The sequence below is a fragment of the Kitasatospora sp. NPDC056731 genome, from assembly GCF_040687675.1.
Classification (GTDB): domain Bacteria; phylum Actinomycetota; class Actinomycetes; order Streptomycetales; family Streptomycetaceae; genus Kitasatospora.
This window is the reverse complement of the sequence record NZ_JBFBNR010000022.1, coordinates 57672-115342: the sequence shown is the minus strand read 5'-3', so window position 1 is coordinate 115342 and position 57671 is coordinate 57672. Positions and strand designations below refer to the sequence as shown.

Sequence of the window (57671 nt, the reverse complement as noted above, 5' to 3'; positions counted from 1 at the left end):
ATCCGGGCGTCCAGCACGCGGGTGCCGGGGGCGGTGGTCTCGGCGCGCAGGGTGCGGTCGACGGCGAGCGCGGTGAGCGGGCCCAGGCGCAGCCGCTGGACGCCCGCGGCGAGGTCGACGGTGGCGGTGCGTTCGACCTGGCCGCGGTCCTCCAGGCAGGTGACGGCGGTGACGGGGAGGGGGATGGTCGTTCCGGTCATCGTTCAGTTCCTCCGGTTTCCACCGACGATGGCCTTTCCGGCCGGGATCTTGATCTGGTAGCCGCCGTCCAGCTCGGTGCGGCCGCCGGGCGGCAGCTCGACCCGCCAGAGCCGGGTGCTGGGCGGGCAGTCCGGCGTGGAGACCGCCGGGGCCTGCCAGTCGGCCCGCTCCTCGATCCGGATCTCGGCGTCGGAGGTGACCGGCACGCGCTCGCGGACCTCCACGGTGACGGTGCGGCCGAGCCGGTTCGCCAGCTGGACGTGCACCCGGTGGTCGAGCACGGTGCTGCTGCTCAGCATGCCCGCGGTGGACTCGTGCAGCTCGGTGCGGCGCGCCACCTCGATGCTCTCGGTGACCCCGATGCCCAGGCTCCGCAGCCCGCCCGGGGCGAGGGTGGGCAGGGCGGCGGTGAGCAGGAACTCGTCGTCGACGGTGACCTCGACCGGGCCGGCCAGCACGGCGCGGTCGGTCCGGTTGGCGAGCACCAGGGTGGCGTACACCTTCTCCTCGACGGCGGGGACGGTGACGTACTCCGGGCGGACGGACACCGGGATCTCGTCGATCGTGACGGTGTGCCAGGTGCCGTCGGACGGGATGTCGGCGGGGGCGGTGGAGTCGAAGCGGTGGTCGAAGGAGCCCGCCGACTCGCGGGGCGGGACGGCGTGCCGGGGGAGCGCCAGGTGGCGTACCCGCTCGCCGCCGGTGCCGCCCGGGATCATCGCCGCCGGCCCGTAGTGGTCGGCCTGGTCGGCTTGCTCGGCCTGGGGGCGCAGGGTGCCGCGGTGGGTGGCGGGTGCGTCGGGGCCGGCCAGGACGAGGCCGGGGTAGTCGAGCAGGGAGGCGTCCGGGGCGAAGCCGGTGCCGGGGGCCTCGGTGCCGCCGCCGCTTCGGCGGGAGCGGCGGGCGAGCGGGTACAGGTCCGGCGGGGGTGCGCCGCCCGGTGCCACGGGGGCGGGCGGCGGCGCGGAGGCCTGGGGCATCGAGGCTTGGTACATCGAGGCTTGCGGCAGGGGGGCTTGGGGCATCGGGGCGGCGGCGGGCGCACCACCGTATCCGGCGAAGCCGCCCGGGGCGGGCGGGGGTGCTGGGACGGGTTCGTCGATGTCCAGGGTGCCGCCGCGCCCGGCGGGGGCGGCCAGCCGGGCGGCGTCGGCCACGAGGCCGGCGTCGGCAGGCCGGGGACCGGCGGGCCGGGCGCCGCCGAGGCGGTTGAGCCGGGCGGCGGATCCGTACGGGCCGGGGGCCGAGGCGGCGAGCGGGGCCTTGTGGCGCGGGGTCGGGCGGGCTCCGGCGCCGGCGTCGTCGTAGCCGGTGAAGAGGTCGGCCAGGCCGGCCGGGGGCTCGCGCCAGCCGGACGGCGGCGGGGCGGGCTGGCTGCGGCCGATCCGCAGCGAGCGGAGCCGGGGCAGGTCGGTGCGGCGGTCGAGGTCGGCGGTGGAGAGGGCGAGCCGGACGCCGGTCCAGTCCTCGCCGGTCTGCTGGGCGACGGAGGCGCGCAGGACGAGCCGGCCGGTGTCGGCGCCGTGGCGGTAGGAGAGGCGGTAGGCGGGCACCCAGCGGGCGGCGGGGACGCCGTACTCCAGCTCGATGTCGAGCCGGGCGGGGGGCTCCTCGGGTTCCGGGGCGGGTTCCGGGGCGGGCTGTGCGGTGAGTGCCGAGGCCGGTGCGGTGGTGAGGGTGAGCAGGACGGTGGCGGCGGTCCCGACCGGGTGGGCGGGGCCGGCGGTGGACGCGCGGTCCAGTCGGTCGGCGGCCAACTCGCGCTCGTGGTCAGCGAGTTCAACCTCCCGGGTGAGCTCCTCGGCGCGCTGCTGGAGCCGGGTCAGGCGCTCGTCGACGAAGTCGGCCAGCTCCAGCCAGGCGTCGGCGGGCGTCCGCCGCAGCGGCTCCTCGCGCCGTCGCTGCGGCGGTACGGCGCGCAGGGCGGAGGTCTCGGCGATCGCGGTCAGGACCAGTCGGCGGCGCTCGTTGAGTGCGCCCTGGCGCTCCATGGCCTCGTCCAACTCGCGGCGGAGCCGTGGGAGTTCGGCCGGCTCGTGGAACTCGGCGAGCAGCTCCAGCCGGGCCTCGGTGACCGCCGTCCCGCTCGGGCCGTCGAGCACCCGGGCGCGCAGCGAGCGGCCGTCCAGGGAGGAGGGCAGGCCGGTCAGCCGCAGCCGGCCGTCGGCCGGGAGCGGGACGCTGGCCCGGCGGCGGCACACCGCGCCCTCGGCGTAGACCACGACGGAGTCCAGGACCGACGGGTGGGCGGGGACGGCGGGGGGCTTCGGGGGCCCGGCCTCGCTGACGTGTCGGGCCTCGCCGTTCTGCTGATCGTCGCCGCTGTGCTGATCGTCCATGCGCAACCCCTTCGTTCGCGTGCCGTGTTCCGCGTGTCGCCCGCGCCGTGCCCGGGCGGCCAGTCTGCCCCGCTTCGGTGCGGGCGTCGCCGGATTTCGCGGGGTGCGGCGTGTGTGCCCGTCGGCGGGTCTGGCGGGTCTGGCGCGTTCGTGGTGCCTGTGGTGCCCGCCGTGCCCGGCGTGCGTCCGCATGGTGTGGGACGGGGGCGGGGCCGCCGTGGTTGCCCAACGGGTGGGCGGTGGGGGCGTGGGTGGGGCGGATGCGAGAGGATGGGGCGCGGGTGCTCCCGGCCCGTGCCGGGGCGCCGACCGGACCGAGAACCGCGAAGTCCCGCGAGGCCGGGCAACCCGGGAGACCCAGCACACGAAGCTCAGAACGCGAAGCCCAGAACGCGAAGCCCGAGAATTCGAGAAGGAGCGCGACCCGCCATGCGCACTGCCGTCGTCGTCGGTACCGGACTGATCGGCACCTCCGCCGCGCTCGCCCTGGCCGGCCGCGGGCTGACCGTCCATCTGGAGGACGCCGACCCGGACGCCGCCCGGACCGCCGCCTCCCTCGGCGCCGGCATCACCGAGCCGGCCGACGGCCCGGTCGACCTGGCGATCATCGCCGTGCCGCCCGCCCTCGTCGGCAAGGTGCTCGCCGACTGCCAGCGCCGCAACCTGGCCCGCTGGTACACCGACGTCGCCAGCGTCAAGGCCGGCCCGCGCATCGAGGTCGCCGCGCTCGGCTGCGACACCGTCCACTACATCGGCAGCCACCCGATGGCCGGCCGCGAGCGCTCCGGCCCGCTGGCCGCCCGCGCCGACCTGTTCGAGGGCCGCCCCTGGGTGCTCACCCCCACCGACGACACCGACACGGAAACCCTCAACGCCGCCCTGGAACTGGTCGCGCTCTGCGGTGCGATGCCGATCGTGATGGACGCGGCCGCGCACGACCGGGCCGTCGCCCTGGTCTCGCACGCCCCGCAGCTGGTGTCCTCGCTGGTCGCCGCCCGGCTGGAGCACGCCGACGAGACCGCCATAAGGCTCTCCGGGCAGGGCGTTCGGGACGTCACCAGGATCGCCGCCTCCAACCCCGGCATGTGGGTCGACATCCTCTCCGCCAACGCCGGCGCGGTCGCCGACATCCTGGAGGAGGTCGCCTCCGACCTCGGGGAGACCGTCACCGCGCTGCGCGCCCTGGACGCCCCCGAGGAGGGCGAGCGCCGGGCGGGCGCGGCCGGGATCGAGGCGGTCATGCGGCGCGGCAACACCGGCCAGGCCCGCATCCCCGGCAAGCACGGCGCGCCGCCCACCCGGTACGAGACGGTGGCCGTGGTGCTCGGTGACCAGCCCGGCGAGCTGGGCCGGCTGTTCGGCGAGGTCGGCGCGGCCGGGGTCAACATCGAGGACGTCATCATCGAGCACTCGACCGGCCAGCAGGTGGGCTTCGTCCAGCTGTCGGTGGCGCCAGGGGCGGTCAAGCCGCTCACGGTGGCGCTGCGGGCGAGCGGGTGGAGCGTCCGGGACTGATCGGGCTGCGGGGGCCGGTCGGCTTCCGGGACTTCGGGTGAGGGGTTCGGCCGAGCGGTTCGGTTGAGGGCTTCGGGTGAGGGGTTCGGTTGAGGGGGGAGCAGGGGTGATCATCGAGTTGCCGCTGGGCGAGACCCGGCACGGGTCCTACGGCCGGCCGGTGGACCTGGGGAACGAGCGGTTCCTGCGGGCGGTGGTGGGTGGGGACTTCCGGATCCACCACCGCAGCGTCGAAGCGCTGGTCGAACTGCCCCGGCCGACGCCGCCGGACCCGGAGCCCGCCGAGCCGGAGCCGACCTGCAGCCTGCTGGTGCGGGCGGTCCACGCCGCCTTCGCGGAGCACCTGCCGCTCAGCCTGTCGCCGGACGTGCTCTGGTACGCGGTGGTGCACGAGGTGGCCGTGCACGCGCGGATGTACGCGCCGAGGTACCGGGCGCTGTTCGGCGGCGCCGAGGGGCGCCGGGAAGCGATCGTGGTCCGCGACGACACCCTGGCGGCGCCCGGGCCGGACTGGTCGCGGTCGATCCGGCTGGTGCGGGAGCCGCTGGCGGCGGCGGTCGGGGCCGAGCTGGTGGAGCTGTTCCAGCCGGCGTTCTCGACGACCACGGCCGACGACGCCTCCTGCGCGCTGGTGGCGCTGATGGACGTGGTCAGCCCCTACTACGCCTTCCGCTGGGAGACCCGCTGCGGCATCCCGCGGATCCGGCTGGAGGGCACGGCCGAGGACTGGGCGCTGCTGGTGGCGCGGGTCGCCGGGCTGGCGGAGCGCTTCGACTGGCTGGCGCCGTGGTTCGCCGAACTGCGCCCGGTGCTCGACGAGATCGCGGCGACCGCGGCGGGCGGGGCGGTCGACGACGAGTTCTGGCGCTCGCTCTTCAAGTGGCGGTCGATGTCCGGCGGCCCACGGGTGACCGGCTGGCTCACCGCCTTCCTCGCGCACACCCAGACCCCCGACGGGCCACGGCTGCGCCAGTCCTTCGGCTGGCGGGAGGCGGACGCCAACCCGTACCACCGGGACTCCTTTGCGGTGAACGACTTCCCCTCGCACGTCTCCAAGGTGCCGTTCGTCTGGGACCTCCTCGGCCGCGAGATCCCGATGGCCTTCACCGCCGGCATCCTCGGCATCGAGTGGGACGGGGAGTACCTGCGGCCCCGGCTGGGCAACGCCGTCCTGCAGGTCCTGGGCCCCGACCAGGGCTGACACCGGCGCTGACACCGGCGCTGACACCGGCGCTGATACCGGGGCCGAGGGGGGCTGGCAGGGGGCTGGTACTGGGCTGATCGGGTGGCGGAGTGGGTAGGGCGGCGGTCCATTAACCTTGAGGGAGACAATCCCCTGCCGTCTGCCTCCCCAGGCCCCGGCTTTCACGCCCAGAGAGAGGTTCGGCCCCGTGGACACTGCCGACCGAGCGCACGCCCCGGTCGTCGTCGCGATCGACGGACCCTCCGGTTCGGGCAAGTCGACCGTCTCGCGGGCGGTGGCGGCCCGGCTGGGCCTGAGCTTCCTGGACACCGGCGCCATGTACCGGGCGATGACCTGGTGGATGCTGGCCAACGACGTCGACGTGGCCGACCCGGAGGCGGTGGCCGTCGCGTGCGGCAAGCCGGTGATCGTGTCGGGCACGGACGCGGACGGTCCCACCATCACGGTGGACGGCCAGGACGTCTCCGGACCGATCCGCGGCCCCGAGGTGACGGCGCAGGTCAGCGCCGTTTCCGCGGTGCCGGCGGTGCGGTCCCGGCTGGTGGAGCTGCAGCGCGGCTGCGCCGAGGTCGCCGAGCGCGGCATCGTCGCCGAGGGCCGGGACATGGGGACGGTGGTGTTCCCGAACGCCACCGTCAAGGTGTTCCTGACCGCCTCCGAGCAGGCCCGGGCCGAGCGCCGGGCGGCCGAGCTGCGCGCCAAGGGCGTCGACGAGGCGACCATCACCGCGATGGCCGCCGACCTCGCCCGCCGGGACGCCGCCGACTCCTCCCGGAAGACGGCCCCGCTGGCCCAGGCCGCGGACGCCGTCCTGGTGGACACCAGCGAGCTCACCCTGGAGCAGGTGATCGACCGGATCGCCGCGCTGGTGGAGGAGCGGGCCGGGATGTCGTCGGTCTGAATGGACGGACAGGTCCGAACGAACGGACAGGTCTGGACGGCCGGGCCGGTCTGAGGACCGGATCGGCCGGAATGATCGGGTCGGCCCGACGGCCACAATGGCCTGGACGACCGGAATGGTCTGAACAACCGGAATGGCCGGAACGGCCGAATGAGCTGCGGTGCCGCCGAGGTGCCGCGGAGACAACCATCGCGCTGCCCCGAGCGGGGCAGGTACGCACGGCGCGCCCCTGGGAAGGGCCGCGCCGGGAAACGGAACAGACGAACATGACCGCAGAGCACTCCGACACCGGCCACGGTGAACTGGACGCCGCCGACTACGCCGAGTTCATGGCCATCGCCGCCGAGGAAGGCTTCGACGTCGACGGCGTGGACGGCTTCGACGGCGCCGAGCACGTACCGCTGCCGGTGCTGGCCGTCGTCGGCCGCCCGAACGTCGGCAAGTCGACCCTGGTGAACCGCATCATCGGCCGCCGTGAGGCCGTCGTCGAGGACAAGCCGGGCGTCACCCGCGACCGGGTCACCTACGAGGCCAGCTGGAACGGCCGCCGCTTCAAGGTCGTCGACACCGGCGGCTGGGAGATCGACGTCCTCGGCCTCGACGCGATGGTGGCCGCGCAGGCCGAGCTCGGCATCGAGCAGGCCGACGCGGTGCTGTTCGTGGTCGACGCCACCGTCGGCGCCACCGACACCGACGAAGCCCTGATCAAGCTCATCCGCCGGGCCGGCAAGCCGACCGTGCTGTGCGCCAACAAGGTCGACGGCCCGTCCACCGAGGCCGAGGCCGCCTACCTGTGGTCGCTGGGCCTGGGCGAGCCGCACCCCGTCTCCGCGCTGCACGGCCGCGGCTCGGGCGACCTGCTCGACGCCGTCATGGACGCGCTGCCCGAGGCCCCGCCGCAGACCTTCGGCGACGCCGCCCCCGGCGGCCCGCGTCGCATCGCGCTGATCGGCCGCCCGAACGTCGGCAAGTCCAGCCTGCTGAACAAGGTCGCCGGCGAGGAGCGGGTGGTCGTCAACGAGCTGGCCGGCACCACCCGCGACCCGGTCGACGAGATGATCGAACTCGCTGGCAAGACCTGGAAGTTCGTCGACACCGCCGGCATCCGCCGCCGGGTCCACCTGACCGCCGGCTCCGACTTCTACGCCTCGCTGCGCACCTCCGCCGCGCTGGAGAAGGCCGAGGTCGCGGTCGTCCTGGTCGACGCCAGCGAGACCCTCGCCGAGCAGGACACCCGGATCATCTCGATGGCCGTCGAGGCCGGGCGCGCCGTCGTCATCGCCTACAACAAGTGGGACCAGATGGACGAGGAGCGCCGCTTCTACCTGGAGCGCGAGATCGAGCGCGACCTCGTCCAGGTGCAGTGGGCCCCCCGGGTCAACGTCTCGGCCAAGACCGGCCGGCACATGGAGAGGCTCGTCCCGGCGATCGAGACCGCGCTGGAGGGCTGGGAGACCCGTATCCCGACCGCGCGGCTGAACGCCTTCCTCGGCGAGCTGGTGGCCGCCCACCCGCACCCGATCCGCGGTGGCAAGCAGCCGCGCGTCCTGTTCGGCACCCAGGCGGGCATCCGTCCGCCGCGGTTCGTGCTGTTCGCCTCGGGTTTCCTGGAGGCCGGCTACCGGCGCTTCATCGAGCGCCGGCTGCGTGAGGAGTTCGGCTTCGTCGGGACGCCGATCTCGATCTCGGTGCGGGTCCGGGAGAAGCGCAAGCGGAAGTAGGACGTCGTGACCCACCGGCAGTAGTCGGTGGGTGCCGGCAGCAGGTGTGGGCGAGGGCCCCGTCACGGTGGTGGCGGGGCCCTCGTCGTGTGTACGGGGCCGTGCGGGGTCGTGCGGGTCGTGTGAGTGGTGCGCAGGCGGGCGGTTCAGTGGTGGTCGCCGTTGCGGCCCGGGGGGAGGGAGAGCATCTGGCGGTGGCGTCCGCCGGTGGGCGCGGCGGTGGCGACGCCGGTGGCGGTGCCCATCGCCGGGGCGGGGGCCGGGGGCGGCGCGGGCATCGAGTGCGGGATCGGGCCGAGGTAGCCGGCGGCCACCCAGCCCTGGCCGTTGGTGAACTGGGGCGGCGGGGGCGGGGTGTGCTGAGGGGCGGTGGCCGCCGGGGCGGCCTGGCCGAAGCCGTCGCTGGTCGGGGCGGCGGGCTCGGAGTGGGGGTGCGGCTGAGGCTGAGGGGCGCTGTGGCCGGTGTGGCCCATCGCGCTGTGGTGGGTGTGGCCGGTGGTGCTGTGGTGGGTTTGGCCGGTGTGGCCAGTGTGGCTGGTGGCGCCATGGCCGGAGTGGCCGGTGGCGTGCCCTGCGGAGTGGCCGTGCTGCTGGTTCGGCATGAACTGCGGCAGGCCGGGCGGCTGCCCCCCGTAGCTGTGGAAGGCCTGGTGCTGGGGCGGGTACGGGCGCGGTTCGCCGAGCACCGGGTAGCCGTCGCGGACCGCGAAGCCGGTGAACTTCAGGTCCTCCTCGCCCGAGCGGTCGCCCGGGAGCGCGCGGAACAGCCGCCGGTACTCGGAGTACAGCTCGTCGTAGATCGGCGTCGTCGAGTGCGGGTGCTCCGCGTCGTACGACGGGCGCATGCCGGGGATCGAGCGGGGGGCGGTGGTGGACCGGCCGGGGGACGCGGAGACGTCGTAGCTGTACACACAGGGGCCAACGAGTGAGGGGTCATGGGGATGCGGGGTGCCGGGGACCGGCCGGAAGGCGGCTTGTGCTGAGGGAGAGGCCGCCTTCCGGCGGGTGCTCCGGAGGGTGCGGAGCCGGGGCGCGGAGCCCGGGCGTGGAGCCCGGGTGCCGACGGGTCGGGCGCGGTTGGGGCTGGGGGCTGAGGGGCTCAGGTGCCGGCGAGGGGGAGGGAGGCGGCGACCACCTGGCCCAGTGCCACCGCCCGCTCCAGCGCCTGGCGGAGCAGGTCCTCGCGCGGCTGACGGCCCACCATCCCGGCCGGGACGGCGTACATGGTGACCTCGGAGAGCTGACTCGCGGCCATCCGCCAGGCGTCGGTGACCTGGAGCGGCTGGTGCGCCTGCCACCAGCCGGTGCTGCCGCCGGCGGCAGCGGGCTGCAGGATCGCGTGCAGCTTGCCCATCGCCACCAGGACCGACCAGCCGCCCAGTTGGTCCGGGGTCTCGTCGAGGTCGGTGATGGCCTGGAAGCCGGCGTCCTGGAGCAGGTCGAGGAACTCGTCCTCGCCCGAGGTGCTGCCGGGGCGCCCGACCGGGCCGGTCGGCTCGACGACCAGCGAGGCGTGCCCGACCTTGCCGTGCAGCACCAGTCCGCAGGTGATGCCGAGGATGGCGGCCTGGCCCGGCGCGCTGGGCTGGGCGGTGGGGGCGGTCGCCGGGGTCGGCGCGGGAATGGGCACCAGCGGGTGCGCGGGCGCGGCCGGGGCGCCGGTCTGGGCCTGGCTGATGCTGCGGACGGCGCCGACCAACTGCTCCTCGGCCACCGGCACCACCTGGGACGGGATGCAGCGGGCGTGGGCGAAGGCGAGTACGGCGGTCTCCTCGCCGACGAACAGGACGGTGCTGGTGGGCTCCGCGTGGGTGTCGCCGGAGGTGCGGCAGGAGGTGCATTCGTAGCTGTCGGGTGCGCGGTCGCCGCCGAGGAGGCGGTCCGCCTCGTCGTCGCCGATCTCGGACCGGACCTCGTCGCTGACGTCGAGCATGCGCGGCACAGGTTCTCCTCTGGTGGGTGCGGTTGGCGGTCGGGGGCGGATACGGGGAGGTCGCCATGACCAACGGGCCCTTGTGTCAGGCGTCACGGGTGGTCCACGAGGCTGACGGGAATTGCCTCTGATCCGACCGCGCCGCGTGTTCTCGTGGTCGCAATGTGTCGATGTCGGTGGCAGGCCTGCCGGAATGAAACAGTGAGGTGAGTCACGCCACCGTGATGTTTGATCTACGAATCGACGGCTAAAACGGGCATTTCGGGCAAGATTGTGCGGGTACTACCGCCGGTAACCCTTGGCTGAGCTGGGCAGACCGGTGGAGTTTTGGTTTCCCCGCCGACCGGCTCGTAGCTTCATTGGCGGCGCAACGAGCGCCACCCGGGTTCACCCCCGACGCACCGCCCCTCCGGCTCCCCGCCGGATGCGGCAGGTGCCCGCCGACGCGATCGCTCGAAAAGGTCGCCGGTGAGCGGCTGGGTGGCCGGGGCGGCAAGCGGCACGTCCGACACGTGCACGGTCGCCCGACGGACGCGGCAAGTGAACGCGGCCCTCTCCAGGGCCTGGTTCCGCATGCCCGCCCGGGGCTTTCGAGAGGAACCCCATGACCTTCCGTCACGAGACCGCCGCTGCCACCACCTCCACGGCCACCAAGCGCAACCGCGTCCGGATGGCTGTCGTGGCGGGCGCCGCTGTCGCGGCCCTGCCGGTGGCCGGCCTCGTCACGGCCACCTCGGCCTCCGCCGCCTCCGTCTCCACCTGGGACTCCGTCGCCCAGTGCGAGAGCGGCGGCAACTGGGCCATCAACACCGGCAACGGTTTCTACGGCGGACTGCAGTTCACCTCCAGCACCTGGGCCGCCTTCGGCGGCACCGCCTACGCCTCGCAGGCCAACCAGGCCACCAAGGCGCAGCAGATCGCCGTCGCCGAGAAGGTCCTCGCCTCGCAGGGCCCGGGCGCCTGGCCCGTGTGCTCCGTCAAGGCCGGCCTGACCAAGGGCGGCACCCCGGCCGCCGTCGACACCTCGGCCGGTTCGACCGCCAGCTCGACTGCCGGTTCGACCGCCGCCAAGCCGGCTGCCCCGGCCGCCAAGCCGGCGCAGACCCAGGCTCCGAAGGCCGCCGCTGCGCCGAAGGCCGATGTCGCGCCGAAGGCCGCTGCCCCGAAGGCCGCCGCTGCGCCGAAGGCTGACGTCGCGCCGAAGGCCGCGCCGAAGAACGACGCCGCCGAGGGCGCCAAGGGCCGGACCAGCTCGAACGACGCCAAGCCGGCCAAGGGCGACAGCTACACCGTCAAGTCCGGTGACACCCTGAGCTCGATCGCCGCCGCGCAGGGCCTGGACTGGCACGACCTGTACAAGAACAACGCCAAGGTCATCGGTGGCAACCCCGACCTGATCCTCCCGGGCCAGACCCTGAGCACCTGAGCACCTGAGCACCTGGGCCTCTGGGCAACTGAGTGTCTGAGCGTTTGACACCGGCTCTCCGGGGTCTGTCGCCTGATGTCGGCTGTCCGACGTCCCCGGCCTGAGGTCGGTTCAGCGGGCCTCCCGGCCCCGGCGGTGTGTTGACACCACGGCCGCTTCTCCGCTGCGCGGGGGAGCGGCCGTTGGCGTTTCCGGTGCTTCCGGTGTTCCCGGCGTTTCTGGCGTGTTCGGCGCGTTCGGAGTGTCGTTGGGGAGGGCCGTGAGGCGACCAGCCTAGGGTCGGCTGCTGTGCCACCTCCCTGTGACGAGCGTATGTGTCGGGTCGTGCTTCGACTGGGCATCGCCGTGGTGCTGCTGGCGGGGGTGGCGGCGATCCCCTGGGAGCGGGCCGGTGCGACGGTCCGGGTCGCGGACGTCGTGTGGGACGGCCTCGCCGAGTGCGAGAGCGGCGGCGACTGGCAGGCCGACACCGGCAACGGCTACTACGGCGGCCTGCAGATCTGGCTGCCCACCTGGGAGGTCGCCGGCGGCTTGCGCTTCGCCGACCGGCCGGACCACGCGAGCCGCCGGGAGCAGACGACCGTCGGCGAGGAGATCCTCCGACGGCAGGGCTGGGAGGCGTGGCCGGACTGCGCGCGGGAGCTGGGGCTGATCGGCGGATCGCCGACTCCCGGTGGCGGTCCGACCTCCGGCGGCAGCCCGACCCCCGGTAGCGGTTCGGCCCCCGGTGGCGATCCGGGCTCCGGAAGTGGCCCGGGCTCCCGAGGCCGGCCGGGTTTCTGAGGCCGGCCGGGCTTCGGCCGTGGCGGTGCGGGAGGATGGTGAGGTGATCCAGGGCGAACTGTTCGGTGACCTGCCCGGTGCCGTCCCGGGCGGCCGGTCGGGGTCCGCTGCCGCGCGCGGGCGCGCCGAGCCCGCCCCCGGTGCCGTCCTCCTCCCCGGCTGGCTGGACGCCGATGCCCAACTGCGTCTGGTGGCCGCCTGCCGGGAGTGGGCCCGCCCACCGGCCGGCCTGCACGCGGTGCGGATGCCCACCGGCGGGATGATGTCCGTACGGATGGTCAGCCTCGGATGGCACTGGTATCCGTACGGTTATCGGAGGGACGCGGAGGACGGCACGCCCGTCAAGCCGTTCCCGCCCGAACTCGACCGCCTCGCCCGCCGGGCCGTCGCCGACGCCTACGGGAGGGACGCCCGGCAGATCGCCGGCGCCGCGTCGTACGAACCCGACATCGCGATCGTCAACCACTACCCGCACGGCGCGAAGATGGGCCTCCACCAGGACCGCGACGAGCGGACCGACGCGCCCGTGGTCTCACTCTCGCTCGGCGACGCCTGTGTGTTCCGGCTCGGGAACACCGAGACCCGGACCCGCCCGTGGACCGATCTGGAACTGCGCAGCGGTGACCTGCTGGTGTTCGGCGGCCCGGCCCGGTTCGCGTACCACGGCGTGGTGCGCACGCTGCCCGGCACGGCGGATCCGGCGCTGGGTCTGGTCGGTCGGCTCAACATCACCGTGCGGCAGTCGGGGCTGGCGGCGGGGGAGACGGGGGAGACCTGAGTCCGGGTGGGCGTTCGTCCGTCCGCCTGGTGACCGCTCTTCCGCTCTTCCCCTCCTGCTCGCTTACTCGTTCGAGTGAATCGGCTCCTTCGGCCCGGTGAGCGGGAATGACCCCGGTCGCCGGAGAATTCCAGTGGGTTGGAGAATTCGATCAGGACGGGCGCCGGAGCCGGGCGGAAGACCTCCGCCGGGGCCGTGGGCCTGGAGAGGAAGCGCACGCATGGGTACCCCCGTCGACGACCTTGTCGACCTGCTCGACCTGGAGCAGATCGAACTGAACATCTTCCGCGGGCGCAGCCCCGAGGAGGCGCTGCAGCGGACGTTCGGCGGCCAGGTCGCCGGGCAGGCGCTGGTCGCGGCCGGGCGCACGGTGGACGGCGACCGCCCGGTCCACTCGCTGCACGCCTACTTCCTGCGCCCCGGGGTGCCCGGCGTGCCGATCGTCTACCAGGTCGACCGGATCCGCGACGGCCGCTCCTTCACCACGCGCCGGGTGCTCGCCATCCAGGGCGGCCGGTCGATCTTCGCCCTCACCGCCGACTTCCACCGCCCCGAAGAGGGCGGCATCGAGCACCAGCACCCCATACCGGACGTCCCCGCGCCCGAGGACCTGCCCAGCGCGCTGGAGGAGGTCGGTTCCCGGCTCGGCGAACTCCCCCCGTTCATCAGCCGCCGCCAGCCCTTCGACATCCGCTACGTCGACCGGCTGCGCTGGACGAAGGAGGAGCTGGCCGGGGTCGAGGCGCGCAGCGGCGTCTGGCTGCGGACGGACGGCCCGCTGCCGGACGACCCGCTGATCCACGTCTGTGCCCTCACCTACGCCAGCGACATGACGCTGCTCGACGCCGTCCGCGCCCCCGTCGAGCCGCTCTGGGGCACCCGGCACTTCGACATGGCCTCGCTCGACCACGCGATGTGGTTCCACCGCCCGTTCCGTACGGACGACTGGCTGCTGTACCAGCAGGAGTCCCCGATCGCCCACGGCGGGCGCGGCCTCGCGCGCGGGCAGATCTTCGACCGGAGCGGGCGGCTGGTGGTGTCGGTGGTGCAGGAGGGGCTGTTCCGGCCGCTGGGCGCCGGCAGCTGACGGGGGTGGGCGTCGTGTCCGTGGTGTTGCCGTCGTGACGCCGTGTTGCCGCCCTGTGGCCGCCCTGTGGCGGTTCCGGCGGGCGGGAATGATCCGTCCGGGTGCGCGGCGTTGTGGTGGGTGACCGAGGTGGACGGCCCGAACAGCGGGCCGCCCGAGGACCGCAGTGGGAGGGTGTACCGATGACGGCGACGGCCGCGGAGGACTGGAAGCACTGGAGTGACGGCCGGGCGGCGTCGGTGAGCGCGCCACACGGCCAGCTCGCACTCACCGGCACGCACTGGTTGGAGCCCGGACCCGTCGAGGTCGTCGGCCTGCCCGGGCGCTGGTGGGCCGACGCCGAGGGCGTCCGGGTCCGGGCGGCGGCCGCGGACGGCATCACCGTCGGCGGCGCCGACGGGCCGGTCGACGGCGAGGCGCTGCTCCGTCCCGACACCGATCCGGCCGCCGACACCGCCACCCTCGGCGACGTCCTGCTCGTCCCGATCGAGCGTGAGGGCGAGCTCGCCCTGCGGGTCTTCGACCCGGCTGCGCCGCGCCGGACGGCCTTCGCGGGCATCTCCGCCTACCCGTACTCGCCGGAGTGGGCCGTCCCCGCCGTCTTCACCCCGTTCGAGGAGGACGGCGCCCAGTCCGTGCTCGTCCCCAACGCGGACGGCAAGGAGCGCCCGCTCGCCGTCACCGGGCAGATCACCTTCACCGTCGCCGGCGAGCACCGCGCACTGACCGTCAGCCGCTCCGGCGACCGCCTCACCGGCGTCATCGCGGACGCGACCAGCGGCATCGGCACCTACCGCTTCCGCTTCATCACCCTCCCCGCCCCGGACGCGGACGGCCGCACCGTCCTCGACCTCAACCGGGCCTACCTGCCGCCGTGCGCCTTCGCCGACCACTTCATCTGCCCGTTCCCGCCGCCGGGCAACCGGCTCGACTTCGCGGTGGAGGCAGGGGAGAAGCAGGTCCTGACCAGGTAGGACGGGCCGCTGCCCGGCCCCGGTGCGGGGAGCGGGGAGGCCGGGGCGGACCATGGAGGGTTGTGTCGACCAATCATCCTGCCAATCCCGCCCCGGCGTCCGATCCCGCCCCGACGGCTGCCCCTGCCTCGGCGCCTGCCCCTGTTCCGGCGGAGGAGCCGCCCTCCGACGTCTCCGCTCCGTCGGCCGGAACCGAGACCCTCCCCTGGTACCGGCGGGCCTTCGCCGACCTCAGCCCACTGCGCGACCACCCCGACTACCGCCGGGTCTGGTTCGGGCAGGCGGTCTCCTCCATAGGCCAGCAGATGACGGCCGTCGCCGTCTCCGTCCAGGTCTACGACGAGACCGGCTCCGCCTTCGCGACCGGCCTGGTCGGCCTCTTCTCCTTCTTCCCGATCGTCGCCTTCGGCCTGTACGGCGGCGCGATCGCCGACACCGTCGACCGGCGCAAGCTCGGCCTGATCGGTTCGGCCGGGCTCGCCGCCGTCTCCGCCGTCCTCGCCGTGCAGGCACTGGCCGGCCTCGGCCAGGTCGCCGTCCTCTACGCCGCCGTCGCCGCCCAGGCCGGCTTCTTCGCCCTCAGCTCACCCGCCCGCTCCGCGATGATCCCCCGGCTGGTCCCCAGCCACCAGCTCCCCGCGGCGAACGCGCTGAACACCGTCAGCATGAACCTCGGCCTCACCGTCGGACCCATGCTCGGCGGCGTCCTCATCGGCGCCTACGGCACCCAAGCCGCCTACCTGGTCGACACCGTCGCCTTCGCCGGCACCCTCTACGCGATGTGGCGCCTGCCCGCCATGCGCCCGCTCGGCGACCGCAAGGGCCGCGCCTCCGTCCTCGACGGCCTCCGCTTCCTGCGCGAGCAGCCCAACCTGCGCACCAGCTTCCTCGCCGACCTGGCCGCGATGATCTTCGGCATGCCGCGCGCCCTCTTCCCCGCCATCGCGGTCACCTTCTACGGCGGCGACGCCCGCACCGTCGGCCTCCTGGTCGCCGCCCCCGCCGTCGGCGCCCTCACCGGAGCCCTCTTCTCCGGCTGGGTCGGCCGCATCCACCGCCAGGGCGTCGCCGTCCTCGTCGCCGTCGCCGCCTGGGGCCTCGCCATCGCCGCCTTCGGCGCCCTCCACAACCTCTGGCTCGGCCTCCTCCTGCTCGCGGTCGCCGGCTGCGCCGACACCGTCAGCATGATCTTCCGCAACACGATGATGCAGGTCGCCGCCCCCGACGAGATGCGCGGACGCCTCCAGGGCATCTTCATCGTCGTCGTCGCCGGCGGCCCCCGCCTCGGCGACTTCGAGTCCGGCGCCGTCGCCGCCCTCACCAACCCCGCCACCTCCGTGATCACCGGCGGCCTCGCCTGCGTCGCCGCCGTCGTCCTCCTCGCCGCCCGCCGCCCCGCCTTCCTCACCTACGACGCCCGCCACCCCACCCCCTGACCCGCCCCGCCCCCCAAACCTGGCAGCGAGCACCCCCCGACGTGCTGTATTGTTTTCCACGTCGCCGGGACAACCGGAGACAAGGTCGAGAAGCCCACAGCAAAGCCCCCCAGGCCCCGCTGCAGGCACCGAGACCACGGGACGTGGCGCAGCTTGGTAGCGCACTTGACTGGGGGTCAAGGGGTCGCAGGTTCAAATCCTGTCGTCCCGACTGTGAAGTCGGTTGTGAGAGCGGGTACTTGGGAAGCCAAGCACCCGCTCTCAGTCGTTTCTGGGGGTCGTGTGGTCGCAGGGTGGTCGCGTCCGTTTCTCTGACCTGGCGGTTTGTGGCCGGGGTGAGTCCAGGGTGATCGCGACTACTGGCGCAGTGTCAGTTGATCTCGCGTGGAAGGTCTGCCCAGTCGAGCGCGTCGGCGAGAGCAGCGACGGCTTCTCGGGCGGCCTGGGGGAGCAGGTGGCCGTAGATGTTGACGGTGGTGGCCAGGGTGGAGTGCCGCAGGGTCTTGGAGACGACGGCGAGCGGCACCTGGGAGCTGATCATGATGGTGGCGGCGGTGTGGCGCAGGTCGTGAAGGCCGATCTTGGGCAGGCCGATCTCGGCTGAGCGTTGGCGCAGGGTGTGCAGGAGCCGTTCGGGGCTGACGGGCTTGCCGTCCGGGCGGGTGAAGACCATGCCGTTCAGGCGGGGCTGGTCGGGATGCATGCCGCGATGGCGGGTGGCCTGGCGGCGCAGTGCGGCCGTGACGCGGGGGGAGAGGCTGACCCAGTTGCGGCTGGCGCGGGTCTTGGGTGCTTGCAGGTGCAGGCGGGCGTTGTTGATCGATGCGAGGGTCCAGCGTACGAACAGGACGCGCTGGCGAAAGTGGACTTCGGGCCAGTGCAGACCGAGGACCTCGCCGCGGCGCATTCCGGTGCCGAGGATGACCTCGAAGATGTCGGCGTAGACGTCGTTGTAGGTCTCGGCGTTGTGGTGGAGGAAGGCGGATGCCTGCTGCGGTGTCCAGCATCGGCGCTCGGGTGCGGCGGGACGCTTGAGCGCGGCGTTGCGGGCGGGGTTGCGGGCCAGCAGGTCGGCGCTGACGGCGGCGTTCATGGCGCTGGAGAGGATGGTGCAGCAGCGGTGGACGGTGGGGCGTCCGCGGTCGGCGGCCAGCTGTTTGCGGGACCAGGTGGTGACGTGTCGGTCGCGTAGGGCGTTCAGGGGCAGGGGGCCGAAGGCGGGTATGAGGTCGTGGTGGACGTGGCGGTGGTAGCCGGCGTAGGTGGTGGCCTTGAGGACGTCCTGCTTGGAGAGCAGCCACTCGGTCAGGTACTCGGCGACGGTCAGGGTCTCGTCCAGTGCGATGCCGGTGCGCTCTGCCGCCAGAAATCGCTGCAAGGCGGTCAGAGCCGCGTTCTCGTCGGAGAAGCCGCTGCGGCGGCGGGTCTCGCGCTTGCCGGAGGTGCTGGGCAGGTCGACGGCGTAGGCCCAACGGCCGTGTTCGGACTGGGTGTTCAGCATTGGGCAGCGGGCGCCGTACTGGCGTCCGGCGGCGTCGCGGCAGCCGCAGCGCCGGTAGACGCGTCCGCGCTGGGGATCGGGCAGGCTCACGGGAATCGACTCCTTGTGTGATCGGACTGCCGCAAGCATCACGCCGTGGCGCCCTGGCGCGGCAGGGAGCGGATCATGGCGCGGAGGAAGCGAACTTTGCGACCACCTGTGCCCGTGAGCTGCGGCGATCCCCTTGGAAAGCGGACAAAGGGGCGGGTTGGCGAATTCGGCGGCTTCTTCTTGCGGTGCGACGGCGCGATTTTATGAGCGTCGAACAATGAGCGCTGTAGTTCGGTGACCTCCCGAGATCCTGCGCGCGGAGCGTCGGACTTCTGGTGCGCAGCAGTCATTCGGCGTGCCGGATCCTTGGGGAGTTTTTCGCGTCTATCGAGCAGCCGGTCGGACGGGAATGCGCTGCGGCGGCCTCGGCCGCGCCGGGGCGCCGGACTGGGAGCTGCCAGGCGGCTGCACCGGATGGCTCCGGGGGGGGCGGTGAAGCGCTTGAGGCGCGCGCCGGACGCGGCCCCGGGGCCGCTGGAATGCTCGTTCCGGCCCCAGTCTGGGGCCGGCGTGGACGGGCGGCTCGAAGGGGCGGTCCGCGGATGGTGGGTTCCCTTCTCGGGATGAGACATCCCGGACTCTGTCATATGGTGCAAACCCGAACTATTGGTGCCGCTATCTCGGGCTCTGGCGCGGACGGGAAGGAGGGCAGTGCCGTGTCCGACAGTGCCGAGCCGATCCATGTGCGCCTTGCGGAGCTTGCTGGCCCGCAAGATCCCGACCAGGTTGTTGTTGATCTCGGTTGCGGTACGGGACCGACGCTGCGGGCTGTCAGCCGGATAGCGCCGCAGGCTTCCCTCGTAGGGATCGACCGTTCGGCGGAGTCGCTGCGCCAGCTCCACGAGGCTCTGGCAGGCCACAAGGGGTCGACGGCGACGATCGTCGCTGATCTGCGTGATCCTCTCCCGTGCTCCGACGCGAGCGTGGACGTCGTCCTGTCGTACAACACCATCGAGTGCCTGCCGAACCCGCAGGAGATGCTGGCCGAGGTGGCACGAGTCCTTCGGCCTGGCAGGCGTGCGGTCCTCGCGCACGTCGACTTCGACTCGATGGTCATCGCGGGCGCGGACGCCGATCTCGACCGGCGGGTGTGCCACGCGTTCGCGGACGATGCGCAGAGCTGGATGGATCACGCGGACGGCAGGATTGGCCGCAAGCTCGGATTGCTCCTCGCCCGCAGCCCGCTGGAGCTCGTCGGCGTCGAGCCGTTGCTGGCGTGGTCGACCGAGTTCACGGGGCATGCGAAGGATCGGGTTGACCAGATTCGGAAGGCTCTGCTGTCCGCCGCCAGGCACGGTCGTGGCGCGGTCGCCCCTGAAGAGGTCGAGGCTTGGTACACCTCGGTGTGCGAGGCGGACCAGCTGGGCGGTTTCTTCTTCTCCGAGCTGGCGTTCATCGCGGTGGCGGAGAAGGCCAGGAGCGGTCGCAGCGGGCATGGGGCCGCCTCGCACGACGGCCAGCCGGTGGCACCCGTACGAGCCGGATCGATGCCGCATCTCCCGACTGCTGCCTGACCAACGCCTATGGGGAAGCGGCGTTCGCGAGCGTGATGGCGGCGAACGTGCACAGGGTGTCCAAAGTGGTGCTGAGCGAGGCTGTGGTGTCCAGCGCCAGCGCGGGCTGTTCGGGGTCGGACCAGGACAGTTCCGGCGCGTCCGGTGCCGGATTGGTCCGGTAGGCGTGGACGGTGCGGAGGGCGTCGCGGGCGTGGCGCACCGGTTCGGGTGCGTGGACGTGGATGAGGTGGAGGTGTTCTCCGAGGAGGTCTGCGGCGAGCCGGCGCTCCGCCTCGGTGGAGGTCACCAGGGTGACGATGCCGACCTGGTGCCGGTTGGCGGCGTGCGCGAGGGCGTGGATCGTGGCGATGCGGTCGGAGGGTGACCAGCCGAGATCTCGCAGGACGCCGATGGCGCGTTCGACGTCCGCGTCGTAGAGCCCGCAGTCCGCGCCGTGCTCGGAGCGGAGGTAGTCGAGGAGGTGGCGGGCGAGGGTGGTCTTGCCGGAGGCGGGCAGTCCGGCGAGCCAGAAGACGGTTGATGATCGCGGCTGGTTCACGGGGCGTAGCCCCACTTCTGGCACCAGGAGTTGAGGAGCGGCGGGACGTCTGGGCCAGCGGGCGGTGGGGTGGCGGCCTGGATGCGGCCGGAGGCGATCTGTGATGACCAGTCGCCGATGCCGTAGACGAAGGGGCCGTGGTCGTGGCGGCCGTAGTCGAGCATGCTCGGATCCCAGGAGATGCCGATGTGCTCGCACAGGGCCTTGCAGGTGGCTTCCGGGTCGGTGGTGAGCTGCTCGTAGGTGACGTGGACGGCGCCGGGCAGGTTGGCGGCGGCTTCGTCGAGGGCGGTGGCGAACTTGTCGACGGTGACGGCGGCTTTGGCGAGGTCGTTGGTGTCGCCGGCGCGGCGGATGGAGTCGGCGATGGCAACGGGGTGGCGGCGCAGGACGATGTAGCGGGCCTGGGGCCAGCAGGCGGCGAGGCGTTGCCAGATGAAGACGTTGCCTGGGGACTTCTCGACGAGCACGGTCTTGCCGGCCTCGGTGAGTTGGCGGTGGAGCAGGCGGTCCCAGAGCAGGTGCTCAAGGTCGGTGTGGTCGAGGCCGAGGGTGCGCATGGACAGGCCGGTGAACTCGTCGTCGACGGCCACGGTGTAGCCGGCGAGGTGGAGTTCGTGCGGGGCGTGGACGTCGGGGTGGGAGCCGAGCAGGCAGCGCAGCAGGGTCGACCCGGAGCGGATCGGGGAGAGGAGGAACACGGGCGAGGGGACGAGACGGTGGTCAGGCACCGAGTTCCTCCTTCACAGCGTGCTCGCGTTCGGCGAAGACACGCAGGCGGGTGGCGATGTCACGGCGGTAGTGGGCGGAACCGGGGGCGATCTTCTCGTCGCAGTGGAAGACCCGGAGCGGGAGGCGGTGCAGGTAACCGATGCCGGGTCCGGAGGGCTGGGCGAAGGTGCGGGAGAGCCAGTCCTCGTAGTTCATCCAGTGCTGTCCGTCGTCGTGGAACCGGTCGCCGGGGATGCCGCCGGCCGCGGCCATGATGGGGCGGGCCCGCTGGGTGTCGTAGATCAGGAAGTGTGAGGAGACGCGGTTCACGGAGCGGGCTCGGTCGCTCAGCGGCGGGCCGACCTCCTCGAGCTTCCACTGCCAGCAGCCGTGGTCGTCGATGCGCTGGGCGAGAGCGAGCTGGGGGCACTGGTCGAACGTTTCGGCGATCTCGGCGAGGACATCGGTGGCGTCCGGGTCGCGGAAGGCGACGACGTCGCCTTCGATGGTGATCAGGAAGCGGCTCTTGTCGCTGACGAAGTGGGTGTGGATGTTGTTCGCCTGGTCACCGGAGGCCCGGTGGCGAGTGCGCCAGCGCAGTCGTACCTCGTCGAACCCCCAGGTGCTATAGGCGAGTTCGACGATCTCGTCGGCTGGCGCGCTTTCTGCGCCGTCCATGACGAGGACCAGGTCGTACGGGTGGCGGGTGCCGCGGGTCAGGGCGTCCAGGGTGGTGGGGATGGTGCGGCGCAGGAGTTCGACGTCGTTGTGGACGAGGTAGGCGATCGTGAACGCGGGTGGATAGGTCACGGCGGTCACCAGCCCGCCGGCCCGGTCACGTCAGGCCCAGCGGTGCTGTCGGCCAGGTTCGTGGACGTGAGCAGGGCGCGGAGGTCTTCCAGCATGCGATCCGTGAGCCCGTGGGCAGTTTCGGTGATGGCCCGCTCGATGCCGTGCTCGACCTCAGCGGGGATATGTGGGTGGCCCACGCACATACCCATGACCTGGTACTTGGCGCTGCTCCCGAGGCCGATCCGGTCGGCGAGATCCTGCAACGAGAACAGGTCGAAGACGACCGTGCCCGCGCGGTACAGGCGGTCGGCGAAGGCGGCGGTGTAGCGGGAGATGAGGTCGCGCACCGCGGCGTGGTGCGCGGCCGTCAGGGTGCCCTGGTCGAGGGCTTCGGCGACCGGGGCGGGGAGGAAGACGAAGGCGCACCGGTAGAAGTCGGAGGTACCGAGCATCCGGAAGCATCCGGTGCGCTCGAGAAGGTCGACCATCTTCTGGAAGGTCGCCTGGCGGTCTTCGACGAGTCGGCCGATGCCGTAGACGCCTTGATGCTTGATCAGCGCCCAGAGCTTGAGGGATTCGAAGCCGCGGGAGCCGTAGAACGGGGTGATCAGTCCGAGGTCGAGGCAGCCGGGATCGTGGGCGCGGTCCGGGTAGCGGGCGAATCGGCCGAGCGCGGCGGGGTTGCGGAAGAGAACGTAGCTGGAGGGGTAGCTGACGAACAGGCCTTTGTGCGGGTCGAGAGCGACCGAGTCGGCGTGCTCGATGCCGGCGAGCCGGACCCTGAGCTTCTCGGAGAAGAGCAGGCTGCCTCCGTGGCAGGCGTCCACGTGGAACCACACACCGTGCTGCTCGCTGAGGTCGGCGAGGGCCTGCAGGTCGTCAATGCCGGTGGTGCGGCAGTTACCGGCGACGCCGACGACCATGAAGATCCGCTTTCCTGGCGGCGGCGAGGCCAGCAGTCGAGCGACGGAGGCAGGGTCGCTGGTGAAGTCCGGGGTGGCGTCCGCCCACAGCAGTCCGTCGGCGCCGAGGCCGAGGGCCTGGGCGGCGGCGAGGTAGGAGAAGTGCTCGACTCCGCCGGCCAGCAGGATCACCGGCTGCTCGGGCAGCGCCCGCAGGCCGGTCGTGCGGATCTCGGGGTAGGTGTGGGCGAGGGCGGCGGCGATGGCGATGTGGTTGCTCATGTTGCCGCCGGAGGTCCACATGCCGCCGAGCGAGGCGAGTCCCTGGTAGTCGGCCAGAGGCGTGACCGGGTAGCCGATGAGTTCCCGCAGCCAGGTGATCAGCTGGGCCTCGATCACGCTGGCGGCGGGAGCGCTGCGGTCGAAGGCGATCAGGTTCTGGTTGAGGAAGGACGCGACGATGTCGGCCGCGAGCGCGGCGATGCTGTCGCCGGTGTCGGGGAACGCGAGATAGCGCGGGTCTGCCTGGGAGATCGACCACCTGGCGATCTCGGTCAGCGCCTCCAGCAGCTGCTCGTCGTTCTCGCCGGCCGCGGGGAGTGGGTCGGCGAAGCGGTCGATGAGCTCGCTGACCGTCGCATGCCGCAGGACGAGGTCGTCGCGCAAGGCTCCGGAGGTGAAGTCGAGGCCGAGGTCGACCGCCCGGTGCAGCAGCCGCCGGCTGTCCTCGGGCGGCCGGTTGCCCAGGAGGGCGGGCGGATGGGTGTCAGACACGTCCGAACTCCATTCGGTACACGCAGTCTTCGCACGAGGACCAGGCAGGGCCCTGGGAGAGGAAGGAGTCCCGCAGAGCCCAGTACGGCTTCGATGTCCAGATCTCGGCCATCGGCGCCTGGTGGATGTTGCCGAGCACGTTTCCGGGTGCGGACTCCATGTGGATGCAGCACGGCGTGACGTCGCCGTCCTTGGTGATGTAGCTGGCGTCCCATGGCCACGGGCACACGGCCTTCGCGGCAGACGGGGAGGCCAGCCGGGAGTAGTCGAAGATCGACAGCTGCAGCCCCAGCTCGTCGGCGCGGGCGAGGCCGGCCTCCAGGTGCCGCACGACCTGCGAGGGCGCAGCGGCGAACAGGGACTCGGCGTTGAGGGCCTTGTCCTCGCCCCAGTGGTGCAGGCTCTCCACACTGATCCGCGTGACGCCGTGGTCCGCGACGAAGTCGACGATCGCCGGGAACCGGTCGAGGTTCGCGGTGGAGAGCGTCACCGCGGCCGACAGTGCGGTGTCGCGCTGTCGCGTCATCTCCGCAGCTTCCCGCAGCGCGGTGGACAGCTGGGATCGGCGCAGGCCGGAGCGCATCCGCCCGAGCGTGGCATCGTCGGCGCCGTCGACGCTGATGGCGAGCAGGCCCAGTCCGGCATCGAGGACCGGCTGGAGACGACGGCGCACGAGCAGGCCGTTGGTGTTCGTCGAAGTGAACACGGACCGGTCGGTGCACGCCTGGACGAAGGAGGCGAAGTCGCGGGCGATCAGCGCCTCACCGGCGCCGACGAAGGAGACGTGCCCGAGATCGGGCAGCTGCTCGAGCAGCGTGACGAAGGCGTCCAGCGGCAGATGCCCGCCGCTACTGTCGTGTACCGCCCGCACGCACCCGGCGCAGGCGAGGTTGCACAGGTCGGTGAGTTCCACCTGCAGGTACTGGGGAGTTGGCGTCGGCCGGCCCGGTTCGAGCCCGTAGCGGTCGAAGTCGTCCGTGACGAGGAACTTCCGAAAGCGCTCCGGCACCTCGATCGGCCGCACCTGCTCGGGCATCACCTGGTCACCTCCTTCCTGTAGACGGAGACCATCTCGTCGACGAACGCCTCGAACGCCGACGTCCGACGGCCGAACGACGGCACCCGCGGCTCCTGATATCCGGCCGCGGCATCGATCGCCTGTCTCCACGAAGCCGGGGCGGCGTACTGCTCGACGAGGTGGACGCCCTCGTCGTCCGCGAGGTGGCGCATGGACGGCACCGCCGAGGACCACACCGGCACGCCCAGGGCCCGGGCCTCGTGCGCCACGATCGGATGGTTCTCCCACCACTGCGAGGGCACCAACAGCGCCCGGGCGCCGGCTATCACCGGCCCTACGTCGGAGCGGGAGAGCGGCGGAAGCCAGCGCACCCGCCGATCCGCTGCGGTGACCAGGCGCATCCGCTCCTCGTAAGCGGCGTCATCCGGCACGGTCGCGACCAGGAGCGGCAGCGGGGTCGGGCTGTCCGCGAGGGCGTCGAGCAGGATGTGGAGGCCCTTCTCGGGTGAGCACCGGCCCAGGAACAGCAGGTACTCGCCGCCTCCACTTTCGGCCAGCGACTGCCAGCTGGCGGGCAGCCCGTAGCAGGCTCGGTCCCGGACCATCTTGTCCACCGTGACGCCGGCCTGCGCGAGCTCCACAGCCTGGTGCGGCGTCTGCGTCCACAGCGCCCGCACCCGCCTGTTCAGCCACACGACATTGCGGGCCCGCCACGACTCCACGTCCCCAGCCGCCGCAGTTGGTGCACCCAGGCATCCCAAGCAGCCGGTCGAGGGCGCGGTACTGGTGCACTGGCCACCGGTGGAGCGCACGAGGAGCTGGTGGTCGGGACAGACGGCGGTGTAGTCGGTCAGCGTCGCGATGACCGGCACGTTCCGCAGCGGCGCGGTGTCGAGGAACGCCAGGCCAATGCGACTGAAGTGCAGCACGTGGACGAGATCGACGGCAGGTCGTGAGGCGAGCAACTGCTCGATGCGCGCTGCCTGCTGGGCGTCCTGGACGTGCCAACCGGCCGGGTAGTCGCGTGCGAAGACCGCGGGCACGCTGATGTACTCGGCCGCGGTGCGTCGCTGCGGCGACGGCGGGTCGCCGGCCGCCAGCCACGCGACGTCCAAGCCTCGCGCCATCAGGGCCCGGGCGAGATCGTCGGCCAGGATCTCCGTCCCGCCGGCCTCCTCTCCCGCGAACCGGTGGGTGACCAGAAGAATACGCATCTCGCCTCCCGTCAGCAGGTGTTGCCCTGGAGCCCGGCCCAGCGACCGAGCGGCGTGAGCTCAACGGGCATACGGCCGTTGACTCCATCTGCGGTCGGTCGCCCGGGTGCCTCCGGTCCGGACAGGCGAAGCTGACCCTTCGCGTCGGGGGCCAGGGCCGCGAACGGCTCGTGCAGCGTCAAGGCCGTCCACCCGCCGTCCGTGAAGTCCGCGAACACGTTCACACCAAGCCCCTCGCCGGAACCGGCCGGTTCGGGAAGCGGCAGCAGGAGCTCCAGGTGATCGGCCTTCCAGGAGAGGCGTACGTCGTGGGCGTCCTCCCAGACGGGATCGGGATGCGGAACACGGCGGAACCGGGCGGTGGGAGGTGTGAGCCACCGGGCGCCGTCGCGGGTGCACCGCAGGTACCGCTCGCCGGGCCACTGCCCGGCGGCGAGATCATGCAGGGTGAACACGCCCTCGCCCAACGGCTGCAGGCGGACGCGGACCGCCTGGACGGCATCCGGTATGTTGCCCAACTCCAGCCGCACCGCGAGTCCTTCGGCACCTCGGGTGAGCGTGACGGCGAGTCCCACAGGGTTGGCCAGTCCGCCTCGCACCCTGCCCGGTCCGGCGAGCGGGATGGACATCGGCTGATCGTCTGCCGTGGAAGCGAGGCGGGCTGCCGGCCAGTAGGCGGCTTCGGGGGATGAAGCGAGCGCCTCGGTGGTGAGTCCGTACGGCGAGGGCAGGGCGTCCAGCACCTCCGGGTGCTGCTCGCGCAGGGCGACGACGAGGCGGATCGACAGGTCGGTCAGGAACCGGATCAGGTCACACTTCACACCGTCAGGCTTGGTGATATCGCCGTTCACGAGGACCGCCTGGTAGTAGCACCCGCCGCCACACACGTACCGAGACGGGCAGGAGGAGCACTCGTCCCGCTGGTCGACGACCAGGTCGAGGTACTTGCGGCGCTCGGAGTCCTCGACGCCCGTGGAGGCGTGGCCGATGTGCCAGCCGGACTTGCCGATGAAGTGCGCGCACGGGTACAGGTTGCCGTTGGTGTCCAGGTAGGTGCCGCTCTTGCCGGCCCCGCACCGGTAGACCTGAGCCGCGCGGTCCTTCACCCGGTAGAAGAACCGCATGAAGAAGTCCTCGGAGTTCAGCGCCAGTAGCCGGGCGAGGATGCCCTCCGGGGGCTGGGCGAGGATGTGCTCGACGAGGTCGGCGTAGCCCTGGCGGAAGGCCGGCAGGGTCTCGGCGTTGAGCGCGTAATCCTTGTCGTGGGTGGCGTTGACCGGCTTCATGTAGATGTTGCGGGCCCCGACGTCCTCGAAGAGGTGGCGGAAGATCGCCACGAAGTCGGTGCAGTACGCGGTCAGGACCGCCGAGACCCCCATGTCGGGGTGGCGGGCCAGCACCTGGTCGAGCACGGAACGCACGTGGTCGTACGTGCCGCCGCGGCCACCGGTGTAGAAGCGCACCCGGTCGTGGACGTCCCTGGGCCCGTCCAGGCTGATGTCCTGGGGCGGGCCGAGCTGCTCGGCAAGCTCGGTCGTCATCGACAGCGTCGCGTTGGTGACCATGGGCCCCGCCCAGACCACGGCGACGGGCGAGTGGGCGAGGTTCTCGACGACCAAGTCCTGGACCGTGTCGTGCATGTGGCGCACGAGCATGGTCTCGCCGGCCAGGCCGAAGTCGATCCGGCTGTACCGGGCGTTCTCCTCGACCAGCCGCTCGCGGTGGGTGCGAAGACCCTGCACCACGGTCTCCAGCGGGATGGTGACGGGCTTGCCGTCGGCGTGCACCCGGTCCCGGAACGAGCAGTACGTGCAGCCCATGTTGCAGACGTCGGTCAGCGACAGCTGGGCCTGCGGGTACGCCTCCCGGTAGGAGGTGATCTGATGGACCGGCTCCAGGCCGCCGCACGGACACGGCCCGTTCGGGGCGGTGATCTGGCCCCCGCGGACATGGAAGGTGTAGCCGTCCGCGAAGGAGACGTGGGAGGCATTGCTGGTGGACAGTGGAATCGCGTCGCTGATCACGGTTGACCTCTCGGGTTGAGATGGCGCGGATCGGGGCGGAACGGGATTACAGGTTTCGAGGGCCAGGAAGACCGAGGCGGCGACGCAGCGCGTCCAGCCGGTCGGCCAACTGCTCCAGCTCCGCGTCCAGGCCGGTGGCCGGAAGTGCGGGATCGGCCGCCTCCCGCAGAGCGAACGCCAGGCGCACCAGGGCTTCCACCTCAGCGGCCTCGTCACCCGGAACGAGCTCGTGCAGGAACGACAGCTGGGGGACCAGCTTCACCGGAGGCGGCATACCGGCGGCGTGGGTGAACACGAGCCGGGCCAGCAGCGCCCGGGACTCGAACCACAGGTACTTGGCGGTGAGTTCGCGGCCTTGCCGCTCGTACTCGCTCGGGCAGGTGATGATGGTGGCGGACGGGGCGGCGATGGTGGTGGCGACCCAGCCGGGGCTGTGATGGTCCGTGCCGGGCCGGCGCAGCTCGAACCATTCGTGGAGATCGCGGCTCAACATCCCGTCCGCGCTGACGACATCCCGCTCGGTCGGCCGGGCAGCGGAGCCCTCGGCGACAAGACCGAGGCAGGCGAGCGCCTCGATCACGAGATCCTCAAGTGCCCGATGCCCGTGAGGGTGGTCGGGTGAGCTGAGCTCGAAGTCGATGTCGCTGCCGCGTCCGAGGACTCCCTGTGCGCACGAGCCGCGCAGGATGAGCTCCAACCCGTCAAGTCCCAGGCGAGCTTGAGCGGTCCGGGCAATGCGGGCGGTGACGTCCTCGGCGATCTCGGCGCGCTCGCACGCCGCATCCCACCCGTCGATGCCCTGCAGCTCCTCCAGGCGTACGACCAGTTGCTCGAGCGTTTGGAGGTCGGCGGCCAACTGGTGTTCGGCCGTGGAGAACAGGGCGATAACCCACGGCCGGCGTAACCGCTCCAGGCCACGGCCGTCGCTGGCAAGGGTGTTTTCGGTGAGGGCATCCAGGCGGTGAAGGAGGTCCGCATAGGCGTCCTCGCCCTGGTCTGCTCGCAGCCGTGAGGTCAGCACTGTGTGGAAGACGCCGAGACCGGGTGGCAGGACGTCCTCGGCGAGATGACCCAGGCGGGCGGCACTCGCGGACTTCGGCCCCGCGGCGGGTAGTTCGCTCGCGAGCGTCAACTCGATGCCGCGGCGACGCACCTCCCGCGCGGCCAGTCCGGCCGGCAGCCAGGCGGCGAGTATGGACTCGAAACCGTCCAGCGGGGGCTCGTCGTCGCTCCCCGCCGTGAGGCGCCTTCTGAGCCCCAGATCGTGTCCGGCCAGGTCGGACCACGCGATGTCCCACTTCATCACGGTCAGCGCACCGGGGGCGGCGGTGCCCGCCGGGACGAGCAGCGCGTCCTCCCAGTCGATCAGGACCGTCCGGCCGCTCTGCCGGAACATGTTCCGCGGAATGCACCCGGACGCCTCCACACCGCGCCCCAGCACCGCCAGGAGGAGATCCTCGATCTCCTCCGCCGACAAGCCGTCCAGGCCGTCCGTTGAGGCGGAGACCGGGATGCCGAGGTAGGGCGACACCAGAGCTGCTGTACGGTCGTCCAACGGAACCAGGTCGGGAACGCACACCTCGATGCGCCCGAACCCGTCCACCGCGAGCGCACCCAGACGACGCGCCGCTTCCGCAGCGAGGGTGCGCTCCGCGTGCGCCGCCGCCCGGGACCGGAGCTTCGCCACAAGCTCCCGCCCTTCGTAGCGCAGCCGCCGCACTGCACCAGTGACGTCACCGAACTGCGGATCATCGAGCGCATGCTCCCCACCGTCCCCGGCGAACACCGCCCGGATCGCCGCAGCGACGCCCGGCGAACCACCCGCACCCCCAGACAGCCTGCTCACCCCACTCCCCTCCCGAGCGCCGCACAGCAGGCTTGCCACCGTAGCCGCTCCATCACGCTGTGTTCGATCGAATTTGCGGATTCGACTCAAGGGGGGATGCGGAACGCGTGCCTCCCGTAGGCGGAGGCGCCTGCGGGAGATGCTGATGATCACTCAGGATGATCTACGGCCAAGGGTCTTGAACGTGCAGGCTTCGCTCCGCGGCGACCATAATCGGGCCGTGGGCTGTGCGGGGCATGGGATACTCGGCAGATGGCGCCGACCGCTCGACGGAGCGGCGCTGTGCGACTCCCGCCGCCCGTCCGCGGATCCGCCCTCTCACAGAAGTGGTCCTTCGATCTATGCCTACGGTCCTCTCCATCGCCGACGCGCTGCGCGAGCGCTTCGCACAGGCGATCTCCACTGCGTTCCCCGACGCCGCGGACAGCGACCCCCAGCTGCGACGAAGTGACCGCGCCGACTTCCAGGCCAACGGCATCATGAGCCTGGCCAAGCCGCTGCGGGCCAACCCCCGCGAGGTGGCCGCGCGCGTGCTCGAGAACCTCGGCTCTGACCAGGTGATCGCGAACCTGGAGGTCTCCGGGCCCGGCTTCATCAACGTCACCGTCACCGACGCCGCCATCCTCGAGCGCCTGGCCGCCCGCGCAGCCGACGCCCGCCTCGGCGTGGGCAGCAACGCCGAGGCTGGCGTCGCGGTGATCGACTACAGCCAGCCGAACATCGCCAAGGAGATGCACGTCGGCCACCTGCGCTCCACGATCATCGGGGACGCGCTCGTACGTGCCCTCGAGTTCACCGGCGAGAAGGTCATCCGGCGCAACCACCTCGGGGACTGGGGCACCCAGTTCGGCATGCTCATCCAGTACCTCATCGAGCACCCCACAGAGCTCGACGAAGGCACCGAGTCGGACGACTCCGGGCCGTCGATGTCCCGGCTGAACCGCCTGTACAAGGCGTCGCGCGCCAAGTTCGACAGCGATGCCGACTTCGCCGACCGGGCCCGCCGGCGCGTCGTCGAGCTGCAGGCCGGCCACGCCGAGACCGTCGCCTCCTGGCAGGGCATGGTCGACGAGTCGAAGGTCTACTTCGAAGCCGTCTACGCCCGCCTCGGTGTCCTCCTCGAAGATGCCGACGCGGTCGGCGAGAGCTACTACAACCCGATGCTTTCCGACGTGTGCGCCGACCTCGAAGCCTCCGGCGTCGCGGTGCGCTCGGACGGAGCCTTGTGCGTCTTCTTCGATGACATCAAGGGCCCCAACGGCGAACCGACCCCGCTCATCGTCCAGAAGAGCGATGGTGGCTACGGCTACGCCACCACCGACCTCGCCGCCATCCGCGACCGCGTCAGCATGCTCGGTGCGAACCAGCTCCTCTACATCGTCGACAGCCGCCAGGCCCTGCACTTCCAGATGGTCTTCGAGACCGCCCGCCGCGCAGGCTGGCTCCCCGACAACGTCCGCGCCCTGCACCTCGGCTTCGGCACCGTCCTCGGCAAGGACGGCAAGCCCTTCAAGACCCGCTCCGGCGAGACCGTCCGCCTCATGGACCTCCTCGACGAAGCCGTCGACCGGGCCCGTACCGTCGTCGCCGAGAAGAGCCCCCAGCTTGCCACCGAGGAACTCGAAGACCGGGCCAAGCAGGTCGGCATCGGCGCGGTCAAGTACGCCGACCTGTCGACCTCCCGCACCCGCGACTACATCTTCGACGCCGACCGCATGGTCTCCCTCAACGGCGACACCGGCACCTACCTCCAGTACGCCTACGCCCGCATCCAGTCCATCCTGCGCAAGGCCCCCGACGGCGTCACCTCGACTGCCCACCAGGACCTCGCCCTGGAGCCGGCCGAACGCGCCCTCGGACTCCTCCTCGACGAGTTCGGCGCCACCATCGACCTCGTCGCCGAAACCTTCGAACCCCACCGCCTCTGCGCCTACCTGCACAGCCTCGCAGCCGCGTACACCACGTTCTACGAGCACTGCCCCGTCCTCAAGGCCCCCAGCCCCGAGGTCATGGAGACCCGACTGCTGCTGTGCCAGCTCACCGGCCAGACCCTCCGCCAGGGCATGGATCTCCTCGGCATCGGTACGCCGGAGCGGTTGTAACTGACGAAAGCCTTCGAGTGGGCCAGCCGTGATCGGCTCACTCGAAGGCTTTCCGTTTTGTAGTGGCGGGTGCGGTCCGCTTGTATGGAGTCGGCGGCCTGCTGGGACTGCGTACCGCTACCCCGTGGAGCGCATCAGGCTCATGCTGTGGCCTCGGTCCTCGATGCCGACGTAGGCGTTGACGAGGAAGGGAGCCAGCTTCGGGGTTGCCCGGTCGGCACCGGTGCGGGCGTCGAGGATGACATTGCCGTTTGTTGTCCGGCCGTACGCCGCTCCATGCCACACGGCGGTGACCGTCGGCACGAGTCGTCCTCCCGGCGTCTCTGTGATCGACCAGAGCCATTGCATCGACGTCGCGTCCAAGGCCGCGATCGAGTGCGTCTGGCTGAACAGCTGGTCGTTGCAGAGGATGACGGACGTTCCGTCGAAGTCACAGTGCCAGTGGTGCACATACGCCCCTGGCCCCGGGTGGGCGCGGACCGCTCCGGTACGGGCGTCAACGATGACGAACCCATCGGAAGCCGACATCGCGAGCAGGCCGGGGCCGGCGAAGGAGGCGACGGCGTGGCTTTCCGTGTGGACCGCCGACCACCGGGGACTGCCGTCTGATGCGCTGTAGCCCGCGAGCTGACGCTCGCCGTACGTCGGAGCCTCGGCACCGGCCACGATGCCGTCGACAAGCTGCATCGCGTGGAAATCCGCCCTGGTCCATCGAAGCTGCCCGGATCCCGCGTCGACCACATAGGTCGTCTCGTCGTCGGACACGACCACGCTCTGGTCGTCCACGGCCACCACCTGGGCCGCCCTGATGCCGTCTGCGCGCAGCGATTCTTCGCGGCTCAGAGCCTCCTTGTCCAGAGGAGTTTCCACGAGGTCGACCTGAGCGGTCCAGACGGTCTTGCCCGTCGTGGAGTCGGCGGCCAGTACCTCGATCACGTTTCGGCCCCTGCCGGTCCCCGTGCCCGGGATGAAACGGGAGAACGCCACGAGCACGGCGTCAATGCCGTGGAAGCGGGTGGGCAGTGGCGCGGCCCTCTCGGACCCGAAGCCGCTCTTCGTAGCGGGGATGGTGCTGCTCGCACTCCAGAGTGTGTTCCTGGTGACGGCGTCGACGGCTTTCATGCCGTCCTCGGTGGTCACGAAGGCGGTCGTGTCCTTCAGCGAGATTGCCGGCCGTTGCCGTGTGGGGCTTGATGTCGAGGGCTGGACGCCCTCGTCGAGTGCGTCCCCCGTGCCGTTGCCGTTGCCGTTGCCGTCGCCAAAGTCGAATGACGTCGGCGGGTCGTATGCCTGGAGATGCCGGGCCGCTGGAGGAACCCCGTCCGCAGACAGGGGAGTTGAACCGCTACAGCCCGACAGCGGGCCAGCCAACGTCACCGCCAGGGCGACAGCACCAGCCCAGCGCCGATGCCGAGAGCGAGCCGCGAAGATCATCATTCCCCCTTTGCTTGATCACCGAAGCAGTGCAGACTGTAACTGACAGTGATCGACCGGTTCCGGAGTGCCGCCCTGGAAGGATCCGCGGCACGGCGCAGCGAGAACCGAGGGATTGGTTGATCACGGGAAGGACTACACGCCTTCACCTGTCGGCCCCGACCGATAGGGTCAAGGCCGTGGAGGAAGGCCGTAGTTCGTCTGCGGCCGAAGGTAAGGAACAGGGAGGGTGCAGGGGTGTCGGCAGTGGGCAAGGACGGCAACTCGGGGGCGCGTCGGCCGATGCCTGCACCGCCGCGCGTGCAGCGCTGGTTTCAGGAACGGCCCTCCCCGTTTCCACACGAGCAGGAAGCGCTCGACCACGTCAAGGCGTTGATGCCGCAGGCGGAGCCCTTCCGGTCTTGGGCAACCTTCTCGTTCACGGCCTCCTCGGGGCGCGTCAACGAGTGCGACCTGTTCATCCTCGTGCCGCGCGGCCTCTTCCTCGTGGAGCTCAAAGCGCACCCTGGGCGACTCGTCAACAACGGGAGCACCTGGAACTTCCACGGCCCCGACCGACTCCGCACGATCGACAACCCGCTACACCTGACCGACCTCAAGTCCAAGGAACTGCGGAGCAAGCTCTCCTGGGCCGCCGGGAAGTTCCACACCGGCGTGCGCATCCCGTTCATCTCCCCGGCGGTGTTCCTGTCCGCCCCGAGCCTGCGATCCGAACTCGACGCCGGCCAGCAGACCAACGTCTACGGCCGTGACGACGGCGCCAGCGGCCTGCCCCGCATCTGGCAGGACTTCCTCGGCCTGCCGCCGCAGCGAGACTCCGAGGCCGCCCGGCGCGAGCGATTGGAGCTGGCGCGGGCCCTGCCCGATCTCATGAAGAGGATCGGCGTCAAGGCATCCACCGCCCACCTGAACTTCGGCGACGGCTGGAACCTCGCAGGGCGTCCCCTAGATGGTGGCCCCACCTGGGAGGACCGCCTTGCAATTCGAGAGCAGCCCATCCGCGAGGAAGGCCGCGTCCGCGTCTACCTGGTGAGCCTCCAGGCAACCGCGGAAACCCGAAACTCGGTCGAACGAGCAGCCCGGCGCGAGTACCAGGTCCTCCAGGGCATCAGCCACCGCGGCATCGCCCAGGCCCGGGAGTTCCGCGACCACCAGGGTGGCCCGGCGATCCTCTTCAACCACCGCGCCGCCGACCTGCGCCTGGACGCCTACCTGGCCACCTACGGCGCTTCGTTGACCCACGAGACCCGGCTGGAGCTGGTACGCCAGATCGCCGACGCGCTGCGCTACGCCCACCAGCGCTCGCTCTATCACCGCGCGCTTGCGGCCCGATCGGTGTACGTCTCCAGCAAGTCAGACGGGTCCAACCCGGTCGTGCGCATCATCGACTGGCAGGTCGCCGCCCGCGACTTCGACAGCACCTCGCACACCTCCCTCGGCACCCCCAGCGCCGGCGGCGACCACGTCGAGAACGCCGCACAGGTCTACCTGGCGCCGGAGTTCGAGATGGAGTTCGCCGACCCGGTCGACCTGGACATTTTCGGCCTCGGTGCCCTCGCACACCTGATCCTGGCCGGCGAGCCGCCGGCCGAGCGGCGCAGCGCCATGATCGAGCGGTTGACGAACGACGGCGGACTGCGTCCGTCCGCCGTGTCGGACGCCGTGTCGGAAGAGCTCGACGGTCTGGTGTTCCAGGCAACCCGGGCAGACGTGGCCGAACGGCTCGACTCGGTGGACCGGTTCCTGGACGACCTCGACCGAATCGAGCACGCAGCCGCCACGGAAGCGTCGGCACCGGTCGGCGTCGACCCGCTCGCGGCGATGGCAGGGCAGAGCGTCGATCCCGAGTGGACCGTCGAGAAGGTCCTCGGCACCGGCGCCACCGCCAGGGCCCTGCTCGTGCGGCGTGAGGCGGAAGATCTCGGGGGCGCGATCCGGGTCGATCGGCGCGTGCTCAAGGTCGCCCTGGACGAGACCCGCGACGACCGCCTGGAATCCGAGGCCGACGTGCTGGCCAAGGTCGGCGGTGGCGCCGTTGTGCGGCTGCTCGACGGTCCGCGAAAGATCCACAACCGGACGGTGCTGGACCTCGAGTACGCCGGCGAGCGCTCACTCGGTGCCCGACTGCGTGGGGACGGGCGCCTGACCTACCACGAGCTGGAGCGCTTCAGCAGCGACCTCTTCACCGCCCTCGACCAGCTGGCCGGCAAGGGAGTGTGGCACCGCGACCTCAAGCCGGACAACTTCGGTGTGCTCCAGCGGGCCGACCGATCCTGGCAGCTGGTGCTCTTCGACTTCTCCCTTGCGGAGGCACCGGAACGGGACGTGAAGGCCGGCACGCGCGGCTACCTCGACCCGTTCCTCGACACACCGCGCCGGCCGGTCTTCGACAGCCACGCCGAGTACTACGCCGCAGCCGTCACCCTTCACGAGATGGCGTCCGGCGAGCGCCCCCGCTGGGGCGACGAGATGACCGATCCCCGCACCACCGACGACGAGTACCCGGTGATCGCGGAGGACGTCTTCGAGCCCGCGCTGAAGGAAGGGCTGAAGGCGTTCTTCCGGCGGGCACTCCACCGGGACGCCGACCGCCGCTTCGACACCCTGCGGCAGATGCACGAAGCCTGGCAGGCCGTGTTCTCCAAGGCCGATGCGGTGGCTCCGGACGACGAGGACGACGAGACGGAGGATCTGGAAGCCGCCCGTGACCGAGTCGCCGCGCAGGCCGAAACGGACACCCTGCTCAAGGACGCCGGCCTCTCGCCGCGCGCGCAGTCGGTGGCCAACTCGTTCGATGCGACCACCGTCGGCGAACTCCTCAACGTACCGCTGCATCAGATCGCCCGGGCCCGGGGCGCCGGTGCGGTGATCCGCAAGGAACTCAACCGTCGGCACAAGCAGTGGACGGCGAAGCTCCGAAAGGCCGCAGCGCCCGCCCCGAAGCCGGCAGGAGGCTCAGGGACCGCGGCCGTGGCCCCGCAGGTGGACCTGGCAGAGCTGCCGGCGGACATTGCAGCCCGTGCCGGCATCGACGAGCTCGCCGCTCACCTCGACCCTGGCCCGGCCAGCAAGGGCTCGCGCAAGCGCGACATCATCCGGCTCACGCTCGGCCTGCCCGGCGTCGACGGGGCGCTCTCCACACTGCCGGTCTGGTGCTCGCAGACGGATATCGCCAAGGCGTTGGACGTCTCGCAGGCGACAGTCTCGCGGAGCCATGTGGCTGCGATCCAGTCCTGGGCGGCAGATCCTGTGCTGGCGACGCTGCGGGAGGAGATCGTCGCCTTCGTCACCGGGGCAGGGCGCGTTGTCACCGCGCAGGAAGCGGCGACCGACCTGCGGATCCGCAAGGGCGTGCGGGAAGAGGACCCGCAGCGTGCGGAGGCGCTCGCGCTCGCCGTGGTCCGCGCGGCTGTCGAGGCGGAAGCCTGGCCGCGAGACAAGGACGATGACGGACAGCCGCGGCTTGCCGTGCTTAGGCGCAGTGGCCGGGTCTTCATCGCGTGCGAGTCCCTGGCGGGGACCAATGATCCCAGCGCGCCTGAGCTTGCCGACTATGCTCGGTCGCTCGGACAGCAGGCGGACCGGCTCGCGCAGACCGAACCACTGCCGGACCGCGCCGTCGTGATCCGCGACCTGCGATCCGTGCCGGTGCCATCGGGCATGACTCCGCCATCGGACGGTCGCATGGTGGCGCTTGCGTCGGCCGCCGCTCAGGACGCCCTGTACTCCCCGCGCCTGGAGCTCTACCCGAGGGGCCTTGGCCTCGCGCAGGCAATCCGAATCTCGCAGGCCGCCGCTGGCGTCCGGCGCGACCGGGGCGCGACTGCGGAGGAACTCCTCGCCAAGGTGCGGCTGCGCTTTCCTGATCTGGATCTGGGTGAGCCGACTGCGGTCGAGCTGGAAGAGGCTCTGGCCGAAGCGATGAAGCAGGCGCTTCAGCATGCCGGATTCGTCCTCGAATACGACCGGGAGACCAAGCGTTTCCGCGCCCCGGTTCCGGAGGGCGTTCGCTCGATGACCGCCTCGGCGACCGCGACCACACTGTTCCCGAGCGCGGCAGGCGTGGCCGCAGCATCGGCGGCGGCCGGACGAGACCCGAAGGTACTCCTCGGGGCCAAGCTGGAGGACGCCCTGCGCCGCGGCGGCTTCCTCGCCCTGACTCTTCGAGGCAAGCACCTTCCCGGAGCAGCAGACCTCATTGCTCAGGCATATGGCGTGGAGCCGGTCTCGCTGGGCGGGCTGTTCCTTCGGGAGTTCCGTGCCCTCGCGACCCAGTACGGCACCGAGTGGGAACGCGTCCTGACCATCGACACCAAGTTCACCGAGTCCGGCGAACTGCCGCGAGGGCTTGCGTCGTACGTCAAGGGCGCATGGTCCCGAGTGGGTGAGCACCTGCGTGAGCGAGTCGAGACAGCTGGGTCGACGGACGTGCTCTTCCTCCACGATGCGGGTCTGGTTGCCCGATACCAGGACGCCGGCGGGCGGGAACTGCTGGTCACCCTGCAGAACGCGGCCCGCCGGGAGGCCGACGCCCCGCACGGGCTGTGGCTGCTCTGCCCGCAGGAGGCGCCGCACGAGACCCCGCAACTGGACGGAATGATCGTCGAGGTGCTCGGCGAGGCAGAGCGGGCCGTGCTGATCAAGGACTTCCTAGACGAGCTCCGAGCGCGGAGTGCCGCCGCCTGAGGGTATGCGCCTCTGCGGCTGGCTCGGTCTTCGGAACAGCCGATTATTCGGATGCGCCGAACTGGCAAAATGGGGAACCGCACGGTCCGCCTGGACCGACGGATGGACGGACAAGGGACGGGCGCTGTGGCGGGTCGGGGAGTGGACCAGAACGAGCTGCTGAAGGACCTGCGCAAGCAGGCGGCGGCTCTGGAGGACGACCTGCGAGAGCGCAGCCAGGACGTACCCGAGTTCGCGGCGACGCTGGAAGACGAGTACCAGCGTGCGTGGGCGGCAGAGCGCACGGCCGCGACGTACGAGAGCTGGCGCGAGGAGCGGATCACCCAGTCTGCCGTCGCCTGGGTGCTCGGCACGGTCTTCGTCCGCTTCTGTGAGGACAACGGGCTGATCGAATGGCCCTGGATCGCTGGCCCCGGCGAACGGCTGGCAATCGCCGAGGAGCGCCACGAGGCGTACTTCCGGGAGAACCCCGAGCAGAACGACCGCGACTGGCTCGTCGCCGCATTCGATCACCTCGCAGCCGCAAACGAGACGGCAGGCGGGCTCTTCGACCGCAACCACAACCCGCTGTGGGGGCTCACACCGAGCTATGAGGCGGCGCGGACCCTGCTGGCGTTCTGGCGGCGCCGCAGCGAGGACGGGGAAGCAGTCCACCTCTTCGAGAGCGAGGACTGGGACACCAGGTTCCTCGGCGACCTGTACCAGAACCTCAGTGAGCATGCGCGGAAGACGTACGCGCTGCTGCAGACGCCCGAGTTCGTGGAGGAGTTCATCCTCGACCTCACGCTGGAGCCGGCGGTGGAGGAGTTCGGGCTCTGGCCCGAGCTGACCATCCGCGAGAGCGAGTCGCGCGTCGTCGAGCGGCGGGGACTGCGGACGATCGACCCGGCATGCGGCAGCGGGCACTTCCTGCTGGGCATCTTCCACCGGCTGCTCGTGAAGTACCGGGAAGACGCTGGGCCGAGCGTCGACGACTGGGCGAACGTTCGTGCTGCGCTGTCGGCGGTGCACGGGTGCGACAAGAACCCGTTCGCGGTGAGCATTGCCCGCTTCCGGCTGCTGGTTGCGGCGCTGAAGGAGGCCGGGGTTGAGCGGCTGGAGCAAGCGCCGAAGTTCCCGATCAACATCGCGGTCGGCGACTCGCTGCTGCACGGGCGAGGCGTCGGCAGGCGCAAGCAGAAGGGCAAGTCGGAGGACGACCTGTTCTCTGCCATGGGGGTGGTCGAAGATGGGGGCGAGGAGGAGCCGGAGGGGGCGTTCGCGTACTCGACGGAGGACGTGAACGAGTTCGTCCGAAGCTGCGACCTGCTGGGGCGGCACTCGTATCACGTGGTGGTCGGGAATCCGCCGTACATCACGGTCAAGGACAAGCAGGAGAACGACAACTACCGGCAAGCATACTCGGCTTGCTCGGGGAAGTACGCGCTGTCGGTCCCGTTCGCGCAGCGGATCTTCGAGTTGGCGACGCGCGAGCAGCAGGGCTTTACCGGGCAGATCACGGCAAACTCCTTCATGAAGCGGGAGTTCGGAAAGAAGCTCATCGAGGACTTCTTCCGGACGGTGAAGCTGACGCACGTCATTGACACCTCGGGTGCTTTCATCCCTGGCCACGGCACACCAACGGTGATTCTTGTCGGCCGTAACACCGAACGCGGCTGGTCGGACCCGGTGCGTGCAGTTCTTGGGGTAAAGGGTGAGCCTGGGCAGCCGGAGGTGGCTGCAGAGGGTTTGGTCTGGCATGCGATCACCGACCAGGTGAGGAAGCCGGGAAGTGAGTCGGAGTACGTCAGTGCTGCAGACATGGACCGCGACGCGTATGCAGCGCATCCATGGTCGTTGAGTGGAGGAGGCGCAGGCGCGGTATTCGAGGCCATCCAATCTGGTGGCGCGAATAAGCTCGGTGATGTTGCTGATTCAATTGGCATCACGTGCTTCACGTTGGAGGATGACCTTTACCTTTCACCACATGGCAGTGCTGTGCGTGCTGGCATTGGGGGTGAATGGCTGCGTCCGATGGTTACCGGCGACCTGCTCCGGGAGTGGGTTGAAGGCCCTTTTCATACCGCACTGTTCCCATACTCTGCGGATTTTGAGCCGGTCGACGTTGAGCCTAGCTCGTCTCTCGGTCGGCGCCTGTGGGCAGGCCGAACTACAATTTCAAACAGCCTTCTCTTTGGTCGCCAGACAAAGATTGAGGGGGGATTGAAGTGGTCGGAGTATGGCCGACTGACCGCGAGCAAGCTGCGAACCCCACTGTCGATTGCTTTTGCGTTCGTATCAACCCATAACCACTTTGTGTTGGATCGGGGCGGAAAGGTATTTAACCGTACTGCGCCCGTTATTAAGCTCCCGGAAGGAGCTTCAGAGGAGACGCACCAAGCGCTGCTTGGTGTACTTAACTCATCTGCTGCGTGCTTCTGGCTGAAGCAGGTAAGTCAGGCAAAGAGCGGCGCGGACAATACGAGTGGGGGTGGCAATAGGTGGAGTCCTGAAGCGTGGATGAAGGATTATGAGTTCACTGCGACAAGGCTGCTGAGCTTCCCGGTTCCGAATACCCTCCCGGTTCATCACGGTCGTGCGCTTGATGAAATTGCCAAGGATCTCTTGGGTTACGAGCCAACAACCATTACTGCCGCGTCAGACGTGCTGACCCGAGAGAAGCTGGATCTTGCCCGGGAGGCCCACGCGTCCGCGCGTAAGCGGATGATTTATCTGCAGGAAGAGTTGGACTGGCTGGTCTACGGAGCCTATGGTCTGTTCACCGAGACAGAGCTGGCTGCTCTTACAGCCGCAGATCGATCCGAGCTACCCGAAGTTTCGCTGGGCGAACGTGCTTTTGAGATTGTGCTTGCTCGTAGGATGGCGGCTGGCGCAGCGACCGCCTGGTTCAAACGGCACCGTTCCACCCCGGTTACTGAGGTGCCGACTCACTGGCCCCAGTGGTATCGAGAGATGGTGCAGCGCCGAATCGATATCATCGAGAAGCGGCGTGACATCGCGTTGATCGAGCGGCCGGAGTTTAAGCGCCGCTGGTCGTCACCCACCTGGGAGAAGAAGGAAGCCGAGGCTCTCCAGCTCTGGCTCCTTGACCGTTGCGAACGCGAGGACCTGTGGTTCCACACCCGTGACGGCATGCGCCAGCCCCGCACCCTTACGCCGGCGCAGCTCGCGGACCTCTTCACCAACGACGCCGACGTCCAGGCCGTTGCCGAGCTCTACGCTGCAGACCACCTCGGCAAGCCGGATCTCCGGCTGGCTGACGTCTTGCGCGACATCCTTGCTGATGAGCACGTTCCCTACCTTGCAGCTCTGCGATACAAGGACTCCGGCCTGCGAAAGCATGAGCAGTGGGAGAAGGCGTGGGAGCAGCAACGCGAGGAGGACCGGACCGGTGAGCGGCTTGACATCGCCGTGCCGCCGAAGTATTCCGGCGCGGACTTCCGGAAGCAGTCGTATTGGTCAAACCGGGGCAAGCTCGATGTGCCGAAGGAGCGGTTCATCGCTTACCCGGATGCCGGGCCGGAGGCTGACCCCAAGTTGGTTCTCGGCTGGGCCGGTTGGGATCACCGCGATCAGGCTCAAGCCATCATCAACCTGGTGGCCGACCGGGTGGAGCGGGACAACTGGCAGGGTGAGCAGCTGATTCCGCTCCTCGCGGGGATGTTGGAGCTGCTGCCCTGGTTGAAGCAGTGGTACGGCGAGTTCGATGCCGAGTGGGATGGCAATCCTGCGACCGACTGCCAGGCGTGGCTGGAGGCCCAGCAGCGCGAGCACGGCATCACGACGGATGCGCTGCTTTCCTGGCGTCCGTCTGCGCCCAAGCGCGGCAGGGCCGCGGCCAAGTAACGTGCAGTCATTGCACGATCGCAGCGACATGAATCTCCACGACGAAGGGATCGCGACCCGCGATGTCCAGCACTGACCTCTTCCTCCGGGACGTCCTGGACATCCCCGACGCGGTCCTCGCCGGCAAGTTCAAGGTCGAGCTGTCCGGCGGGTTCGAGGAGACCCAGCGGTTGGTCGACGAGTACGTCGTCACCGATCAGCTGAAGGAAGCCTTCGGCAAGGCGCTCACCCTCGTCCGCAGCTCGGTTCGCGACGGTTCGTCCAACGCCGCGTACCTGCACGGCTCGTTCGGCTCGGGTAAGAGCCACTTCATGGCTGTGCTCCACGCAGTGCTCAACAACGAGCCGGCCGCCCGTTCCAAGCCGCGTCTGCAGGAGGTCATCGCCGAGCACGACGACTGGCTTCGCGACCGCCGATTCCTCATGGTGCCGTACCACCTCGTCGGCGCCGCCGACCTGGACTCCGCGCTGCTCGGCGGCTACGTCCGTACGATCCGCCGCATAGACCCGAACGCGCCGACGCCGCCGGTATACCGGGCCGACGCGATGCTGGACGACGCCCGCTACAACCGCAGCATCGAGGGCGACGACCTGTTCATCCGCAAGCTCGGGGACCGCGCTGTCAGCGGCGGCACGGGCCACCCCAATGCCGCGGACGAGGACGACCTGGTCCCGCTGGAGGAAGCCGCGGCCCCCTCCACCGGCTGGACCAGCGCAGACCTGGACCGCGCGTTCGCGGCTCCGCCCGGCGACCCGCTGCGCGAGGCGCTCGTCTCCGCGCTGCTCAGCGGACCGATGAAATCCTACGCTCGCGGCGCCAGCGGTGACGCGAACGCCTTCATCCCGCTCGAGGACGGCCTGTCCGTCATCAGCCGGCACGCCAAGTCGCTCGGCTACGACGGCATCGTGCTGTTCCTGGACGAGCTGGTCCTCTGGCTCCAGGCCAGGATGAGCGACCAGGACTTCGTGAAGACCGAGGTCGGCAAACTCGTCAAGATCATCGAGTCGGGGGTGGCGGACCGGCCGGTGCCGATCGTCTCCTTCGTCTCGCGGCAGAGGAACCTCTCCCAGCTCGTCGGTGAGGACGTCACCGGCGCCGAGGTGAAGAACCTGGAGTCCCAGGTCGGTTACCTCGCCCAGCGCTTCGACGTGATCAACCTGGAGGACCGGAACCTCCCGGCGATCATCAAGGAGCGCGTGCTCAAGCCCCGCTCCCCGGAGGCACGGGACGCCCTGGATTCGGCGTTCGCCGACTTCGAGCAGGCGAACGCACGGGTCAAGGACGCGCTGCTCGACTCCCAGGGCGCCACCCAGGCGGACTGGTCGGACTTCCGCGACGTGTACCCGCTGACGCCGGCCCTGCTGAACGTCCTGGTCGCGCTGTCAGGCGCGCTCCAGCGGGAGCGAACCGGTCTGAAGCTGCTCCAGGACCTGCTGTGGCGGCGCCGCGAGGACATGAAGGTCGGCCAGATCATCCCGCTGGGTGACCTGTGGGACGTCCTCTCCGGAGGCATGGGAGATGCGTTCACCGAGAAGCTCCGCAAGGAGGGTGGGCAGGCCAACCGGTTCTACGAGAAGGTCCGCCCCTGGATGGTGGAGCGCTACCAGGGCGAGGGGAGCGCCGACTTCCGGGCCACCGACCGGCTCGTCAAGACACTCCTGCTGGCCTACCTGACCCCCGAGGTCCCGGCTCTGGCCCGGTTGACCGCGCGCCGTCTCGCGGACCTCAACCACGGTTCCGTCAAGCGCACCCGGACGATCACCGACGACAAGGTGGCCTTGGCACGCCTGGAGGAGCTGCAGGGCGAGTTCGGAGGGGAGCTGCGCTCGGACGGCGGCAACGACCCGGTGTTCGCCCTGCACCTGTCCGACCTCGACGTCGAGCCGCTGCTGGACGCCGTCGGCGAGGTCGACCGGGTGAGCGCACGGCGCGTCTGGATCAAGGAGACCCTCTGGAACGCGCTGGACATCAAGGACACAGAGGGCTTCGTCTGCGAGCACGAGATCGTGTGGCGCGGCACCAAGCGCACTGCCGAGTTCGTCTTCGGCAACGTCCGTGACGCCCAGGAGATCCCGGACGACCACTTCATCCCCTCGGTGGACGGGCGGGTGCGCTTCGTCATCGACTACCCGTTCGACATCGCCGGCCAGTACCCGAGCAACGACGCCGCGCGGGTCCGTCAGCTGCTGCGGGACGAACGGCACCACCAGCCCACCGTGGTGTGGCTGCCGGCGCACCTCTCGCGTCAGCGTGCCGGCCAGCTCGGGCGGCTCCTGAAGATCAACTATGTGCTGGAGCGGGAGCGCCTCGACGACCTCGCGGTCAACTACTCCGCCGAGGACCGCATCCGCATGCGCCACCAGCTCCAGGCGCAGCGGGACAACCTCAGCTCCCAGCTCACCGTCACGCTGGGCCAGCTGTACGGCATTAGCCGCCTGGACGAGGCCAACGCCGGTGCACCGGTGGGGGAGGACGGCCACCTGCTGTCGATGCTGCCTGGCCACCGGCCCCGGCTGGAGGCCGCCGCCGGCTTCAAGGGCAACATGCTTCGGATCGCCGACGGTGTCTTCCAGGAGCTGTACCCGAAGCACCCTAACTTCGACCCGTCCGGCAACCGCAAGGCGATCACCCCGGCCGAGCTGAAGACCGTGCTCGGCTGGATCACCAAGGCCATGGAGGACGGCTCCGGGCGCGTGGAACTCGACCGCGGGCAGATGGCCGTCGTCAAGAAGATCGTGCACCCGCTGGAGCTCGGGGAGGTCCACGACGGTCCGCTGACCCTGAGCACCGAGTGGCGCCGGCGGATCGACCAGTACGCCGCCCAGCAGCAGGTCACCGGCGAGTACAAGGTGGAGGACATCCGCCAGTGGATCGCCAAGCTCGGGTGGACCGGGCTGGACAAGCAGGTCAGCAGTCTGCTGATCGCCACCTACGCGCTGCTGGCCGACCGTTCCTGGGTCTACAACGGTAAGGCCGAACCGTCGGCACCAGCCCTCCCGTCAATCGGGGCCGGCCACGTTCTGCGGGCCCAGGAGAAGCCCAGCGAGGCTGAGTTCGCCACTGCGCGGGACCGTGCGGCGGCGCTGTTCGGCGTCTCCGGGGTGCCGCCGGTGCTGTTCGCCCGCAACGTCGCGAAGCTTGCGGCAGCGGTGCGTGCGAAGGCCGAGGCAGTGGAGCCGGCCGTCGAAGGGGTGCGCAGCTCCCTCGGAAAGCCGCAGCACGCTACCGCGTTGGGCCTTGGCGATTCGCGTGCGCCCCGTCTGCTGGCGGCTCGGCATGCCGCGGACCTTGTTCAGCGGCTGACGCGGCACCAGGATGACACCCCGCTGGTCAAGGAACTCGCCGCAGTCGCGTACGACATCACCGATCAGGAGCTGGGTGCCGCTGTCGGCTCGGCGAAGACCGTCCTCGAGGCGCTCGACCGTACGCAGTGGGATCTGCTGGAGAGCGTGCGCGAGTACACGGGACGGACAGACGGGATCGGCGACCGCGCGCAGCGACTGATCGCTGAGGTGGAACGTGCCGCTCACGAGGACGAGTTCGCTCGCCAGCTCGCACCCGTCCTGGACAAGATCCAGCCGCAGTCCCTGGCGCTGATCAGGGACGCGGCCCGGCTGGCCGCTGTTGCCACACCGGTGGCACCCCCTGCCGCACCGCCGGGGTCTTCGCCCACGCCGGAGGAGCCGCCGACCGAGGCCGGCCAGGTCAGCCTGACCTTCCACGGCCAGCCGCCCCTGCCCACCACCCCCACCGAGCCGAGCACGCCTGCCGCTCCCGCCGGAACCACCGCTGCGGCTGGTCCTGAGGCAGCCGTGCCGCGCCGCTCCACGCGCAGGGTGGCAGCCCGCGCCGGGGAGACCGCGTTCGAACGAGCGTTGGCGGATCTGCTGGGCGAGATCCGGGAGTTCGCCGCCACCAACCCTGATACCGAGATCGAGATCGGGTGGAAGCCCGCGGACGAGCCCGGAGCGGGCGGTAGCGTGAGCGAAGGGGCGGCGCAGTGATGTCGGCCCAGCCGCCCTTGGTCAACCGCCGGGTCATCGAGGCACTTCTGCGTCTGGAGCTTCCCAACGAGCCGGACCGCCGGCTCGTCCTGGTCCACGGCCGGTACGAGACCGGCGCGGCTGCCGAGTTCACTGCCTCCCTGGCTGAGGACAAGCGCCGGATCGAGGTCGTGGAGCAGCACTCCGTCCTCGGTATCTCCGACGCCTGGCATCGCCACCAGGAAGATGCCATGGGCCCGGGTTCGGTGCTGGTGGTCACCACCACGGTCGAGGATGAGCAGCTCGGCTGGGACGTGCTGGGCCACGCCCTGCGCCGCCAGGTCCTCAGTGTCGACCGGGCGGAGATCGTCCGGCTGCGATTCGGCGCCACCGGTCTCGACCCGCGCATCCGCGCGGAATCCTGGCTGGTGAACGCCCTCCTCGAAGCGGAGCCCCACGGTGGCTGGCCGCGGCTGGGCTCCGTGCTCACGCTGGATGCGGCGATGCGTGCACTCGTCGAGGCGAGGCTGTCGATCAGCCAAGCATCGCCCGACGCGGCCGGTACCCGCGGAGATGGCCGTCGCGACACCCCGCTGGACGCCGACACGCTGCTGGCCTGGTCCCGCAGCCCCTTCGGGCCCGCTGCCTACGCGGCACTGGCCAAGGACGAGCAGCAGGGGATCCGGGACTGGCTGACCAAGGTCGCCGGCAACGCGGCGTCATTGCTGCTGGACCTGTGCGCCGCCGGCCGAGGCCAGGAAGCCATGGCCCTCGGGGTCGTCGGCTCCGTGGTGGCCGGTCCTGCTCCATCGGCCGAGACCGGCCTCGCGCTCGGCGGGCTGTTCGGCACCATTCGGCCCAAGCCCGCCGACCTGCGTCCCTTCGCCCTCGTGGTCGAGGGAACCCTGATCCGGTGGCTGCTGCAGGCCGAGCAGGCAGGACCGGAGCAGCACGCGGCCCACAACCGGGCCCGGGAAGTCCTCGAGCAGGCGGACCGGCAGGCCCAGGAAGCCGGCCTGACCGAAGCCCTCGCGGGCAACGCGTACCTGCCCTCCGGGTTCCAGACTCGCCTCAACGCACTCGCGGCTGTCCTCGACCCCTCCGGCCCCCGCACACGCGACCTCGCCGCGGCCGAGGCAGCCCTTGAGGAACTGCGCCGCCACCACCTCGCGGGCCTGCAGCGCCCGCGTGTCCGCACCGCCGAAGCCGCGGTGCGCCTGGCCCGTTGGCTGGCCGGCCCGCAGCCGACCGTCACCTCCGTAGCGGACGCCGTCGAGCAACACCTCGCCGACTGGGGCTGGGTGGATGCCGCCCTCACCGTTTTGTGGGCCGGCGACGCCGATGCCCAGGAACCGGTCAGTGCCGCTTACCACAGCGTCTACCACGCAGCTCGTGGGCGGCGTGCCGTCATCGACGAGATCTTCGCCCGGTACCTGCGTGACTGGACACGCACCGCGACCAGCCAAACGCCGGGCGGGGCGCTCCTGGTCGAGAACGTGCTCGACACCATCGCCGTCAAGCTCGCCGGAAAGTCGGGGCGGGCACCGCTGATCCTGCTGGTCGACGGCATGAGCAGCGAAGTCGCGGTCGGCTTCGGCGAAGAACTCGCCCGCCGCGGCTGGCTGGAGACCGGCCCAGCCCGGGGCCGCCGCACGGCCGCAGTCGCCGCGATCCCCTCACTCACCCGCATCAGCCGGGCCTCGCTCCTCACCGGCAGCCTCACCCAGGGCGGCCAATCGGTGGAGAAGCCCGGCTTCGAGGAGTTCTGGTCCCGGCAGCGCCGTTCGGCCGCCTTGTTCCACAAGGCGGACATAGGAGGTGCGGCCGGCCAGCGGCTCTCCGACACGCTGCAGCGCGAGCTGGCCGGCGAGGCGGTCGTCGGAGTCGTGCTGAACACGGTCGACGACTCACTCGATCACGCCGCCCAGGGCGACCGCACACGGTGGCGCCTCGCCGACGTGACCTACCTGGACGAACTCCTCGCCGCTGCCCGCCTCTACAGCCGACCCGTCGTCATCGTCGCCGACCACGGCCACGTCCTCGAACGAAGCGAAGGACTCGACGCCCCAGCCGCGGCCGGGAGCGTCAGTGCCGCGCGCTGGCGCCTCGGCGAACCGGGATCCGGCGAAGTCCTGCTCACCGGACCGCGCGTGCTCGAAGGCGATGGCCGTATCGTCGCGCCCTGGCGCGAGGACATCCGGTACACGCCCCGCAAGGCGGGCTACCACGGCGGCGCCTCCCTCGCCGAGATGACCGTTCCGGTCCTGACGCTGCTGCCCGTGGACACCGACCCGCCCAAGGACTGGCACCTCCTCGCACCAGAAGACGTCACCCCGTCCTGGTGGAACGCAGGCAACCCCACCCGCGATGCGGCACGTGCCGCCGAGCAGACCAACACGTCGTCGACCTCGGCCAAGTCCACGGACGGTCAGGAACCTGCGGAGGAGACGCGCGAAGCCGCCGAGACGAGCACCCCGGCACACGGCCCCTCCTTCGGGACAAAGCTGGTGGCGTCCGAGACCTTCCGTTTCCAGCGGAGGTTTGTCCGCAAGCCGCCCGAGCCCGAGGTCATGGCTGCCGTCGTCGACGCCCTGGTGGTAGCGGACGGCGTCCTGTCCCTGACCGCGGTGGCGGCGGCAGCGGGCAAGGCAGGGCGCAACGCCGACGGCTTCGCCGCCACACTGCAACGACTCCTGAACGTAGAGGGCTACCCCGTGCTGGAGTTCAGCGACAACGGAAGCAGGCTTCGGCTCAACGTGCCGCTCGCCCGTGAACAGTTCCAGGTGGACAGCTGATGAACACGGTTCAGCCCCCCTCCGGGGGACACGCGGCTTCCGTGAGCGCGGCCCGCCGCCGCGACGTGGTCGATGCCCTGCGCCGCGGCACGGTGCCCCAGTTCGGGCTTGATCTCTTCGCCGTCGGCCTCGATCGTTTCGAGCGCGCCCTCGACGACGACCTGACCGTCGTCACCCGAGGCGGCGCAGCCTTCCACGCCGTCCGCGGCGACTACGGCTCCGGTAAGACCTTCTTCGCCCGCTGGCTCGCCGAGCGCGCCAAACGCATGGGCCTGGCCACAGCCGAGATCCAGATCTCCGAGACCGAGACCCCGCTGCACCGGCTGGAGACGGTCTACCGGCGCCTGACCGAACGCCTGTCCACCGCGAGCCACGCCCCGAGCGCCCTGCGCGCCATCGTCGACTCCTGGTTCTACACGCTCGAAGAGGAAGTCCTCGACGCCGGAGACGTACCGGAGGACGACACCGAAGCCCTCGGCAAGGCCGTCGACGCGCTCATGGAGTCCCGCCTCGCCGACGTCGCCCGCACCACCCCCGCCTTCGCAGCGGCCCTGCGCGGCTACCGCCACGCCAAGGCCGCAGGCGACGCCGCAACAGCCGAGGCGCTCATCGCCTGGCTCGGAGGCCAGAAGTCCGTCGCGGCCGGCGCCCGCCGGACCGCCGGCGTTCGCGGAGACCTCGACCACTTCGCCGCCCTCGGCTTCCTCCAGGGCCTGCTCACCGTCCTGCGCGACTGCGGACACCCCGGTCTGCTGCTCGTCCTCGACGAGATCGAGACCCTCCAGCGCGTACGAGGCGACGTCCGGGAGAAGGGCCTCAACGCCCTGCGACAGCTACTGGACGAGATCGACGCCGGCCGCTTCCCCGGCCTGTTCCTGGTGATCACCGGTACGCCCGCGTTCTACGACGGGCAGCAGGGCGTGCAACGGCTCCCCCCGCTGGCACAGCGCCTGGCCACCGACTTCACGACCGACCCGCGCTTCGACTCACCCCGCGCGGTCCAGCTGCGCCTCGCCGGCTTCGACCTGGAGCGGCTCGGTGAACTCGGCCGCAGCGTCAGAGACCTCTACGCCGGAGCTGCCCGCAACCCGGACCGGGTCGCCGAACTCGTCGACAACGCCTACATCGCCGAACTCGCCACCGCCGTCACCGGCGGGCTCGGCGGCCAGGTCGGCATCGCCCCGCGCGTCTTCCTGCGCAAACTCGTCGCCGATGTCCTCGACCGGGTCGACGAGTTCGACGACTTCGACCCGCGCCGGCACTACGCCCTCACCCTCTCCTCGGCCGAGCTGAGCGAAGCCGAACGCAGCGCCGCTTCCGCGGGCGACATCGAGCTCGACCTATGAGCGATGCCGACGCATCTTCCGGCTCAGGGGCCGGGACGGCCGCGCTGTCCCGGCTCCAGCCCGCTCTCGTCCACCACATCGTCAACTCCCTCGGCTGGCGCGAACTCCGTCCCCTCCAGCAGGAGGCCATCGTCCCGTTGCTCGACGGCTCGGACGCGGTCCTGCTCGCCCCCACCGCCGGTGGCAAGACCGAAGCCGCGTCGTTCCCGCTGCTGTCCGCCATGGAACAGCAGCGATGGACGGGCCTGTCGGTGCTGTACGTGTGCCCGCTCAAGGCCCTGCTGAACAACCTCCTGCCCCGACTCGAAACGTACGCCGGGTGGCTCGGACGGCGTGCGGCACTTTGGCACGGCGACATCCCTCAGACAGCACGCCGGCGCATTCTCACCGACCCGCCGGACATCCTGCTCACCACGCCCGAGTCGATCGAGGCCATGCTGGTGAGCACCAAGGTCGACCAGCACCGCCTCTTCGCTGATCTGCGGACCATCGTCGTCGACGAGGTCCACGCCTTCGCCGGAGACGACCGCGGCTGGCACCTGCTCGCCGTGCTCGAACGTCTCCAGCACCTGGCCGGACGGCCCATCCAGCGCGTCGGCCTGTCCGCCACGGTCGGCAACCCGGGCGACCTCCTCCACTGGCTGCAAGGCTCGGGCCGCGGCCTGCGACCCGCCCAGGTCGTCGCCCCCGGCGTCGACCTCGCCCCACGGGCCGTCGCCGACGCCACGACGGTGACACCACCGGGAGACATCGAACTCGACTACGTTGGATCAACCGCCAACGCGGCCAAGGTCATCGCCGCCCTCCACCGAGGCGAGAAGCGGCTGGTCTTCTGCGACTCCCGGCAGCTCGTCGAAGAACTCGGCGCCGCACTCCGCGCCGCAGGCGTCACCACCTTCCTCTCCCACGCCTCCCTCTCCCTCGACGAACGGCGCCGCGCCGAAGCCGCCTTCGCCGAGGCCCGCGACTGCGTCATCGTCTCCACCAGCACCCTCGAACTCGGCATCGACGTCGGCGACTTGGACCGCGTCATCCAGATCGACGCCCCCAGCACCGTCGCCTCCTTCCTCCAACGCATCGGCCGCACCGGACGCCGCGCAGGCTCCAACCGCAACTGCCTCTTCCTCGCCCGCAGCCACGAGGCACTCCTGAGCGCCTCGGCACTCCTAGTCCTGTGGGGCCGCGGTTACATCGAACCGGTCACCGCCCCGCCCGAGCCCCGGCACATCGTCGCCCAGCAACTCCTGGCCCTCAGCCTGCAAGAGCACAAGATCGCCCAAGGACTCTGGAACCAGGGCTGGAACAGCCTGCCCCCGTTCGACCGCAGCGCCGAACCGATCCTGCGGCACCTGGTGAACGACGGCTTCCTCGACCAGGACGGCGAGCTGCTGTTCATCGGCCCGGCCGCCGAGGAGAAGTTCGGCCGCCGCCACTTCATGGGCATCACCGCCGTCTTCACCGCACCACCCGAATTCACCGTCCTCGCAGGCCGCCAGGAGATCGGCCGCACCGACCCCATGCTCCTCACCGAGAAGATCGACGGCCCCCGGGTCCTCCTGCTCGGCGGGCGAAGCTGGAAAGTCACCTGGATCGACTGGACCAGACACCGCTGCTACGTCGAACCCTCAGACCTCGCCGGCCGCGCCCGCTGGTTCGGCACCGGCTACAGCGGCACCTCCTACGCACTCAACCAGTCCGCCCGCGAGGTCCTGCTCGGAACCGACCCGCCGGTCAAACTCACCCGCCGCGCCACCCAGCAGCTCGCCCACGTCCGCGAGGAGAACGTCGACACCGTCCACCCCGGCGGCACCGTCATCACCCGAGCCGGCGACGACATCCGCTGGTGGACCTGGGCCGGCTACCGCGCCAACGCCACCCTCACCGCCACCCTCGCCGGCCTCACCGACGAACGCCAGCGCTTCTCCGACGAATACCTGCGCCTACGCACCGACCTCACCCCGCAGATGTGGAAGGCCGGAGCGGCGGACGCTGCCTCACGCCTGTGCCTGCCCGACGTCGACGTGAAAGCCATGCGCGGACTGAAGTTCCACGAGGCCCTCCCGGAACGCCTGGCCATGGCCACACTCGCCACGAGGCTTGCCGACCTCGACTCGGCGGCGGTCGTATTGTCTCAACCGGTCAGGTTCTCGCTTCGGGCGGACTGAAACTGTGGATCGGAGACTCTTGGGACATGCTCGGACGGGTGCTGGCGTGCCCGGACGTCGGGCGTACCTCGCACCTCGCTATCGAATTGGCGGCAGCGTTCCGCGGTAGCTGGCGCACGCGCTGGCTAAGGCCCAGGATGTCGTCGAAGGCGGGGTCGAGACACGTGGTGTCTTCCTGAAACGTGCTCAGTCGGGGTGTAGCGCACACGTCGAGGAGAAGGCCGGTGAAGCCCTTCCAGGACCGTTCCGCGGGAAGGCGACAGATGGCCGCGGCGCGAGTCAAGTACTCGTCCGTACGTTGGTTCGACGCTCGGACCTTTTCAACATGCCGTACGGCCGGATCTTCCAAGCCGGTTCGCCGGGCGAAGTCCAGCGCCGGAGCGGCCTCCACGAGAACAGTCAGAACGTTGCGGACTGTGCAGATCGTCGAGAACTCAACCTGTTCCATCGTGCGGACGCGATCCGTAGCTGAGGGCCAGTGGAGACGGCGGGAGAACGGACTTTTGCCGTTGACCTCTGCCTCCAGGGCGACCCTCTGTAACTCTGTCCAGACCTTCTCGCCGTACTCGTCAACGAACTCTGGGAACGACTTGCCAAGGGCCTCCATGATCGCGTCAGCGCCGAACTCCTCGAAGCTGAGCACGATAGCGACGGCAAAGGTTGCAAGACCATCGGCGTCAGCGACGCTATGCGGTGCATACGGCCCGATCGAGCCGTCTCGGTGCGTCCCGCGATTGGCCTGGCGGTACAGCTTGAGAAAGTGGCGATGAGCCGACTCCAATGCCGCGTCCATGGCCTGCTCGGTGTTGCCATCTACGGACTCGACGGCCCTCCCGATGACGGCAGGGAGCTGGGAGTCACCCCGGGTGATGTACCAGGCCAAAGCACGTCGAATCGCATGCTCGGGCAGCGGTATCGGCGGAACCGCAAGGATCTGACCGAATCGTGGGTGCGCGGCGAAGACCTGGAGCACAGCACCCTCCAAGGGCTTCTTCTTGGCGGTGGCCAGGGCCAGCGCCTCGGCTACCACGACGGTGTCTGGTACGAGCGCCGAGACGGACCCAGATCCGCGCCCAAGCCCCTGCCGCTTCTCCCAAGGTAGGGCGCCAAACTCCCGCCACCGGCGGATCTTCGCCCAGCTCACCGACAGCCCACGCGACGCCAGATGCGCGCGAAGTTGCCGTTCGGCCTGGCTGGGCTCCTTCCATGCCATGGCGTGAGTCTAGTTAGAACCCTGCGATTCTCCGAGGCTCGCATCGTGGGACGGGCTGACCTAATGGACCACACGCCAGAGACGTGACGTGTGCTGTGCACACGGCCACCAGTTCAGAGGGGAAGATTCAATGGCAGGCCGTTTCCGTAGGGGTCCTCGACAGATGCTCAGGGCAGCGGGCTTCGCTGTGGTCCGGGGTGCTGCGAGCACGGCTGGCAGCGCCGCGGTGACCGCGGTCATCTGGTGGCTCCACTCACGGTAGTTCGCCTGGGATCGAGCTTGCTTTCAGTCTTGGGGCTGCAGGGGCTGGGCCGGCGTCTGGGCGACTACGGCTTCCAGGTCACGAGCGAACCGGCGATGTCGTCGGAGCAGCTGTGGGATGCCGCCCGAAGACCACCGCTTCCTAATGTCGTTGTCAAGCCGTCTCGGTCATCGGGGGTGTGACGTGGTAGCACCGTCTGTCGCGGATCAGCGCCCACAGGACGTTGACACGTCGGCGGGCCAGGGCTAGCACTGCCTGGACGTGCTTCTTTCCCTCAGCGCGCTTACGGTCGTAGAACGCTCGCGAGTTCGGGTCGCAGCGGATGCTTACCAACGCCGAGGTATAGAAGACTCGTTGGAGCCTGCGGTGGTAGACGGTCGGCCGGTGCAGGTTGCCGCTGACCTTGCCCGAGTCGCGTGGCGCGGGGGCAACGCCGGCGAAGGCCGCCAAGGCGTCCGGGGAGGCGAAGCTGTCAAGGCTGCCGCCGACGCCGGCCAGGAACTCGGCGCCGAGGACGGTGCCGATGCCGGGGACGCTCTCGACTATTGCGGCGAGTTCGTGCTCGCGAAACCGGCCCTCGATGAGCTTGTCCATCTCGGCGATCTGCTCGTTGAGAGCCATCACCCCCTCGGCCAGGGTGTGGACCAGCCTGGCAATGGTCTTCTCCCCGGGGACGGAGGTGTGCTGGCGCTGGGCGGCCTCGACGGCCGCTTCTGCCAAGGCTCTGGCGTTACGGACCTTGCGGTTGGCCAGCCACTTCGTCAGCCGCGCGACGCCGACGCGGCGGATCGCGGCCGGGGTCTGGTACTCGGTCAGCAGTTTGAGCGGGCCGGTGTTAGCCTCCGCGTTTCGGTCGGGGCTGGCTGAGCCGGGTTGATCTCTCAGGCGGTGGTGCTCGACGTGTCGCGGTGGGGTGGGCATGCCGGGGGCCCGACGCGTGGTCGGGTGCTCCTTGGTCCTCGGGTCGTGGGTGGTCAGCGGCGGTGTCGCCGGGTCAGGTCACCGGTCGGGGCAGCGCGGCGAGGCGGGTGAAAGCGAGGGTGAGCTCGTTGCGCCAGGGCCAGGTTGAGGCGATTCGCAGGCGGATGCGGCGTGCGGCGCGGGTGATCCGGGCCGCGGCGTGCAGGATCCGGTAGCGGAGCTTCTTCGGTTCGGCGGTGGCCAGCTCGCCGTCCAGCAGCAGGGTCCGGGCCCAGACGAGCAGGTCGATGGCGGTCAGGGACAGCTCCAGCCAGGCCGCGTTGATCGCGAAGTGGCGGGAGGGGAAGCGCCCGAAGCCGGTGGTCTTGCCGCAGCGGATGTGGTCCTCGACTCTGGCGTGGGCGCGGTGGCGGACCTCCAGGTGTTGCAGGGAGCCGCCGCCGGCGACGGGCGTGTCGGTGAGGAAGACCTGGTGGCGCATCCCTTCGTCCTGGTCGAAGAGCGAGAGTTGGGCACCGGGGTGGGGCCGCTCGCGTCGCACGATGGCCCGGGTGCCGTCCGGGTGGCCGGCGAGGTCGACCAGGCCGGTCAGTTCCGCGACCTCTGCCCCGGTGCGAAGGGAGCCGTCCTGTTCCAGGGCGGGGTGCCAGACCGGCTCGGGCAGGGCCCGGATGGCCTTGCGGAATTCGGCGGTGACGGCGTGTCCGACGGAGAAGGTGGTCTGGATGCCGCGCTGTCGCATGCCGCGCAGGTGGGTCAGGAAGGCCTTGGCGCTGCCCGCGCTGTCGGTGCGGATGAGGATCGGGGTGCCGTGGCGGTGGGCGTCGGGGATCTGTGCGAGGGCCGCGTCGATGACCGTGATGTGGTCGGCGGCGGTGTTGGCGCCGGCGTTGCCGGGTCGCAGGAGACCGGCCAGGGCTTCGCCTGTGTTGTCGGGGAAGCAGAGCATCGGGTGGTGGCCGAAGCCGCGCTTGTAGGTGGCGGCGGCCTGTTCCTTCTCGGAGTGGCAGGTGACCAGGGTGGCGTCGATGTCCAGGACCAGGCCGGGCAGTTGGCGCCCTCCGGCGCGGGCCGGCGGTATCCCGTCCCTGGTCTCGGCGGCCTGCAGCCAGGCGACTTCGCGGGCCCTGGCCCGGGCGGCCCGCAGCGCGCTCAGGGCCGCGGTGTCGATGCCCGCCAGGACGCGCCAGGCGGTGGGGGTGGAGGCGACCGGGCCGAACACCTGGTGCTGGTCGCGCAGCAGGGCCAGGTCCCGGATTGCTTCACCGCCGTCGGCGAGCATCACCGCCAGGTCGACAGCGACGCGGCCGGGAGCGTGTCCGGTCCCGCGCGGTCTGAGCCGTCGAAGAGCGTCGGTGAAGACACTGGTCAGTGTGGTGGCATCGGCCAGATCCGCCAGCAGGCGCGATCCGGCGTGGCTGACGACCCCGTGCCCGTCAGCGCTGACGACAAGCTTGGGGCGTGACCGGGTAGTGTGCACGCAGAAAGTGCCTTCCTGCTGGTACGACGGAGACCTTAGACAAGCCTCATCGTCCCAGTTCAGAAGGCACTTTCGCGTTTCCGCCCACGATCCGGTCCAGCCCAAGCTGAAACGCGCAGGTTAAAGGTGCGGAAAAGCCTCTCATTGAATGACAGGCTTCGGCCCTGTGAGTGCTACCTGCTTTCGGACTCCCCTTCAAGGAAGCGGGTGACTTCGGAGGCGATGCTGGTCCGAGCGGTGCTTGGACGCAGACCGCGTCCCGTGGACTGCTCGTGCACTCCCATGCCACCTGCCCATACATACCGGCGCGCTTGAACGCCATCGATGTGGAGTCCCACCTGGATGTCCATCGTCTTGAGCTTCGAAGCGAGTCCGGCGCCGAGGATGCTGGCCGTCGCACGGTGCATCGGGTAGACGTTGAACCCGCGGATGAGTTTCGAGTTGGACTCGTCGACGAGCGCGCTTTCGCCGTTCTTGCCGATGCGTACATCGAGCCCCCACCGGTCGAGGTCGATGGTGAAGTATTCTTCGGCGCGGTTCTCGACCGTAACGCTAAACCCGAAGTAAGTCAGGCCTTTCGCGTCGTCATGGCGGTACTTCGGGGGGTCGACACGTTTCAAGTCGTACACACGTATCCGGACGCCAGCGAAGGCCTCGTCGTACTCCTGCCAGTCACCGACGAGGTTCGGTACGTGCACGGTTTCTCTCCTGGGGCATGGGTCCGGCTCCCTGCTGCCTCCGCCACGTCAGAGGCCGGGAGCGGTTCAGCTTACGATGCGAGGCTCGGGCATCTCTGACCGGCGTTCCAGCCAGAGATGCCCCCGGTTCCAGGGCCGCCAGACCGGCGAGGGACTCCGCCTGCGGCTACCGGCTATGCGGCGAGTGGCAGGTCGTCGTCGCCACGGGGTACGGCTCGGAGCCGGTCTGCCTGGGCTTGGTCGAGTGCTCGGGCGAGGGCGTTGACGGCCTGGTCGGCGGAGTCCTTGAAGAGGTGGCCGTAGAGGTTGATCGTGGTCGCGAGGGTGGCGTGGCGCAGGGTCTTGGAGATGACGGCGAGGTGGATGTTCTCGGCGATCATGATGCTGGCGGCGGTGTGGCGCAGGTCGTGCAGCCCGATCTTGGGGAGGTCGAGTTCGGCGGTTCGTTTGCGGAGCTGGTCGAGGACCCACTGGGGCCGCAGCGGTGTGCCGCCGGGGCGGGCGAAGACGAGGCCTTCGAGCCGGCCGTCGGGGTGGGTGGTCATCTGGATTGCGGCCTGGCGGTGGAGGGCTGCGATGACTCTGGGGGAGAGGCTGATCCAGGCGCGGCCGGCCTCGGTCTTGGGCTCGCGGAGGTGGATCTTCCCGTTGTCGATGGCGGCGAGGGTCGAGCGGACGTAGAGCTTGCGGTCCATGAGGTGCACGTCGGACCAGTGCAGGGCGAGAATCTCGCCGCGGCGCATGCCGGTGCCGAGCATGACCTCGAACAGGTCAGTCAGCTGATCGGCGTAGTGCTCGGCGTTGTGGTGCAGGAACGCGGCTGCCTCGTCGGGGGTCCAACAGCTGCGCTCGGCGGCGCGGGGCCTGGCCGGGACGGAGTGCTTGGCCGGGTTGTAGCGCAGCCCCCAGGAGCGCACCGCGTGGTTGAGGGCGTTGCGAAGGGTGGAGACGATCCGGTAGACGGTGACCTTGCCGCGCTTGGCCTTGCGCTGGGCGGCGATCCAGCGCGCGATGTGCTTGGGGCGCAGGTCCGGGAGACGGTAGTGGCCGAAGGCGGGGATCAGGTCCCGCTCCACACACGCCTCGTAGCCGGCGTACGTGTTCGGCGCGAGCTCCTCCTTCTTCACCGCCAGCCACTGCCGCAGGAAACTCGCCACGGTCACGCGGCGGTCCTCGTACACGCCGCGCAGCTCACCGTCCAGCACCGCCCTCATCTCCCGGATCGCCTCCGCGCGGCTGGCGAACCCACCCCGCCGACGGGTCTTTCGCTTCCCGTCCTCCGGGGCCAGGTCGACGCAGTACGTCCACGACCCGTGACCCGCCTCCTCCAGCAGCCGCACACACGACGGACCCAGCTGCTTCCCGTGCCCGCCCGTACAACCACATCGCCGGTAGACCCGGCCACGCTGCGCACGCTGTCCCATGAGCTTCCCCTTCTCTTGGACTGGGTGGTGCCTCTGGGGCAAGAGTGGTTGCTGTGTCGGGTGTGGCGACAGAGCGTGCGAGGCGAAGCGC

36 protein-coding genes, 1 tRNA gene and 2 pseudogenes (1 of these 39 only partly in view) are annotated in these 57671 nt (G+C 70.4%); 19 read left to right on the top strand and 20 right to left on the bottom strand.

The window, feature by feature from the left end; all coding sequences use genetic code 11:
- Positions 1-200 carry the beginning of a mucoidy inhibitor MuiA family protein gene (locus tag AB0R04_RS23295; RefSeq protein WP_363374194.1) on the bottom strand. It extends 1348 nt beyond the left edge of the window, so only the first 200 of its 1548 coding nucleotides appear in the window; it begins with the start codon at positions 198-200; the stop codon falls past the left edge of the window.
- Between the two features lie 3 nt (positions 201-203).
- Positions 204-2540: a DUF4139 domain-containing protein gene (locus tag AB0R04_RS23290; RefSeq protein WP_363374192.1), complete on the bottom strand. Its 2337-nt coding sequence runs from the start codon at positions 2538-2540 to the stop codon at positions 204-206.
- A gap of 429 nt (positions 2541-2969) precedes the next feature.
- Here AB0R04_RS23290 and AB0R04_RS23285 point away from each other — a divergent pair, with 429 nt between their 5' ends.
- The 4 genes from AB0R04_RS23285 to der all read left to right on the top strand — a co-directional run bounded on the left by AB0R04_RS23285 (position 2970) and on the right by der (position 7881).
- Positions 2970-4055, top strand: coding sequence for a prephenate dehydrogenase (locus AB0R04_RS23285; protein WP_363374189.1), 1086 nt, complete (start codon positions 2970-2972; stop codon positions 4053-4055).
- A gap of 106 nt (positions 4056-4161) precedes the next feature.
- Complete coding sequence (locus AB0R04_RS23280) at positions 4162-5256, top strand: DUF4419 domain-containing protein (RefSeq protein ID WP_363374186.1); 1095 nt, start codon at positions 4162-4164, stop codon at positions 5254-5256.
- A 190-nt stretch (positions 5257-5446) separates the two neighbouring features.
- On the top strand, positions 5447-6160 hold the full coding sequence (cmk, locus tag AB0R04_RS23275; protein WP_363374184.1) for a (d)CMP kinase: 714 nt from the start codon (positions 5447-5449) through the stop codon (positions 6158-6160).
- A 266-nt stretch (positions 6161-6426) separates the two neighbouring features.
- Entirely contained in the window at positions 6427-7881 is a 1455-nt protein-coding gene (gene der / locus AB0R04_RS23270) for a ribosome biogenesis GTPase Der (protein WP_363374182.1), read from the top strand.
- 146 nt (positions 7882-8027) lie between these two features.
- Here the strand turns inward: der and AB0R04_RS23265 are convergent, their stop codons facing one another.
- Both AB0R04_RS23265 and AB0R04_RS23260 read right to left on the bottom strand, forming a co-directional pair.
- Entirely contained in the window at positions 8028-8792 is a 765-nt protein-coding gene (locus AB0R04_RS23265) for a hypothetical protein (protein WP_363374179.1), read from the bottom strand.
- A gap of 188 nt (positions 8793-8980) precedes the next feature.
- Positions 8981-9823 (bottom strand): hypothetical protein, encoded by an 843-nt coding sequence (locus tag AB0R04_RS23260; RefSeq protein ID WP_079135943.1) that lies wholly within the window; start codon positions 9821-9823, stop codon positions 8981-8983.
- A 595-nt stretch (positions 9824-10418) separates the two neighbouring features.
- Here AB0R04_RS23260 and AB0R04_RS23255 point away from each other — a divergent pair.
- The 7 genes from AB0R04_RS23255 (at position 10419) to AB0R04_RS23225 (ending at position 16509) form a co-directional block, all read left to right on the top strand.
- Positions 10419-11240: a transglycosylase family protein gene (locus AB0R04_RS23255; RefSeq protein WP_363374176.1), complete on the top strand. Its 822-nt coding sequence runs from the start codon at positions 10419-10421 to the stop codon at positions 11238-11240.
- Positions 11241-11564: 324 nt separating this feature from the next.
- Complete coding sequence (locus tag AB0R04_RS23250; RefSeq protein ID WP_363374174.1) at positions 11565-12023, top strand: transglycosylase family protein; 459 nt, start codon at positions 11565-11567, stop codon at positions 12021-12023.
- Positions 12024-12093: 70 nt separating this feature from the next.
- Entirely contained in the window at positions 12094-12801 is a 708-nt protein-coding gene (locus AB0R04_RS23245) for an alpha-ketoglutarate-dependent dioxygenase AlkB (protein ID WP_363374229.1), read from the top strand.
- Between the two features lie 220 nt (positions 12802-13021).
- Positions 13022-13888 (top strand): acyl-CoA thioesterase II, encoded by an 867-nt coding sequence (locus AB0R04_RS23240; protein ID WP_063349667.1) that lies wholly within the window; start codon positions 13022-13024, stop codon positions 13886-13888.
- 182 nt (positions 13889-14070) lie between these two features.
- Positions 14071-14862: a DUF1684 domain-containing protein gene (locus AB0R04_RS23235; protein WP_363374172.1), complete on the top strand. Its 792-nt coding sequence runs from the start codon at positions 14071-14073 to the stop codon at positions 14860-14862.
- Positions 14863-15101: 239 nt separating this feature from the next.
- A complete protein-coding gene (locus AB0R04_RS23230) occupies positions 15102-16298 on the top strand; it encodes an MFS transporter (RefSeq protein ID WP_363374227.1) in 1197 nt (398 codons plus the stop codon).
- A gap of 137 nt (positions 16299-16435) precedes the next feature.
- Positions 16436-16509, top strand: a tRNA-Pro gene (locus AB0R04_RS23225).
- Positions 16510-16668: 159 nt separating this feature from the next.
- Here the strand turns inward: AB0R04_RS23225 and AB0R04_RS23220 are convergent.
- The gene (locus AB0R04_RS23220) at positions 16669-17889 is read right to left on the bottom strand and encodes a tyrosine-type recombinase/integrase (protein ID WP_363374169.1); all 1221 of its coding nucleotides are present in this window, start codon (positions 17887-17889) and stop codon (positions 16669-16671) included.
- 656 nt (positions 17890-18545) lie between these two features.
- On the opposite strand from AB0R04_RS23220, the gene AB0R04_RS23215 reads away from it, so the two are divergent.
- Positions 18546-19403 carry a methyltransferase domain-containing protein gene (locus AB0R04_RS23215; protein WP_363374167.1) on the top strand — a complete coding sequence of 286 codons (858 nt, stop codon included), beginning with the start codon at positions 18546-18548 and terminating at the stop codon, positions 19401-19403.
- A 7-nt stretch (positions 19404-19410) separates the two neighbouring features.
- Here AB0R04_RS23215 and AB0R04_RS23210 read toward each other — a convergent pair whose 3' ends face one another.
- From AB0R04_RS23210 to AB0R04_RS23175, 8 genes are read right to left on the bottom strand one after another with little or no spacing between them, the layout of a single operon-like run.
- The gene (locus AB0R04_RS23210; protein WP_363374164.1) at positions 19411-19944 is read right to left on the bottom strand and encodes an adenylyl-sulfate kinase; all 534 of its coding nucleotides are present in this window, start codon (positions 19942-19944) and stop codon (positions 19411-19413) included.
- The gene (locus AB0R04_RS23205) at positions 19941-20675 is read right to left on the bottom strand and encodes a sulfotransferase (RefSeq protein WP_363374161.1); all 735 of its coding nucleotides are present in this window, start codon (positions 20673-20675) and stop codon (positions 19941-19943) included. The genes AB0R04_RS23210 and AB0R04_RS23205 overlap by 4 nt, the downstream gene beginning before the upstream one ends.
- Positions 20668-21465 carry a hypothetical protein gene (locus AB0R04_RS23200; RefSeq protein ID WP_363374159.1) on the bottom strand — a complete coding sequence of 266 codons (798 nt, stop codon included), beginning with the start codon at positions 21463-21465 and terminating at the stop codon, positions 20668-20670. The genes AB0R04_RS23205 and AB0R04_RS23200 overlap by 8 nt, the downstream gene beginning before the upstream one ends.
- 5 nt (positions 21466-21470) lie before the next feature.
- On the bottom strand, positions 21471-23123 hold the full coding sequence (locus tag AB0R04_RS23195) for a pyridoxal-dependent decarboxylase (RefSeq protein ID WP_363374156.1): 1653 nt from the start codon (positions 23121-23123) through the stop codon (positions 21471-21473).
- Entirely contained in the window at positions 23116-24159 is a 1044-nt protein-coding gene (locus AB0R04_RS23190) for a radical SAM protein (protein WP_363374153.1), read from the bottom strand. The genes AB0R04_RS23195 and AB0R04_RS23190 overlap by 8 nt, the downstream gene beginning before the upstream one ends.
- Positions 24159-25355, bottom strand: coding sequence for a glycosyltransferase (locus AB0R04_RS23185; protein ID WP_363374151.1), 1197 nt, complete (start codon positions 25353-25355; stop codon positions 24159-24161). Before AB0R04_RS23185 ends, AB0R04_RS23190 begins: the two co-directional genes overlap by 1 nt.
- 11 nt (positions 25356-25366) lie before the next feature.
- Positions 25367-27379: an SPASM domain-containing protein gene (locus AB0R04_RS23180; RefSeq protein ID WP_363374148.1), complete on the bottom strand. Its 2013-nt coding sequence runs from the start codon at positions 27377-27379 to the stop codon at positions 25367-25369.
- Between the two features lie 46 nt (positions 27380-27425).
- Positions 27426-29264, bottom strand: a complete 1839-nt coding sequence (locus AB0R04_RS23175; protein ID WP_363374145.1) for a hypothetical protein — start codon at positions 29262-29264, stop codon at positions 27426-27428.
- Positions 29265-29566: 302 nt separating this feature from the next.
- On the opposite strand from AB0R04_RS23175, the gene argS reads away from it, so the two are divergent.
- Positions 29567-31327, top strand: coding sequence for an arginine--tRNA ligase (argS, locus tag AB0R04_RS23170; RefSeq protein ID WP_363374142.1), 1761 nt, complete (start codon positions 29567-29569; stop codon positions 31325-31327).
- Positions 31328-31444: 117 nt separating this feature from the next.
- Here the strand turns inward: argS and AB0R04_RS23165 are convergent, their stop codons facing one another.
- Entirely contained in the window at positions 31445-32764 is a 1320-nt protein-coding gene (locus tag AB0R04_RS23165) for a PQQ-binding-like beta-propeller repeat protein (protein ID WP_363374139.1), read from the bottom strand.
- A 243-nt stretch (positions 32765-33007) separates the two neighbouring features.
- Here AB0R04_RS23165 and pglW point away from each other — a divergent pair, with 243 nt between their 5' ends.
- From pglW to AB0R04_RS23135, 6 genes are all read left to right on the top strand, one after another.
- Positions 33008-37447, top strand: coding sequence for a BREX system serine/threonine kinase PglW (pglW, locus tag AB0R04_RS23160; RefSeq protein WP_363374136.1), 4440 nt, complete (start codon positions 33008-33010; stop codon positions 37445-37447).
- A 141-nt stretch (positions 37448-37588) separates the two neighbouring features.
- Positions 37589-41293, top strand: coding sequence for a BREX-2 system adenine-specific DNA-methyltransferase PglX (gene pglX, locus AB0R04_RS23155; RefSeq protein WP_363374134.1), 3705 nt, complete (start codon positions 37589-37591; stop codon positions 41291-41293).
- 62 nt (positions 41294-41355) lie between these two features.
- The gene (locus AB0R04_RS23150; protein ID WP_363374131.1) at positions 41356-45297 is read left to right on the top strand and encodes a DUF6079 family protein; all 3942 of its coding nucleotides are present in this window, start codon (positions 41356-41358) and stop codon (positions 45295-45297) included.
- Positions 45297-48071 carry a BREX-2 system phosphatase PglZ gene (gene pglZ, locus AB0R04_RS23145; RefSeq protein WP_363374129.1) on the top strand — a complete coding sequence of 925 codons (2775 nt, stop codon included), beginning with the start codon at positions 45297-45299 and terminating at the stop codon, positions 48069-48071. Before AB0R04_RS23150 ends, pglZ begins: the two co-directional genes overlap by 1 nt.
- Positions 48071-49417, top strand: coding sequence for a BREX system ATP-binding protein BrxD (brxD, locus tag AB0R04_RS23140; protein ID WP_363374126.1), 1347 nt, complete (start codon positions 48071-48073; stop codon positions 49415-49417). Before pglZ ends, brxD begins: the two co-directional genes overlap by 1 nt.
- Positions 49414-51582, top strand: a complete 2169-nt coding sequence (locus AB0R04_RS23135; protein ID WP_363374124.1) for a DEAD/DEAH box helicase — start codon at positions 49414-49416, stop codon at positions 51580-51582. The genes brxD and AB0R04_RS23135 overlap by 4 nt, the downstream gene beginning before the upstream one ends.
- Here the strand turns inward: AB0R04_RS23135 and AB0R04_RS23130 are convergent.
- From AB0R04_RS23130 to AB0R04_RS23105, 6 genes and pseudogenes are all read right to left on the bottom strand, one after another.
- Positions 51557-52795, bottom strand: coding sequence for a hypothetical protein (locus tag AB0R04_RS23130; RefSeq protein WP_363374121.1), 1239 nt, complete (start codon positions 52793-52795; stop codon positions 51557-51559). The two genes, AB0R04_RS23135 and AB0R04_RS23130, sit on opposite strands and share 26 nt — an antisense overlap.
- A 415-nt stretch (positions 52796-53210) precedes the next feature.
- Positions 53211-53894 (bottom strand): annotated as a pseudogene (locus AB0R04_RS23125) (transposase); the annotation flags it as partial.
- Positions 53895-54051: 157 nt separating this feature from the next.
- A complete protein-coding gene (locus tag AB0R04_RS23120) occupies positions 54052-55458 on the bottom strand; it encodes an IS1380 family transposase (RefSeq protein ID WP_363374119.1) in 1407 nt (468 codons plus the stop codon).
- A 173-nt stretch (positions 55459-55631) separates the two neighbouring features.
- Positions 55632-56156 (bottom strand): hypothetical protein, encoded by a 525-nt coding sequence (locus AB0R04_RS23115; RefSeq protein ID WP_363374116.1) that lies wholly within the window; start codon positions 56154-56156, stop codon positions 55632-55634.
- 173 nt (positions 56157-56329) lie between these two features.
- Complete coding sequence (locus AB0R04_RS23110; protein WP_363374224.1) at positions 56330-57370, bottom strand: site-specific integrase; 1041 nt, start codon at positions 57368-57370, stop codon at positions 56330-56332.
- Positions 57371-57580 (bottom strand): annotated as a pseudogene (locus tag AB0R04_RS23105) (Arm DNA-binding domain-containing protein); the annotation flags it as partial.
- Positions 57581-57671 lie beyond the last annotated feature (91 nt).

Bases quoted from the DNA above. Each gene is read 5' to 3' on its own strand.
- AB0R04_RS23290 (WP_363374192.1), bottom strand. From the start codon at position 2,540: ATGGACGATCAGCACAGCGGCGACGATCAGCAGAACGGCGAGGCCCGA.
- AB0R04_RS23285 (WP_363374189.1), top strand. From the start codon at position 2,970: ATGCGCACTGCCGTCGTCGTCGGTACCGGACTGATCGGCACCTCCGCC.
- der (WP_363374182.1), top strand. From the start codon at position 6,427: ATGACCGCAGAGCACTCCGACACCGGCCACGGTGAACTGGACGCCGCC.
- AB0R04_RS23255 (WP_363374176.1), top strand. From the start codon at position 10,419: ATGACCTTCCGTCACGAGACCGCCGCTGCCACCACCTCCACGGCCACC.
- AB0R04_RS23240 (WP_063349667.1), top strand. From the start codon at position 13,022: ATGGGTACCCCCGTCGACGACCTTGTCGACCTGCTCGACCTGGAGCAG.
- AB0R04_RS23235 (WP_363374172.1), top strand. From the start codon at position 14,071: ATGACGGCGACGGCCGCGGAGGACTGGAAGCACTGGAGTGACGGCCGG.
- AB0R04_RS23190 (WP_363374153.1), bottom strand. From the start codon at position 24,159: ATGCCCGAGCAGGTGCGGCCGATCGAGGTGCCGGAGCGCTTTCGGAAG.
- AB0R04_RS23185 (WP_363374151.1), bottom strand. From the start codon at position 25,355: ATGCGTATTCTTCTGGTCACCCACCGGTTCGCGGGAGAGGAGGCCGGC.
- argS (WP_363374142.1), top strand. From the start codon at position 29,567: ATGCCTACGGTCCTCTCCATCGCCGACGCGCTGCGCGAGCGCTTCGCA.
- AB0R04_RS23165 (WP_363374139.1), bottom strand. From the start codon at position 32,764: ATGATGATCTTCGCGGCTCGCTCTCGGCATCGGCGCTGGGCTGGTGCT.
- AB0R04_RS23150 (WP_363374131.1), top strand. From the start codon at position 41,356: ATGTCCAGCACTGACCTCTTCCTCCGGGACGTCCTGGACATCCCCGAC.
- pglZ (WP_363374129.1), top strand. From the start codon at position 45,297: ATGTCGGCCCAGCCGCCCTTGGTCAACCGCCGGGTCATCGAGGCACTT.
- brxD (WP_363374126.1), top strand. From the start codon at position 48,071: ATGAACACGGTTCAGCCCCCCTCCGGGGGACACGCGGCTTCCGTGAGC.
- AB0R04_RS23135 (WP_363374124.1), top strand. From the start codon at position 49,414: ATGAGCGATGCCGACGCATCTTCCGGCTCAGGGGCCGGGACGGCCGCG.
- AB0R04_RS23130 (WP_363374121.1), bottom strand. From the start codon at position 52,795: ATGGCATGGAAGGAGCCCAGCCAGGCCGAACGGCAACTTCGCGCGCAT.
- AB0R04_RS23110 (WP_363374224.1), bottom strand. From the start codon at position 57,370: ATGAGGGCGGTGCTGGACGGTGAGCTGCGCGGCGTGTACGAGGACCGC.